Consider the following 57671-nt stretch of genomic DNA (forward strand, 5'->3'; position numbering starts at 1 on the left):
GCTGCACGGCTCGGCCGACGACGTGGTGCCGGTGGCCGCCAGCAGAGAATTCGCCGCGTCGCTGTCCGCCATCGGGTGGCCGGTCGAGGTGGTGGAGCTGGCCGCCGACCACGGCTCGATCGCCGGCGCGCAGTACGACCCGATCGCGGATCGCTACGAGCCGGCAAATGACGCACTGGGCCCAGCCCGGGAGGTCGCGTCCCGGATCGCGGCGGTGGTCAGCCGCCCGGGTTTGTAGACAACCGGCGTCGACCGACATGCGTAGTCGGCTACGCTATGCACCCCCTTGCCGTCCGCCGCAGACTTCGGGCAGACCGTCAAGAAGGGGAATGCAATGGTGCAACGCGGTGGTCATGCGGTGGTGCTGGGCGCCAGCATGGCGGGCCTGTTGGCGGCCCGCGTGCTGGCTGACTTCTACGACCGGGTCACAGTCATCGAGCGGGACATCCTGCCGGTCGATCCGGTGAACCGGCGCGGTGTCCCGCAAGGCCGGCTCATTCACGCCTGCCTCCCGCGGCTCACCGAGGTCCTCGAGGAGTTCTTCCCCGGGTTCGGCGACGATCTGCTCGCGCAGGGTGCCACCACCTGGGACGACGGCGATTTCTCCAAGCTGGACTGGTCGTTCGGCGGACACCGGATGGTGCGGTCGGGCAAGTCGGCGCACGCGCCGCGCATGTTATCCCCGTGCCGGCCGGTACTGGAATGGAATGTGCGGCAACGGGTCCGGGCCATCCCCAACATCGCGATCCGGGAAGCCCACGACGTGGTCGGTCTCACCGCAACACCTGATAGGCGCCGCATCACGGGGGTGCGGGTGGTCGACCGCGCCTACGACCGGGCGAAGACGCTGAGCGCCGACCTCGTCGTCGACGCCACCGGTCGCGGGTCGCGGACGCCGGTCTTCTTGGAGTTGCTCGGCTACGGACGTCCCACCGAGGACGAGGTGATGGTGCAACTCGCCTACGCGTGCCAACTGGTCCGCATCTCACCCGGGCTGATCAGGCAGCACATGATTGCGCGCTTCCCGCAGGCGGGACAACCCAAGATGTTCGCGATGATCGGATACGAGAACGACTCGTGGATGATCGGAGCCGGCACCATGGCAGGCCTCGAGCCACCCCGCGATTACGACGAAATCCTTTCCTACGTCGACGAACTGGCGCCTCCCGCGGTGGCGGAAGCGATCCGCGCAGCCGAGCCCATCGGCGCCGTCGTACACCACCGGGTGCCGTCCAACCGGTGGCGGCGCTACGACAAGATGCGTCGGCTGCCCGAGAGTCTGCTGGTGGTCGGCGACGCGGTCTGCAGCTTCAATCCCATCTACGGGCAGGGGATGACGATCGCCGCGATCGAGGCCACCGTGCTGCGGGACTGCCTGCAGCGGGGGAGTCGCGGGCTCACCCGCCGATTCACCCGGACCGCGGCAAAGTACGTGCGGGTGGCCTGGCAGACCGCCGTCGGCTCCGACCTGGCACTCCCGGAAGTGCCGGGACCTAGACCGCTGCTGATGCGGATCAGCAATGCGTGCCTGGAGCCGGTGCTGACCGCAACGGAGTCAGATCCCGTCGTCGCCGCGCAGTTTATGAGAATCACCGCGATGATCGATCCTGCCACCCGCCTGCTGCGGCCGACCATTCTGATCCGGGTGTTGCGGGCACAGCGCCGCCACGCCGACACCCCAATCGTCGAAGACTGCGCCGGGGTCGAACTCGCCCAGTCGGCGTAGTGTGCACCGCAACCGGCCCCTGAGGTCGCCGACTTCTAGGCACGCACCATGTGTCCGGGTTTGCCTTCAGGACGATGAAAACCCTTACCCCAGCTAGTGAGAACGCTCTAACGTCCACTCAGTGAGCATCGCCACTGCGATGGTTGGCGCCCCGACCGGTTTGGGTGACAGCCAGAGAACCGGCCCGACCGGGCGTTGGGCGCGCCGGAAATGGGACCTGCTGCGCTGGGTTTCGCCGTTGTTGCTGCTGGCATTGTGGCAACTCGGCAGCGCGATCGCGCTCATTCCCGAAGACGTGTTGCCGGCGCCGTCCTTGATCGTCGAGGCCGGGCTGGAGCTGGTGGGTAACGGTCAACTCGCCGATGCGCTGCACGTGTCGGGAGTGCGGGTGATCGAGGGGCTGGTGCTGGGCGGAGTAATCGGGCTGGCGCTGGGCGCGGCAGTCGGGCTGTCGCGCTGGTTCGAAGCGGCCGTGGATCCGCCCATGCAGATGATTCGTGCGCTGCCGCATCTGGGTCTGATCCCGTTGTTCATCCTGTGGTTCGGCATCGGGGAGCTGCCCAAGGTGTTGCTGATCGCGCTGGGTGTGATTTTTCCGCTATACCTGAACAGCTTCTCGGCGATCCGCCAGGTCGATCCCAAACTCCTCGAATCGGCGCAGGTGCTGGGCTTTTCCTTCTGGCAGCGATTGTGCCGAATCATCGTTCCCAGCGCCGCGCCGCAAGTGCTGGTCGGGGTCCGGCAGTCGCTGGCCATCGCCTGGCTGACACTGATCGTGGCCGAGCAGATCAACGCGGACAAGGGAATCGGCTTCCTGATCAACAATGCCCGCGATTTCCTACGCATCGACATCATCATCTTCGGGCTGACCCTCTACGCCCTGCTGGGCATCGTGACCGACGCGCTGGTGCGGCTCATCGAACGTCACGCGCAACGCTATCGACTGTGAAAGGCCGATCGTGACAATCACTTTGGAACCCCGCTCAGACAAACGTGCGGTCACGCAGATCGCCGGCGAACTGCGGCACGTCGACAAATGGTACGGCCCTCGCCAGGTGCTTAGAGACGTTTCACTGCGGGTGCAGACCGGTGAGATCGTCGCCCTGCTCGGGCGCAGCGGGTCGGGAAAGTCGACGGTTTTGCGCGTGCTGGCCGGGTTGTCCGACGACCACACCGGGGAACGCGTTGTCGCAGGAGCTCCCGCGTTGGCTTTCCAGGAGCCGCGACTGTTCCCGTGGCGCGACGTACGAACCAATGTCGGGTACGGACTGACCCGGGACCGGTTACCGCGGGCGCAGGTCCGCCAACGCGCCGAGCGGGCGCTGGCCGACGTCGGTCTGGCCGACCGCGCCGATGCCTGGCCGCTGACGCTCTCCGGTGGCCAGGCGCAACGTGTTTCGCTGGCCCGGGCGCTGGTCGCGCAGCCCGATTTGTTGTTGCTAGACGAGCCGTTCGGCGCGCTGGACGCGTTGACCCGGTTGACGATGCGCAAACTGCTGCTCGACCTGTGGCGGCAGCACGGCTTCGGCGTGTTGTTGGTGACACACGACGTCGACGAGGCCATCGCCCTGGCCGACCGGGTGCTGGTCTGCGACGACGGCCGGATCGCGCACACGCTCACGATCGACGAGCCTCGACCCTTGAATGCCGACCGCGGCTGCGAAAGTTACCGCACCGAACTGCTCGATCGGCTCGGGGTGCGGCGTTGACTTCGCTGCGGAACCTGCTCGCACTCTTCACACTCGTCGTGCTCGCGCGGCAACCGGCTGTGTTGCGCGACACACGAACTCGGGGCCGCAAGCCGCACCCGCCGCGGTGCCGCTGTCCACGCTGGCCGATCTCACCCTGCAGGTGGGCGACCAGAAGGGCGGTACGGAGGCTTTGTTGCGCGCCGCCGGCCAGCTCGACGGCGTGCCCTACCGGGTGGCGTTCTCCACCTTCACCTCCGGGCCGCCGCAGGTCGAGGCGGCCACCGCGGGCAGCATCGACTTCGCGATCATGGGCAACACCCCCGCCGATATTCGGCGCCGCCAGCAACGCCAAGATCAAGGTGGTCTCGGCCTATGCCGGGGGCGGGCCGGGCAATCGCATTCTGGTGCACGCGGATTCGCCGATCACCACGGTCGCCGAGCTGCGCGGCAAAGCCGTCGCCGTCGGCAAGGGAAGTTCCGCACACGCCAACCTGCTGGCTCAACTGGACAAGGTCGGACTCAAACCCGCCGACCTTAAACTGGTCTTCCTGCAACCCGCCGACGCGCTGTCGGCTTTCACCCAGCACCAGGCCGACGCCTGGGCGATCTGGGATCCCTTCACCGCGCAGGCCGAACACCAGATCCCGGTGCGCAGCATCGCCGAAGCCACCGGTGTCACCAACGGTGACTGGGTTGGCGTTGCTTCGGATCAGGCGCTGGCCGACGCCAGACGCAATACCGCGCTGGGGGATCTGTTGGTCCGTTTCGAGCGGGCCGCCCGGTGGGCCAAGGCGCACCCCCAGGAGTGGGGCCAGTACTACGCCACCGCAGTGGGATTGGAACCTGAGGTCGCAGCGGTGGCGGCGAACCGAAGCCTGCGACTGCCCACCGAACTCAGCGACGAGATCGTCAAATCGGAACAGCGGCTGGCGGATTTGTTCGCGGCGTCGCAGCAGATTCAATCGTCACCGAAGTTCTCGAACTGGGTAGATCGCCGATACAACGAGGCGTTGCGGCCCAATCTGGTCGACTGAAACGAGGGGAGTCTATGCCAGCGAAATTCTTTTGGTTCCTGCCGACCACGGGGGACAGTCGTTCCATCGTGGGGGGATCGCACACGTCGTCTCACCACAGCATCACAGCGGGTCATCGTAAGCCGAGCCGACGCTATCTGGCCGAGATCGCCCGCGCTGCAGACAGACTCGGCTTCGAGGGGGTGTTGACGCCCACCGGGACCTGGTGTGAAGACGCCTGGTTGACGGCCGCGGCGCTGCTCGCCGAGACCGAACGGCTGAAATTTCTGGTGGCGTTCCGGCCCGGCTTGGTGCCCCCGACGCTGGCCGCGCAGCAGACCGCGACGCTGCAGCGCTTCTCCGAGGGCCGGGTGCTGCTCAACGTGGTCAGCGGCGGCGACGACAGTGAGCAACGCCGGTTCGGTGACTGGCTCAGCCACGACGAACGGTACGCCCGCACCGGCGAATTCCTGCAACTGGTCAATGCGATCTGGCGGCAGGAATCGGTCGACTTCAGCGGCAACTACTACAAAGTCGAGGACGCTCGGGTGTCCGAGCCGCCGGACCCGTTGCCGCAGATCTACTTCGGCGGATCGTCCCCTCCGGCGTTGGATGTCGCAGCCGAATTCGTCGACGTGTATCTGACCTGGGGCGAGCCCCCGCAGGTGGCTGCGGACAAGATCGCCAAGGTACGGGGACTCGCCGAATCGCGGGGCCGCAACATTCGTTTCGGGATTCGGCTGCACACCATCAGCCGGGCCACCTCGGCCGCCGCCTGGGCAGTGGCCGACGAGTTGGTCAACGAGCTCACTCCGGAGCAGATCGCGAATGCCACCGCGCTGCATGCGCATTCGCAGTCCGAGGGACAACGCCGAATGACTGCACTGCACGGCGGCCGGCTCGACCAGCTCGAAATCTATCCGAATCTGTGGGCGGTGGGCCTGGTGGGTGCGCGGCGGGGCGGGCACCGCGCTGGTCGGCAGCCACGACGAGGTGGCGAAGCTGATCTTGGAGTACCACGCACTGGGCTTCGACGAGTTCATTCTGTCCGGATATCCGCATCTGGAAGAGGCCTACTGGTTCGCCGAAGGGGTGTTACCCATCCTGCGGCGCCACGGCATCGCCGCCTGACCCCGTGGAAGGCAAGATCACGCCATTCTGTGAGTCGGCGTGCAACTGGCTGTGAGTCGACACCAAATGCGTTGACCCACTATGCCCCCGGTGTCACCATGACCGATGCAAGCACCTCGCTACGTGAGGCGTCTGTGCAAGTGTGGCACCCGCCGAGGGGTCGGGTGTGGTCACACTTTGCTCGAAGCGGTGGCGCGCCCTGGCCTGGAGGAGGTTATAGCGCTCAACCCCGACGACGGTCCCACCTTCCGGGCTCTTGAATCATTCGGTGCTGCTTCGGAATGCGCGGAAAGTCATGCCGACCGTCTTGCAGCAAGGAGCATCCAGATGTCGTCAGCGACCCACGGTCCGCCGGACCCGGCGCCCGCATCCACCGGTTCGCTGGGCGTGGTGCCGGCTGGAGCCGATGTGGTATCAGCCTTGGTCGCAACGCAATTCTGTCTGCAGGCGGCCAGGTTTCAACAGGTCAGCGCGCGCGCCCGGGCGATCCAGGACCGGCTGGTCAGCCTGCTCGGTGCGGCCGCCGGGCCGGCCTGATTCAGGCGCGACGCGGCACGCGGCCCAACTCGCGCAGCCACCCCTTACGGGCAGCATCATGCCATTTCAGTGCTGCGGGTATGCCGCGCCAGGCTTGCTTGATCGCAGTCCGAATCGCCAGATAAGCGGCCTCGTCGGCGCCGCTCCACCCAATTCCGAAGCGTTCCCGCACAATTGGCGGCAATCCACCGAAGATCACCAGGCGCATCGGCGGCGCCAGCGCGGTGCGTACCGCCATGGTGGGCAGCAGCGCGTCCATGATCGGCTTCAGCATCGGGGTGCTCGGATAATCGGGCGAGGCGCTCATGTCGGGGATCGCGGAGCGGTGGATGAACTTCACGAGGAAGTCCGAAGCCGGGTTGGGCTGCAGGATTTCGGTGCAATAGCGCTGGTACTCCCGGTTGAATTCGCTCAGGCTGGGCGGCAGCACCGAATCCGACATGCCGTAGCGCCGGTACCATTCACAGCCCTCGAGGTAGAGTTGCTCACGCTCGTGGTCGGTGAGCCGGTGCACATCCCAGTATTCGGCCAGTCGGTGCACCATCACCTGAAAGGTGGCGTGCGCCCACCAGTACGTCTGCGGGTTCAGCGCGTGGTAGCGCGAACCGTCGGGCAGCTGACCCTTGATGTGATGGTGGAAGTCGCGCACCTTGCGGCCGGTCTGATCAGCCTCGGGGCCGTCGTAGATGGTGCCGAGAATCCCCGGCAGTGAGCGGAATACCCGGTCGACGGGATCGTCGAAGAAGTTCGAATGGTCGATTAGTCCCTGGCCGATCGCGGGATGCATGGTCTGCATCAGACCGGCCGTCCCGCCTTCGAAGGCGATTCGCATGTCGCCCGCCCAGCGCCACAACAGCGACTGCGGCCCCAGGGCGAGGCGAGTGCTCACGAGATGCCGGTCCGCCGCGAATACACCTCGTGCTGATCGCGGTTCAGGTCGCTGGTGAATACCCGCCCGGTGCCCAGTAAGCGGCCCAGCGCTTCCGCCACCTGCCGGGGCAACAACTGCTGCACCGACAGCGTGATGCCCATGGACCGCGGAACGGCTACTCGCGGTTGGGGTTTGCCGATCGCCGCCACGACTGCCTGTGCCACGTCCCGAGGCTCGACATTCTTGAATCCCTTGGCATGCCCGACTCCGGCCACCATGTCGGTGTTGGTCAGCGTGGGCATGATCGAGGTGAAATGCACTCCGCTGCCCCGGTTTTCCAGCCGGACGGTGTCGGTGTAGCCGAGTACGGCATGCTTGGTCGCGCAATAGGTGGCGATGCCCTCGGTGGGCAGCACACCGGCCAGCGAGGCGATGTTGACGACGTGACCGCGGCGGCGCGGCAGCATACGTTGCAACCCCAGCTTGGTGCCCAGGATCACGCCGAAGACGTTGACGTCGAGCAGGCGCTTGGTGGCCTCGTCGGGCTCGTCGACCGCACTGCCCACCGAGATCAGCCCGGCGTTGTTCACCAGCACGTCGACCGGCCCGATTTCGCTCTCGACCGCATCGAGGAACGCGGTGAACGACGCGCGATCGGTGACGTCCAGCCTTCGGGTCAACGCCAGCCCTAACCGCCCGCCCGATTCTCGGGCGGCCGCTTCGTCGATGTCCCCGATGGCCACCTTGGCGCCCGAACGCTGTAGTTCTTCTGCGATGGCCAGGCCGATGCCGCGGGCCCCGCCGGTGATTGCGATTACTTTGCCTGCCACTGACATGCCTCGTAGCCTATGCCGCCGCATAGGGTACGAATGGAAAATGCCCGAGCCGACCATCCTGCTGCTCTCGACGTCCGACACGGACCTGATCAGCGCCCGTTCCACCGGCAAGAACTACCGGTGGGCCAACCCGTCGCGGCTCGTCGACTCCGAACTGCCCGACCTGCTGGCCGACGCCGCGATCGTGGTGGTGCGCATCCTGGGCGGCTACCGGGCCTGGGAGGACGGCATCGCCACGGTGCTGGCCAGCGGACTACCGACCGTGCTGGTCAGCGGCGAGCAAGCCCCCGACGCCGATTTGACCGGCCGCTCCACGGTGGCCGCGGGTATCGCGGTGCAAACCCACGTCTACCTGGCGCACGGCGGCGTAGACAATATGGCTCAGCTGCACGCGTTCCTGTCCGACACCGTGCTGATGACCGGCTTCGGGTTCAGCCCGCCGGTGGCGACGCCCACCTGGGGGGTGCTCGAGCGACCCGACGCCGGCCACCGCGACGGCCCCACCATCGCGGTGCTCTACTACCGGGCCCAGCAGTTGGCCGGCAACACCGGCTACGTCGAGGCGCTGTGCCGGGCCGTCGAGGACGCCGGCGGGCGTGCCCTGCCGGTGTACTGCGCATCACTGCGGACCGCCGACGCCGAACTGCTGACTGTGCTGGCTGGCGCCGACGCCATGGTGGTCACCGTACTGGCCGCCGGGGGAGTCAAGCCGGCTCTGGCGTCGGCCGGCGGCGACGATGACGGCTGGAACGTCGAACACCTTGCGGCACTGGATATCCCGATCCTGCAGGGGCTGTGCCTGACCAGCCCGCGGGCGCAGTGGTTCGCCAACGACGACGGGCTGTCGCCGCTCGACGTCGCCACTCAGGTCGCCGTCCCCGAGTTCGACGGCCGCATTATCACGGTTCCCTTCTCGTTCAAGGAATTCGACGACGACGGTCTCATCTCCTACGTCGCCGATCCGGAGCGCTGCGCCCGGGTGGCGGGCCTGGCGATCCGGCACGCGCAGCTGCGCGACGTCGCCGCCGCCGACAAGCGGGTGGCCCTGGTGTTCTCCGCCTACCCCACCAAACACGCTCGGATCGGTAACGCGGTCGGTCTGGACACCCCGGCCAGCGCGGTGGCGTTACTGCGCGCGATGGGCGAAAACGGTTACCGCATCGGGGATCTACCCGGTGTGCAAGCCGACGACGGCGATGCGCTGATCCACGCGCTGATCGAACGCGGGGGACAGGACCCCGACTGGCTGACCCAGGTTCAGCTGGAGCACAACCCGATCTGGGTCTCGGCTCAGGACTACCGCAGTTGGTTCGCCACCCTGCCCGCCGAACTGACCGACGCGATCACCCAGCACTGGGGGCCACCGCCGGGCGAGCTGTTCGTCGACCGCAGCCGCGATCCCGACGGCGAAATCGTCATCGCCGCAATTCAATCCGGAAACGTGGTGCTGATGGTCCAGCCGCCGCGCGGCTTCGGCGAGAACCCCGTCGCGATCTACCACGACCCTGACCTGCCGCCGAGTCATCACTACCTGGCCGCCTACCGCTGGCTTTCCCAAGAGCGCCCGGCCGGCTTCGGCGCGCACGCGATCGTGCACCTGGGCAAGCACGGCAACCTGGAATGGCTGCCCGGCAAGACGCTCGGCATGTCGGCGGCGTGTGGCTCCGACGCCGCGCTGGGCAACCTGCCGCTGATCTACCCGTTCCTGGTCAACGACCCCGGCGAGGGCACCCAGGCCAAGCGGCGCGCGCACGCGGTGCTCGTCGACCACCTCATCCCGCCGATGGCCCGCGCCGAAACCTACGGCGACATCGCCCGGTTGGAGCAGCTACTCGACGAGCACGCCAACGTCGCCGCCCTGGACCCGGGCAAGCTGCCCGCCATCCGCCAGCAGATCTGGACGCTGATCCGCGCCGCCAAGATGGACCACGACCTCGGTCTGACCGAGCGGCCCGAGGAGGACAGTTTCGACGACATGCTGCTGCACGTCGACGGCTGGCTGTGCGAGATCAAGGACGTCCAGATTCGCGACGGCCTGCACATCCTGGGCCAACAGCCGACCGGAGAAAGTGAACTCGACCTGGTGCTGGCCATCCTGCGGGCTCGCCAGCTGTTCGCCGGCGAACATGCCCTGCCCGGGCTGCGTCAGGCGCTGGGCCTGTCCGAGGACGGCACCGACGAACGCGTCTCAGTGGATGCCGCCGAAGCGGCAGCCCGCGAACTGGTTGCCGCACTGCAGCGGTCCGGCTGGGATCCGGGCACGGTCGATTCCATCACCGACAACGCCGAGGTGGGCGCGGTGCTGCGTTTCGCGGCCACCGAGGTGGTGCCGCGACTGGCCGGCACCGCCGCGGAAATCGGGCAGGTGCTACGGGCCCTGGACGGACATTTCATCCCGTCCGGACCATCCGGTTCGCCGCTGCGTGGGCTGGTCAATGTGCTGCCTACCGGGCGCAACTTCTACTCCGTGGACCCCAAGGCGATACCGTCCCGGCTGGCCTGGGAAGCCGGTGTGGCACTGGCGGATTCCCTGTTGGACCGGTACCGCTCCGATCACGGCGACTGGCCGCAGTCGGTGGGCCTGTCGGTGTGGGGCACCTCGGCGATGCGCACCGCCGGCGACGACATCGCCGAAGTCCTTGCGCTGCTTGGCGTGCGACCGGTCTGGGACGACGCGTCGCGGCGGGTGGTGGACCTGACGCCGATCCCGCTGGACGAGCTGGGCCGGCCGCGCATCGATGTGACGGTCCGGATCTCGGGGTTCTTCCGCGACGCCTTCCCGCACGTGGTGACCATGCTCGACGATGCCGTGCGCCTGGTCGCCAAACTCGACGAAGCCGACGCGGACAACTTTGTGCGGGCCCACGCCCAGGCCGACCTCGCTCAGCATGGTGACCAAAGACGTTCCACCACAAGAATATTCGGGTCCAAACCGGGTACCTACGGTGCCGGGCTGCTGCAGTTGATCGACAGCCGCAACTGGCGCGACGACGCCGACCTTGCTCAGGTGTACACGGCGTGGGGCGGCTTCGCCTACGGACGCAACCTGGATGGCCGCGAAGCGGTCGACGACATGAACCGGCAGTACCGCCGGATCGCGGTGGCCACCAAGAACACCGACACCCGTGAACACGACATCGCCGACTCCGACGACTATTTCCAATATCACGGTGGCATGGTCGCCACCGTGCGCGCGCTGACCGGCCAGGCGCCGGCCGCCTACATCGGCGACAACACCCGGCCCGACGCGATCCGCACCCGTACGCTCTCCGAGGAGACCACCCGGGTGTTCCGTGCCCGCGTGGTCAATCCGCGCTGGATGGCCGCGATGCGCCGGCACGGCTACAAGGGGGCTTTCGAGATGGCTGCCACCGTCGACTACCTGTTCGGCTACGACGCCACCGCCGGAGTGATGGCGGACTGGATGTACGAACGGCTCACCGAGCGCTACGTACTGGACCCGGAGAACCGCAAGTTCATGACGGAGTCCAACCCGTGGGCGCTGCACGGCATGGCCGAGCGGCTGCTGGAGGCCGCCGGCCGCGGGATGTGGGCGCAGCCGCAACCGGAAACCATGGACGCACTGCGCCAGACGCTGCTGGAAACCGAGGGCGACCTCGAGGGCTAAGTTATCCCGCGATTTGTTCTTGCTCGCACAGGGCAAAGTCAGATGAAGTCCGAACCGCCGTCCACGTTGACCGTCGCGCCGGTGACGTAACCGTTGCGCTTGGACGCCAGATATGCGGTGATCGAGGCAACCTCCTCAGGAAGCCCGGCGCGGCCCAGGTCGCACGGCTGGTGAAAGTATTTGTCGATCCAGGTCATCACGTCACGCGGGTCGGTGGCGTCCAAGCCGTCGGCGGCCAGGACGTCTTTGAGGTTCTCGGTGAAGCTGGCCGTCACAATCGTTCCCGGGCAGACGCAGTTGACGATGATGCCCTCGCCGGCAAGGCTTTTGGACAGATTCTTGGTGATGCTGGCCAGGGCGGCCTTGGCGGCGGTGTAGGCCACGATGCGGGGGTTCTGGCGCTGGATGGAATGGGCCGCCAGCGTCACGATGCGGCCCCAGTCGGCAGCACGCAGCAGCGGCAGCGCGGCCCGGATCGACCGCACCGCCGACATGGTGCCCAGTGAGAACGCAGCCTCCCAATCGGAGTCGTTCATCTGCTCGAAGTAACCGTCGCCCGGGCCGATCGTGTGGACCAGGCTGTTGAGCCGGCCCCACCGCTGTTCCACTTCGGCGAAACCGGCGGCGATCGAGTCGGCGTCGGTCATGTCCACGCTGATACCCACGGCGTCGGGTGCGCCGGCGGCACGCAGCGAGGCCACCGCGGCATCCAGCGCCTGTTGCCCCCTGGCCATTACGGCCACGCTGGCGCCTTCGGCGGCAAGCGTTTCGGCGATGGCCAGCCCCATGCCTTTGCTGCCGCCGGTGACCGCCGCGGTGGCACCGGCAAATCCCAGATCCATCGACCATCTCCCTTGTTCAGACGTCTACACCCAACGCGCGCAAGCAGAATCGCACAATGCCTGCGCGAAGCCGCACGCGGTCGCAGTCGCCGGTGGTCCAGTGCCGTTCGATGCCCGCCCACACCACGCCGTGGATGAACTGGGCGTCGGTCGACGGCTCGATGCCCCGGAACACCCCGCGCTGCAGTCCGCGTTCCAGGGCTTCGCGCAGCGGAAGTAGCAGCTCGGCGTACGCGGGCTGAATCAGGCTGGGGGAGCCCGAGGTCTGCGATTGGGCCTCCAGCGACAAGCGCCGCAGGTCCGAGCGGACCTCATCGTCGAACGCCAAGTCGAGTCTAGCGTCGATCCAGGCCACCACCGCATCGACTTCGTTTGCGGCAGAGCGCATTCGGCGTCGCAGCCGACGCGTCTCGGCACGTGCCGACTCCAGAAAAACGGCCGCCACCAGTTCGTCCTTGGCGGCGAAATGCCGATAGAAGGCGCGGGTACCCAACCCCGCGCGTTCCAATACGGCGGCGATGCTCAGCCGCCCGACTCCCTGCTCTTGCAGCACCGCCGTGGCCGCGGCCAGGATCTGGCGCCGCACCTCGGGGTCCGGCGCGAGTTTCTCGCGCCGTCGGGTACGCGGGCCAACCGCCTGCTCAGGCGGTGGCATCGTAGGCGGCGAGATAGTCGGCGAACCGCTCCCGGACACCCTCGGGGGGTCAGGCCGTAGTCGGACAAATCGTAGTCGTGTGCTCCGCGGCTGCCCGGTTGGTGGCCCTGAGCCCACAATTCGACCGAGCGTCGGGTGTCGTCGGTGAACGTCAAACCCAAAGTCTGGTAACCGGTTTGCAGGGTGCGCACCGGATCGTTCTGCAGGTCGGCGAACGAGACGTCGGCGAACCGGTCGTCGCCGACCCGGCACCGGAAGTCCATCGCCCGGCGCACCGCCTCCGCCCAGCTGTCGACCTGCTCGGCTCCCAATTCGTGCGCATCGTCGCGGTCGCTGCTCCAGCTGCGCACGTAGTGGATCAGGCTGCACACCGACCCCATCACCTTGGCCGGATCCCGGTGGCTCCACAGGAATTTCGCGTCCGGGTACGCCTCGACGAGCGCGTCGAGGGCGAACATGTGTAACGGGAGTCTTGAGATGCCAGAGGTTCGGTGGGCAGTGCCACTGCAACAGTTTGAGTACCCGCCGGTGGAACGTGTAGGTCTCCCGCATGTCGCAGTCCATCAACCACGCCAGATACGCCGGTGCGCGCACCGCGCCGTCGAAGTGAAACGTCCGGAAGCTCATGCCCATCAGGTCCTGGCATTCGGTCGGCGCGGTCGCCTCGGAGTTGTACAGCGTCTTCATCAGAGGGAACATGTCGTCGAGCATCTTCAGACCGGCCTCGGCCTGTTCGATGCGCGGATCACTGTGCTGCGTCGCGGATTCCGGCGGTGGGGTAGGGGCCTGCGACTCCCACATGCGCAGCGATCTGAACTGCGGATCGGCCGCCACCAGCTGGCTGAGCGCGGTGGTTCCGGTGCGCGGCAGCCCGATCACGAACACCGGTCCGCCGACCACCTCGTCGTCGATCTCCGGGTGCTGGGCATAGGTGTCCTCGACCTTGAGCCGCTGGATCAACGCATTGCTGATGGTGGCGTGCTGAATCACCCGGCCGATCTCGTTGAGGTCGGCTTCGGTGTTCAGCGCATCGACGATGCGTTCGAGTCCCTCCCGGTAGTAGGGCGAACCGAAGTCGTCGAGACCGGTGGCGGCGCGCGCACCCTCTTCCAGCTCGTCGGCGCTGAAGGTCATCGTCCGAACCTTTCCCGTACTGCCTCTCGGCGGGCAGCCAGGACGGCGGCCCGCTGTTGCGGGCTCACCCGCGCGGTGTCGGGGGGCAGCGCGGCCGCAATATCGTCGAACGGCACCACCCGCACAGACGGCGTCGGGGCGGTCTTGGTCCGCACGCAGCGCAGGATGATGGGGCCGTTGCTGTGCCCGGCGGTGTCGAGCCAGTTCGCCACCCCCGGATCGTCGGCGCACAACACCACCCGCACCAGGCCGTCGGAGTCGACGGCCGCCTGATGGGCGTTCAGGCTGGACTGGTGGCGGCCGTAGTGAATGGTCTCCCACCACGGGTTGCCGATCGAGAAGCTCCAGTAGATGCCCTCGGGGGGTTCGACTTCCACGATCAGCGCTTGGTCGGGACCCAGCTCCCAGCGGCCGATCACCGGCCGGTTCTCCGCGGCCGCGCCCATGTCGCTGCGATCGATCGCGGGCAGGAAGCCGTTGGCCGGCGCCGCGGCGCCGAATTGCAGGAAGAATTGCAGGTTGTCCTGGACGAAATCGCCCAGCGCGACGATCTGCCGCGACAGCGCTTCGCCGGGATCGATCGAATCACGTTGTGTTGCAACGGCTTCACCGAGTCGCTCGATGCGCAGCGAGGACGCCACCTCGGTGTCCCAGTCGTAGAAGAAATGCCGCACCGTAAAGGTCGGGTGGTCGCCCTCGATGCGCATCCAGTTGCCGGGCCGTTCGTCAGCGGACAGCACGACCTCGAAGTCGCCCGCGGCGTCCACCTCGAGCTCGTCGACCAACGCGTTGGCGGTCGCCGCGATGCCGTTCATGGTCTGCAGGCCCACGTAGCGCGCGGTGCCGCGATTGCCGAACACGCGATAGGTTTCCCCGCCCCGTAACACGGCTCGTGTGTAGATGCAGTCAGGGCATTCCATGCCCCAGGTCACGGTGTCGTCGGTGCTGGTGGGTTGCACTCGCAGCACCGGTTCCGGATCGAACCGCAACACCTCGTCGATCCCGGCGGTCAGCAGCACCAGCAGATGCCGCACGCCTGCTGTCAGGTCGGTCCGATTGCGGTTGGCGGGGTCGGATTCAACCGCGGTCTGGGCGCCGCCAAGGCGCTGCAGCAGGTACGACCATGCGGTGTCGAGGTCCGGGGCGTCACCGTCCCGCCGGTCGGCCGCCTCGGCGATCGAGAACGGTAGCCACGCCATCGCCTGGGGCGTTTCAGCCAACGGACCGCTCCTTAAATGAAAATAATGTTTTCACTTAACGCGTCCTGACTATCGCAGCACGCCGCGGCAAATGTCAACGGCCGCGCGGAAGCATTAGGTTGGGCACGGTGACCCCGACCTTCGCCGACCTGGCCAAAGCGCAATACATCCTGCTGACCACCTTCACCAAGGACGGCCGGCCCAAGCCGGTGCCGGTCTGGGCTGCCGCCGACGGCGACCGCCTGCTGGTCATCACCGAGGGAAAGTCGTGGAAGGTCAAGCGAATCCGCAACACGCCGCGGGTCACGCTGGCCATCTGCGACATGCGGGGGCGCCCGAAGAGCGAAGCGGTCGAAGGGACCGCCGCCATCCTCGACAAGACACACACCGCCGCCGTCTACGACGCCATCGGCAAGCGCTACGGCATCGTCGGCAAGGTCTTCAACCTGTTCAGCAAGCTGCGCGGCGGCATGGAGAACAACGTCGGTCTCGAACTCCGGCTGGCCTGACCAGCTTCAACCCAGATGTTCGCCGAAGAACGCGAAAATCCGCCGCCACGCGTCCTCGGTCGCGGCTTCGTCGTAGCCGAAACCGGTGATACGCATCAGGGGTTGGCCCGGGAGTTTGTTGGCGAAGCTGTGCCCGACACCGGGGTAGGACTTGATGTCGGCGGGGATGTTCTTGGCCTCGGTCACCTGCTGCAGCTTCTTGGCGGCGCCCACGCCCAACGGATCGCGGTTGCCGAAGCTGGCCACGATCGGACAGGCGCCGTCCAGCGTCTCCTCGAGGTGGCGCGGCAACGGGACCCCGTAGAACGGCGCGGAAGCGCCAAAACCCTTGGGCGACAAGATCAACGCGAACTGACCGCCCATGCAGAAGCCGGCGATCCCGACCCGGCCGGAGCATTCGGGCATCCCCAGCAGATGCTCGCGGGCGGCCAGAATGTCGTCGAGGGCACGGCCGCGTTTGGTCAGCAACTCGCGCATCACCCGGGTGATGCAGCGCGCCCGCCCGCCGCGGGCGTACATGTTCGGTGTCAAAGCGATGTAGCCCGCCCCGGCGATCCGCCGCGACACCGACTCGTTGTCCGGCGTATAGCCGAACGCGTCGTGAACCACCACCACGCCCGGCCACGGGCCGCTGCCGGAGGGGACATTGAGCAAGGCGTCGATCGGCCCGGCGGGAGTCTCGATATCAATCGTCGTCATAGCGTCATCTAACTGCAGCCGCGTCGCGACCGATCGAGGAACTCCGTCACGGCGCGCAGACGTTGTGCCTGACATGTTAGGACGGCTGCTTCTCGTTTATGCCGTCGTCGAGCTCATGGTCACTATCGGGCTGGCGGCGGCCATTGGCGTCGGCTGGACGGTGTTGATCCTGCTGACCACGTTCCTGGTAGGTGTTGTGGTGGGTGCGCCGATGGGCGGCCTGCAGATCAGTCGCCAGTTCCGGCAACTGCGGTCCGGGGCCCAGGAGCCCCGCAGCGCGTTGACCGACGGGGCGCTGACCACCCTGGCCACCGGCCTGGTCATGGTCCCGGGCCTGGCCACCACCCTGCTGGGGGTGCTGTTGCTGATGCCGCCGGTCAGGGCGGTGGCCAGTCCCGGGCTGGCCACCGTGGCCTGGCGCGTGTTCGAGCGCCGGGTCCCGCTGATCACCGACATCACCGACGGCCGCGACCGCCGCGACTACATCGACGGCGAGGTGATCGACGTCCACGACGGATGGGCCGCCGACCCGCCACCGCTGCCCTCGACCCCGATCGTCTACGACCAGCCGCACCGCGCCCCGTAGTTTTGCCGTGTGACACGGATTGAGACCACGCTGCTGGTCAACGGCCGGATACACAGCCCGACCCACCCGGACGCCACCGCCATGGCGGTCCGGGGCGACGTCATCGCCTGGCTGGGCAGCGACGACGTCGGCCGCACCCAGTTTCCCGATGCCGACGTAAATGACCTGGACGGCGCCTTCGTGGCACCCGGCTTCGTAGACAGTCACATCCACCTGAGCGCGACGGGCCTGTCGCTGAGCGGGCTGGACCTGCGCGCGGCCGAATCCCGCGAGCACTGCCTGCGGCTGGTCGCCGACTACGCCGCCGCTCACCCCGGCCGGCCGGTATGGGGCCACGGTTGGGACGAGTCGGCGTGGCCGCAAGCCGTGCCGCCCAGCACCTCCGACCTGGACGGCGTACTCGGCGATCGGCCCGCCTACCTCTCCCGCGTCGACGTGCACTCAGCGCTTGCGTCCACCGGCCTACGACGGCGGGTACCCGATCTGGCTGACCTGTCCGGCGCGGCCGGTTTCTCCACCGAGGCCCCGCTGACCTCCGACGCCCATCACCTGGCCCGCGCGGTCGCCCGCGAGCTACTCACCCGCGAACAACTCGCCGAGGCGCGCACCGCGGCGCTGCAGGCACTGGCCGCGGCGGGCATCGTCGCGGTGCACGAATGCGCGGGACCGCAGATCGGCGGACTGGACGACTGGTTGCAGCTGGCCGGTCTGCGGCACGGCGTCGAAGTGATCGGCTACTGGGGTGAGGCGGTCTCCACGGCAGCACAGGCCCGCGCCCGGATCGCCGAGACCGGTGCCCGTGGACTGGCCGGCGACCTGTTCGTCGACGGAGCGCTCGGCTCGCGCACCGCCTGGCTGCACGAGCCTTACGCCGACGCACCGGGCTGCACCGGGACGTGCCACCTCGATCCCGACGCCGTCGAAGCGCATCTGCGGGCATGCAGCGAAGCCGAGATCACCGCCGGTTTCCACGTGATCGGCGATGCCGCGGTCTCGGCAGTCGTCGATGCCCTCGACCGGGTCGTCGCAGACCTCGGGGTGGCCGCGGTCGCACGCTGCGGGCACCGCCTCGAGCATCTGGAGATGGTCACCGCCGACCAAGCCGCCAAGCTGGGATCCTGGGGAATCATCGCCAGCGTGCAGCCCAACTTCGACGCCCGGTGGGGCGGCCGCGACGGCATGTACGCGCAGCGACTGGGTGCCGAGCGAGCCAGCCGGCTGAACCCGCTTGCGCTGTTAGCATCCCAAGGCCGCCCTCGCCCTCGGTTCCGACGCGCCGGTCACCGGCTTCGAGCCATGGGCCAGCGTGCGCGCCGCGGTCCGGCACCGCACGCCGGGCAGCGGAATTTCGCCGCGGGCAGCGTTCGCCGCGGCCACCCGGGGCGGCTGGCGGGCGTGCGGCGTTCGCGACGGGGTCACCGGCACACTGGTTCCCGGCGCGCCTGCCTCCTATGCGGTGTGGGACGAGGTCGGGCCACTGGCCGGCGGGGCGCAGCGCGCCGACGTGCAGCGGTGGTCCACCGACCCCCGCTCCCGGGTGCCGGCGCTGCCCCGGCTCGACGACGCCGATGCGCTACCGCGATGCCGCCAGACCGTGCACCGGGGCGTGGTCATCCATGGCTAGCCGGCATCGGCGCACCAGGCGACCGACCGAATCCGCGCCGGCGGAGCCCGCCGCCGACGAGTCGCCGGCCCCGCCCCCCGTCGGCGAAACCGACCCGGCCGCCGCCGTCGGGCAAAGTTCGCCAGATTTGCCGTCGGACGATCCGGACAGTTTGCCCGAAGCCCACTCGCCCAAGCCGGACCTCGAAACACCGGATCCAGACCTCACGCAGGCGGCGCAGCGCGGTCCCGGCGTGGCCGGGCGGCTGGCTCCGGTCGGGCGGCGCGTCGCCGCGGCGTTGCGACCGCGCCTGGTCCGCCTGGCCCTGGTGCTGGTCGCCGGCGGTCTGATGTATGCGAGCTTCCCCCCGGTGAACTGGTGGTGGGCCGCCGTCGTCGCCATCGCGCTGTTGACCTGGGTGCTGACGCGTCCGGCCACCACCCCCGGCGGCGGCTTCGGCTACGGCTTGCTCTACGGGCTGGCGTTCTACGTGCCGCTGCTGCCCTGGATCAGCACGCTGGTCGGCGCCGTGCCCTGGCTGGTGGCGGCGCTGGCGTGCGCTCTTTTCCCAGGCCTGTTCGGCCTGTGCGCCGTCGTGGTTCGCCGGCTGCCGGGCTGGCCGATCTGGTTCGCCGTGGTGTGGGGCGCGCAGGAGTGGTTGAAAGCGGTCTTTCCGTTCGGCGGCTTCCCCTGGGGCTCGGTTGCGTTCGGCCAAGCCGGTGGCCCGCTGCTGCCGCTGGTCCAGCTGGGCGGCGTTGCGCTGCTGTCGACGTCGGTCGTGCTGCTGGGCACCAGCGTCGCGGCGATCGCAGTGGAGATCGTGCGGTGGGTCCGGGCCGGGACGGCGAAGGCAGACACCACCACGCCGCCCGCGGTGTTTCTGCCCGGCATGAGCATCTGCCTGGTGTTGCTGGTCACCATCCTGGTCTGGCCGCAGGTGCGGCATGCGGGCGCGGGTTCCGGCGGCGAGCCCACGGTCACCGTCGCCGTCGTGCAGGGAAACGTGCCGCGGCTCGGGCTCGAGTTCAATGCCCAGCGTCGCGCGGTGCTGGACAACCACGTCGCCGAGACACTCCGGCTGGCCGAAGACGTGCGGTCCGGGGCCGCCCCGCAGCCGCAGTTCGTGATCTGGCCGGAGGACTCCTCGGATATCGACCCGCTGGCCAACCCCGACGCCGCGCAGGCCATCTCTGCGGCGGCAGCGGCTATCGGGGCGCCGATCCTGATCGGCACGGTGGTCGACGTGCCGGGCCGGCTGCAGCAGAGCCCGGAGTACACCAACACGATGATCGTCTGGAACCCGGGCACCGGCCCGGCCGACCGCCACGACAAGGCGATCGTGCAGCCCTTCGGCGAGTACCTGCCGATGCCCTGGCTGTTCCGGCATCTGTCCGGTTACGCCGACCGGGCCGGGCATTTCGTCCCCGTCCCCAACACCGGGGTGGTGCAGATGGCCGGGGTCCCGGTCGGGGTGGCCACCTGCTGGGAAGTGGTTTTCGACCGGGCGCCGCGCACCGCCGTCCGCAACGGCGCGCAGTTGCTGACCGTGCCGAGCAACAACGCCACCTTCACCAAGACGATGAGTGAGCAACAACTGGCGTTCGCGAAAATCCGCGCCGTCGAGCACGACCGCTACGTCCTGGTCGCCGGGACCACCGGGATCAGCGCGGTGATCGCTCCGGACGGCGGCGAACTGTCGCGCACGGACTTCTTCGTGCCCGCCTACCTGGACATGTCGGTGCGGCTGAAGACCACGCTGACCCCGGCGACCCGCTGGGCGCCGATGGTGCAATGGGCGCTGGTGGGGGCGGCCGGAATGCTGATTTTGGCCGCTATACGGCAGAATGGGTGGTTCCCGCGTCCGGTCCGTCCGCTTCGGCGGCGGCGGCGTAGCCGGCCCGGGCCCACGGACGAACCTGACGATGGTGGTACGCCGACAGCTGAATCGGTCGACTCGGAAGCTGAGAACCAAACGGCTACCGCAAACGTTGAGACTGCGAACAACGCCCCGCGCGCCAACGACGACAGCGGCGGCCGAGCTTAATCGGGGCCCCGTTTCGGGGCCCCTTCGGGCAAGATGAAGGAGCTACATGACCACCACCGGCCAACCCTGCGCCCCACTCCGGGCAGAGCGCCAGCGAGCGCGTCCTGGTGATCATTCCCACCTACAACGAGCGGGAGAACCTGCCGCTGATTCATGGCCGGGTCACGGCTGCCTGCCCGGACGTTCACATCCTCGTCGTCGACGACAACAGCCCGGACGGCACCGGCAAACTTGCCGACGAGTTGGCCGCCGCTGATTCCGGTCGCACCCATGTGCTGCACCGCACCGCGAAGAACGGTCTGGGCGCGGCCTACCTGGAAGGGTTCGGCTGGGGTCTGAGCCGGGGCTACTCGGTGCTGGTCGAGATGGACGCCGACGGCAGCCATGCCCCAGAGCAGCTGTACCGCCTGCTGGAGGCTGTCGACGCCGGAGCCGACCTCGCGATCGGCTCGCGCTATGTGCACGGCGGCACCGTCCGCAACTGGCCATGGCGGCGCCTGGCGCTGTCCAAGACGGCCAACACCTATTCGCGGCTGGCACTGGGTGTGGGTGTGCACGACATCACCGCCGGCTACCGCGCCTACCGGCGGGAAGTGCTCGAGACGATCGACCTGGACACCGTCGACTCCAAGGGTTACTGCTTCCAGATCGAGATGACCTGGCGCACCGTCAACGCCGGCTTCGACGTGGTCGAGGTGCCCATCACCTTCACCGAGCGCGAGATCGGCGTGTCGAAGATGAGCGGGTCCAACATCCGCGAGGCGCTGTTCAAGGTCACCCGCTGGGGCTGGCAGGGGCGCCGCGAAGGCCTCAAGAGCGGTAGCCGTACCCGCGCCCGTACCTGACGAGCGGGTGCCTGACGGTCCGCCGCTAACCGCGGCGGCGGGACCGGATCAGCTCGAGCCGCTCCTTGAGCAGCTCCTCGAGCTCCTCGACCGAGCGGCGCTCCAGCAGCATGTCCCAGTGGGTGCGCGGCGGCTTGACCTTCTTCGGCTCCGGCAGATCACCCTCGATGAGAGTGCCTTCCATGCCGTTACGGCACAGCCAGGTGCCGGGGATCTCGGCGTCGTCGGCGAACGGAACTTCGAACTCCTCGCCGTTCTCGGTGCGATACCGCGCGATCTGGCGCGGCGCGAGGTCGTGGTTGCGGTCGGTCTCATAGCTCACGGCTCCGAGGCGACTGCCTCGCAGAACACGATCAGCCATTGGGTATTGCTCCTTTGGGTCCGGTGAGCTTCAGGCGCTCCCGTGCGGTAATTCTCCTTAAGCAAACGTTAAGACCGTTTGCTTGGTTCCCTGGTGATTCTCGGCTGCCGCCGCGGGTTGGTAGCGCGACGCGACCTTTGATGATACCGGGATCGCGGCGGCGAGCGGACTAAAGTCGGCAGGCGTGAGTCGTCGCGTTCGTCCCCAGCCGTGCCGCTGGTGTGGTCGAGATGTTGCCGACGTCGGGATGGGGCGCCGTCGTCAGTACTGTCGGCAGTCGTGCCGCCAGCGAGCCTACGAACAGCGGGCGATGATTGCGCGGGGCGATTCTGGCGCGGTGCCGGCCGACGCGGTGGTGCTGTCCGCCGAGGAGGCCGCCGACCTGTCCGACCGGGTCTATCAGGTCCGATGCGCCGCCGAAGACGTCGCGACCGCGCTGGATGAGGGCGCGGCGGCTGCCGAGTTGCGGGAATTGTGTGAGGAGCTGATTCGCGCTGCCCGGTCCGCCGACGGGTGGCGGCGCGTCGGCGTCTGAGGCGTTTGGTCGCCGACGTCGCGAGCTGCCGCCAGTCAGCGCCGCCGACGTGAATCGCCGCACATTGTGTCCAGCTCTGCGATCGGTCCTCGGATGCGGGACGGCCGGAGCGGTACAGTTCGCGCCATGGACGATGGGCCGGTGTACAAGGGAGTGCAGGGCCGTTCGCCACGGGATTGCAACGGTTGTCCAGCCGTTCCTCGGGTAGCCGGGAGTAACTGACGTTTTGAAATCCCGCCGGAGTTGGCGATACTCACCAGCGACATTCTTGGTCGCCGCCGGTCAAGGAAGTGCAGCCCGAGGCCGCCACTTTCGAGCAGCACCCGTGACGACTCGACGCGAGCCGCGGCCGGCGGGTCAGACGACCAAAGTTAGGCGAGGGGTCAGGTAATGGTTGATCAACTCCAGCACGCAACCGAAGCGTTGCGCAAAGCGCTGGTGCAGGTCGAGCGCCTGAAGCGCACCAACCGCGCGCTGCTGGAACGATCGAGTGAGCCCATCGCCATCGTCGGAATGTCCTGCCGGTTTCCCGGTGGCGTCGATACTCCGGACGCGTTGTGGGAGATGGTCGCCGATGGCCGCGACGTCATCTCCGAATTCCCCACCGACCGGGGTTGGGAGGTGGGTGCGCTCTTCGACCCCGACCCCGACGCGGCGCACAAGACCTACGCCAACACCGGTGGCTTCGTGGACGGCGTCGCCGATTTCGACGCCGCGTTCTTCGGCATCGCGCCCAGCGAAGCCCTCGCGATGGACCCCCAGCACCGAATGCTGCTGGAACTCTCGTGGGAGGCCCTAGAGCGGGCCGGCATCGATCCGGGCGGGTTGCGGGGCAGCGCCACCGGAGTGTTCGCCGGCATCATCGCCCAGGGCTACGGAATGTTTGCTGAGGAGATCGAAGGCTACCGGCTGACCGGCATGACCTCCAGTGTCGCCTCCGGCCGGGTGTCCTACGTGCTGGGCCTGGAAGGCCCGGCGGTCTCGGTGGACACGGCGTGCTCGTCGTCGCTGGTGGCGTTGCACATGGCAGTGCAGTCGCTGCGATCGGGGGAGTGCGACCTGGCCCTGGCCGGCGGCGCGACGGTCAACGCCACGCCCACGGTCTTCGTCGAGTTCAGCCGGCACCGAGGCCTGGCGCCGGACGGCCGCTGCAAGGCCTATGCGGGAGCCGCCGACGGCGTCGGGTGGTCCGAAGGCGGCGCCATGCTCGTGGTGGAACGGCTCTCGGATGCGCAGCGGCTGGGCCACCCGGTGCTGGCCGTCGTGCGCGGTTCGGCGGTGAACCAGGACGGCGCCTCCAACGGGTTGACCGCGCCCAATGGCCCCTCGCAACAGCGGGTGGTGCGCGCGGCGCTGGCCAATGCGGGCTTGTCGACCACGGACGTGGACGTGGTCGAGGGGCACGGCACCGGCACCACGCTGGGCGACCCGATCGAGGCGCAGGCGCTGTTGGCGACCTACGGGCAGGGCAGGTCCGAGGCCGGCAAACAACCCCTGTGGCTGGGGTCGATCAAGTCGAACATGGGCCACACGCAGGCCGCCGCCGGCGTCGCCGGAGTGATCAAGATGGTGCAGGCGTTGCGCCACGAGGTGCTGCCGGCCACCCTGCACGTGGACCAGCCCAGCCCGCATGTGGACTGGTCGGCGGGTGCGGTCGCGTTGCTCACCGAGTCTCGACCGTGGCACGGCGAGTCGGCCGCACCGCGCCGCGCCGCGGTCTCGTCGTTCGGCATCAGCGGCACCAACGCGCACGTCATCGTCGAATCGGTGCAGGCACCGGCACCGCGCGAAGCCGGTCCGAAGCCGACCGTGGTGCCCTGGGCGCTTTCGGCGAAGTCGGCGACCGCGTTGCGTACCCAGGCGGCGCGACTGGCCGACTACGTCGGCGCCCGTGACGATCTGGACATCGCCGACGTCGGCTGGTCGCTGGCCGGCCGGTCGGTGTTCGACCACCGCGCCGTGGTGCTGGGCGGTGACCGGGACGCGTTGCTGGCCGGCTTGCGGGGGCTGGCTGCCGAAGACCCGGCAGCCCCCGTCATCAGCGGCGTCGCCCAGCCTGCCGGTAAGAATGTCTTCATCTTCCCCGGCCAGGGCTCCCAATGGGTAGGCATGGGTGTTGAATTACTGGACACCGCACCGGTTTTCGAGGAGCAGATGCAGGCTTGCGCCGAGGCCTTCAGCGAATTCGTCGACTGGTCGCTGACCGACGTGCTGCGCGGGGCGCCCGGTGCGCCCGGGCTGGATCGGGTGGACGTCGTGCAGCCGGTGTTGTTCGCGGTTATGGTGTCGCTGGCCGAACTGTGGCGGTCGGTCGGTGTGCGGCCCGACGCGGTCATCGGTCATTCTCAGGGCGAGATCGCGGCCGCGTACGTCGCCGGTGCGCTGTCGCTGCGCGACGCCGCCAAGGTGGTCACGCTGCGCAGCAAGCTGTTGACCGGGCTCGCCGGTCCCGGTGGCATGGTGTCCATCGGCTGGGGGCTCGAACAGGTGCGGGAACTGTTGGCGCCCTTCGCCGGTCGCGTGGACATCGCAGCGGTGAACGGGCCGTCGGCGGTGGTGGTGTCCGGTGAGGTCGCCGCGCTCGAGCAGCTGATCGCGCTGTGCACCGAACGTGAGCTTCGGGTACGCCGCATCGATGTCGACTACGCCTCGCACTCTGCAGAAGTCGAGGCGATCCGGGGTGAGCTCACCGCGGCCCTGACCGGCATCGAGCCCGCGTCGTCGCGTACCGCGTTCTTCTCGACGGTGACCGGAAATCGTTTGGACACAGGGGAATTGGATGCCGAGTACTGGTACCGCAATATCCGCCAGACCGTCCAGCTCGACCAGGCGGTGCGCAGTGCCTGCGCGGCCGGTTACCGGGTGTTCGTCGAATCGAGTCCGCACGCGGCGCTGATCGCCGCGGTCGAAGCCACCGTCATCGACGCACTCGACGGTGCTGCCGAACCGGTCGTGGTGCCCACCCTGGGTCGCGACGACGGGGGATTGGGCCGGTTCCTGACTTCGGCCGCTGCCGCCTATGTCGGCGGCGTGGCCGTGAACTGGCGCGGCGTGCTGCCCGGGGCGGGTTTCGTCGAACTGCCGACCTACGCCTTCGACAAGCGACGGTTCTGGCTGTCCAGCGAGGGCGCGGGCGCCGACGCCACCGGGCTGGGACTGTCCACCAGTGAGCATGCGCTGCTGCGGGCAGTAGTGGAGTTGCCCGCCTCGGGCGGCGTCGTCCTGACCGGCCGGCTCTCGCCCGCCGCGCAGGGCTGGTTGGCCGATCACGCCGTGTCCGGTTTGACGGTGTTTCCGGGTACCGGATTCGTGGAGTTGGCGATCCGCGCCGGCGACGAAGTCGGCTGCCCGGTGGTCGAAGAACTCACGCTGCGCTCGCCGTTGGTGATTCCGGCCGGCAATTCCGTTGCCGTGCAAGTGGTTGTCGGTGCCTTGGCTGAGGAGACCGGACAACGCAGCGTTTCGATCTACTCCCACGGTGACGTCGACGGCACCTGGGTGTGTCATGCCGAAGGCACGTTGAGTGCGGGCTCCGTCGAGCCCGGCGCCGACCTGACGGAGTGGCCGCCGGCCGGTGCGGTCGCGGTCGACGTGGCCGATGGCTACCAGCGTTTGGCGGAGCACGGCTACGGCTACGGGCCCGCGTTCCGCGGACTGAGCGCGTTGTGGGCGCGCGGCCCGGAGTTGTTCGCCGAAGTGCAGCTGCCCGAGGCGGCCGGTGGCACAGCGGGTTTCGGGGTGCATCCGGCGCTGCTCGATGCCGCCCTGCACGCGGCGGTGCTGGCCAAGCCGCCGGCCGGGCCGGAACCCGAAGTGGTGCTGCCGTTCTCCTGGCAGGGTGTGTCGTTGCACGCCGCGGGCGCCTCGACCGTTCGGGCGCGGATCGCGCCGGCCGGGCCGTCCTCGGTGTCGGTCGAATTGGCCGACGGGTTGGGGCTGCCGGTGCTGACGGTCACCGCCATGGCCGCCCGCCCGGTCACCGAGCAGCGATTGCGGGCGGCGGTCTCCGGCTCCGGCCCGGACCGGCTGTTCGAGCTGGCCTGGATTCCGGCCACGTCCACCGCCAGCGGCGCCGAGCCCGCCCACCGGATCCTCGAATCCGTGGCCACCGACGAAGACCCGGTGTCGGCGGCCTACGAGCGGACCCATCATGTGCTGGCCGCAGTCCAATCCTGGCTGACCGAGCAGGACACCGGCCTACTGGTGGTGGTCACCCATGGTGCGGTGGCGCTGCCGCAGGAGGACGTCACCGATCTGGCGGGCGCCGCCGTGTGGGGCCTGGTGCGCTCGGCGCAGACCGAGAACCCCGGACGGCTGGTGCTGGTGGATTCCGATGCGCCCGTTGACGATACGGCTGTGGCCGCGGCATTGGCGGTCGGCGAGCCGCAGGTGCTGCTGCGCGGCGGGCAGACCTACATTCCGCGGGTGCGCGCCAGCCGCGCAGTGGACGGCATCCTGGAACCGCCGGCCGGTGGGCCGTGGCGGCTGGGCCTCAGCAGCGCAGGCACTTTCGAGAACCTGCGGCTCGAACCGGTGCCCAACGCCGAAGCGCCGCTGCAGCCCGGCTACGTGCGGGTCGCGCTGCGTGCCATCGCGGCCAACTTCCGCGACATCATGATCTCGCTGGGCATGTTCACCCACGAAGCGCTGATCGGTGGTGAAGGCGCCGGTGTGGTGGTCGAGGTCGGGCCCGGCGTCACCGAATTCGCGGTCGGCGACTCGGTGTACGGATTCTTCCCCGACGGCAGCGGCACCTTGGTCCCCGGAGATGTCCGGTTGTTGCAGCCGATGCCGTCGGACTGGACCTACGCCGAGGCCGCCGCCATATCCGCGGTGTTCACCACCGCGTGGTTTGCGTTCGTGGAGTTGGCCGACGCCAAGCCCGGGCAGCGGGTGCTGATCCACGCGGCCGCGGGCGGTGTGGGCATGGCCGCCACTCAGCTGGCCCGGCACCTGGGCTTGGAGGTGTTCGCGACCGCCAGCAAGGGTAAGTGGGACACCTTGCGGGCCATGGGTTTTGACGACGACCACATCTCCGACTCGCGCAGCCTGGTGTTCGAGGACAAGTTCCGGGCCATCACCGGCCGCACCGGCACGGCCGGGATGGACATCGTGCTGGACTCGCTGGCCGGCGAATTCGTGGATGCCTCACTGCGATTGGTCAAACCCGGCGGGATCTTCCTCGAGATGGGCAAGACCGACATCCGCGACCCCGGTGTGATCGCCCAGGAATACCCCGGTGTGCACTACCGAGCGTTCGACCTGTTCGAGCCCGGCCGCCCTCGCATGCACCAGTACATGATCGACCTCGCCGAACTCTTCGACGCCGGCGTGCTGCGCCCACTGCCGGTGACGGCGTTCGACGTGCGACGGGCGCCGGCGGCGTTGCGCTACCTCAGCCAGGCGCGTCATATCGGCAAGGTCGTGCTGATGCTGCCCGACGCCTGGGCGCAGGGCACCGTGCTGATCTCCGGCGGCACCGGGATGGCGGGTTCGGCGCTGGCCCGGCACGTGGTGGCCGAACACGGCGTCCGCCATCTGCTGCTGCTCAGCCGGCGCGGCCCGGACGCGCCCGGGGCAGCAGAACTGAAAGCCGAGTTGCAGGCCGCAGGCGCCCAGGTGCAAGTGGTGGCCTGCGACGCCGCGGACCGTCCGGCGCTGGCCAAGGTGATCGCCGACATCCCGGTGCAGCGGCCACTGTCCGCGGTGATCCACGCGGCCGGTGTCCTCGACGACGCCGTGGTGACGTCACTGACCCCGCAGCGGGTGGACGCGGTGTTGCGGGCCAAGGTCGATGCGGCCTGGAACCTGCACGAGTTGACCCGCGACCTGGATGTGTCCGCGTTCGTGATGTTCTCGTCGATGGCCGGGCTGGTGGGCTCCTCGGGGCAGGCGAATTACTCGGCGGCCAACTGCTTCCTCGACGCCCTGGCCGCCCACCGGCGAGTGCACGGGCTGTCCGCGATGTCGTTGGGTTGGGGGCTGTGGGATCAGGCCAGCGCCATGACCGGTGGACTGGACGCCGCGGACCGGGCCCGGCTGGGTCGTGAAGGCGTGCTGGCGCTGTCCTCGCAGGAAGCGCTCGAACTCTTCGACACCGCGCTGATCGTCAACGAGCCGTTCCTGGCGCCGGCGCGGATCGACCTGTCCGCGTTGCGTGCCCACGCGGTGGCGGTGCCGCCGATGTTTCGCGAGCTGGTCAACGCGCCGATGCGGCGTCAGGTGGACGATACGCTGGCCGCCGCCAAGTCGAAATCGGCGCTCGCGCACCGACTGCACGGCCTGCCCGAAACTGAGCAGCACGCGATCCTGCTGAACCTGGTGCGATCGCACATCGCCACCGTGTTGGGCAACATCACGCCCGAAGCCGTCGATCCCGACAAGGCGTTCCAGGAGTTGGGGTTCGACTCGCTGACGGCCGTCGAAATGCGCAACCGACTCAAAACCGCCACCGGGCTGTCGCTTTCGCCCACGCTGATCTTCGACTACCCCACGCCCAACGGCCTGGCCTCCTACATGCGCACCGAACTCGCCGGTGTGCCGCAGGAGATCAGGTCGGTGCCCGCGGTGCGGGTCACCGGCGACGACCAGATCGCGATCGTGGGCATGTCGTGCCGCTACCCGGGTGGTGTCGATTCCCCGGAATCCTTGTGGGACATGCTGATTCAGGGCCGCGACGTGCTCTCGGACTTCCCGGCCGACCGCGGCTGGGACCTGGCCGGCCTGTACAACGAGGACCCCGACGTCGCCGGCACCTGCTACACGCGCACCGGCGGTTTCGTGGAGGGCGTGGCCGACTTCGATCCGGCGTTCTTCGGGATCACTCCGAGCGAGGCGCTGGCGATGGATCCCCAGCAGCGCATGTTCCTGGAATTGTCCTGGGAAGCGCTGGAGCGCGCCGGCATTGCACCAACGGCGTTGCGCGGCAGCGCGACCGGCGTGTTCGCCGGGGTGATGACCCAGGGTTATGGCTTCTCCGCGGGGGATGCGGTGGAAGGCTTCCGGCTGACCGGGCAGTCGTGCAGCGTGACCTCGGGCCGGGTGGCTTACGTGCTGGGCTTGGGAGGGCCCGGCGGTGTCGGTGGACACGGCGTGTTCGTCGTCGTTGGTGGCGTTGCACATGGCGGCGCAATCGCTGCGGTCCGGGGAGTGCGACCTGGCCCTGACCGGCGGTGTCACCGTCAACGCCACACCGGACATCTTCGTGGAGTTCAGCCGCATGCGCGGCCTGGCCGCCGACGGCCGGTGCAAGGCGTTCGCCGGCGCGGCCGACGGCACCGGGTTCGCCGAAGGCGGCGGAATGCTGGTGCTGGAGCGGCTTTCCGACGCGCGGCGGCTGGGACACCCGGTGTTGGCCGTGGTGCGGGGGTCGGCGATCAACCAGGACGGCGCCTCGAACGGGTTGACCGCGCCCAACGGCCCGTCCCAGCAGCGGGTGGTGCGGGCGGCGCTGGCCAATGCCGGGTTGTCGGCGGCCGAGGTGGACGCCGTCGAGGGCCACGGCACCGGCACCACGCTCGGCGACCCGATCGAGGCGCAGGCCTTGCTGGCCACCTACGGTCAAGGTCGCACCCAACCGCTGTGGCTGGGGTCGATCAAGTCGAACATGGGTCACACCCAGGCCGCGGCCGGTGTGGCGGGCGTGATCAAGATGGTGCAGGCGATGCGCCACGAAATGCTGCCGCCCACACTGCATGTGGACGCACCCAGCCCGCACGTGGATTGGTCCACCGGGTCGGTGGCGCTGCTCACCGAACCTCAGTCGTGGCCCGAGCAGGGACAGCCCCGCCGCGCCGGGGTGTCGTCGTTCGGCATCAGCGGCACCAACGCCCACGTGATCATCGAATCGGCGCCGGCTCCGCCGCGGGTCGAGAAGACCGACACGAATACCACACCGCTGCCGTGGGTTGTCTCGGCCAAGTCGGCCTCCGCGTTGCGCGACCAGGCGACCCGGCTGGCCGAATACATCGGCACTCGTGACGAATTGGACTCCGCCGACATCGCCTGGTCATTGGCGGGCCGGTCGGCTTTCGAGCATCGTGCCGTCGTGGTCGGCTCCGACCGGGACACCCTGCTGGCCGGACTCGAGGGGCTGGCGGCCGAGGATCCGGGGGCCGCCGTGTTCCGCGGCGTCGCCCAGCCCGGCGGCAAGACCGTTTTCGTCTTCCCCGGTCAAGGTGCCCAATTGCTGGGCATGGGAATGGGATTGCACGCCACCTATCCGGTGTTCGCCGAGGCGTTCGATGCCGCGGTCACCGAGTTGGACCGTCATCTGCTGCGTCCGTTGCGCGAGGTGATGTGGGGGCCGGAGCAAAACCTGTTGGACACCACCGAATTCGCCCAGCCGGCGCTGTTCGCCGTCGAGGTAGCGCTGTTCCGGTTGCTGGAATCCTGGGGTGTGCAGCCCGATTTCGTGATGGGTCATTCGGTCGGTGAGCTGTCGGCGGCACATGTCGCGGGCGTGCTGTCGCTGGAGAACGCCGCTGTCCTGGTGGCGGCCCGTGGCCGATTCATGCAGCGCCTCGACCCCGGCGGCGCGATGTTCGCCGTGCAGGCCACCGAAGCCGAGATCGGGCCGCTGCTGGGGCCCGAGGTCAGCATCGCCGCCGTCAACGGCCCCGCCTCGGTGGTCATTTCAGGTGCCGAGCGTTCCGTGCAGGCGATGGCCGACCGGCTGCGCGCCGAGGGGAGGCGGGTGCACCGGCTCGCGGTGTCGCACGCCTTCCATTCCCCGTTGATGGATCCCATGGTGGACGAGTTCGGTGCGGTTGCCACCGCACTTCCGGTCGGCCAGCCCATCATTCCGGTCATCTCGAACCTGACCGGGCAGCTCGCCGGGGACGATTTCGGGTCGGCCGCGTACTGGAAGCGACACGTCCGGGAAGCGGTGCGTTTCGCCGACAGTATCCGCTTCGCCCACTCCGCCGGGGCGAGCAGATTCGTCGAGGTCGGCCCCAGCGGCCTGATCGCCGCGATCGAGGAGTCGCTGCCCGACGCCCCGGATCTTTCGGCTATCTGCACGCTGCGCAAGGACCGGCCCGAGCCTGCCACGCTGACCGAAGCGGCGGCCCAGGCGTTCGTCGCGGGTGTGCAACTGGACTGGCAGGCGGTACTGGGGCACGGCACCGTCGTCGATTTGCCGACCTATGCCTTCCAGCGGCGCCGGTTCTGGCTGGCCAACGGCTCCGGCACCGTCGATGCCACCGGCCTGGGCCTGACGGCCGGCGAGCATGCGCTGCTGGGCGCCGTGGTCGAGCTGCCCGCTTCGGGTGGGGTGGTGCTGACGGGCCGGCTCTCTGCGGTGGCGCAGGGCTGGTTGCGCGACCACGCCGTCGGTGGCGTGGTGATCTTCCCCGGAGCGGGCTTCGTCGAGTTGGCGATCCGCGCCGGCGACGAGGTGGGTTGCTCGGTGGTCGACGAACTCACCCTGGCCGCGCCGCTGATCGTGCCCGAAACCGGTTCGGTGGCAGTGCAAGTCGTCGTCGACGCCGCCGACGAGTCCGGTGCCCGCGCCGTCTCGGTGTTCTCCCGCGCCGATGGCACGTCGGGCTGGCTCCTGCATGCCGAAGGGTCGGTGAGCTGTGCGGCCGCCCCACCCGGCGCCGATCTGTCGTCCTGGCCACCGGTGGGCGCCCAGCCCGTGGAGATCGCCGGAACCTACGAGCGGCTGGCCGAGCACGGCTACGGCTACGGCCCGGCCTTCCAGGGCCTGACCGCCATGTGGCGGCGCGGCGACGAGTTGTTCGCCGAAGTCACGCTGCCGGCGACGCCCGGGCTGTCGCCGAGCGGATTCGGCGTCCACCCGGTGGTGTTGGATGCGGCGTTGCATGCCCTCATCGTCGGCGGTTCGGCCGGTCGTGCCCTCGACACCGGTGACGGCGTGCTGGTCCCGTTCGCCTGGCAGGGCGTGTCCCTGCATGCCGCGGGCGCCTCCGCGGTCCGGGCGCGCATCACCCCGACCGGACCCTCGTCGGTGTCGGTGGAACTGACTGACGCGCTGGGGTTGCCGGTGCTGTCGGTGGCCTCGATGGTGGCCCGGCCGGTGACCGAGAAGCAGCTGCGGGCGGCGATAACCGGTTCCGGTGGCGACCGGCTCTTCGAGGTGGACTGGGCCCCGGCGCCGACACCCGGCCAGTCCGTCACCCCGCCTTTCCAGCTCTTCGAGTCCGAGCCAGTCCCCGGCGACACCCTGGCGAGCGTGTATACCGCCACCCACCGGGCATTGCCGGCCTTACAGTCGTGGCTGGCCGAGCACGACTCGGGTGTGCTGCTGGTCGTCACCCGGGGAGCCGTCGCGCTGCCCGGTGAGGACGTCACCGATCTGGCCGGTGCCGCGGTATGGGGATTGGTGCGCTCGGCGCAGACCGAGCACCCTGGCCGAATCGTGCTGGTGGACAGCGATGTTCGGATTTCCGAGGAAGAAGCCGCCGCCGTGCTGGCGGTCGGTGAGCCCCAGGTGGTGCTGCGCAACGGCACTATCCACATCGCGCGGGTGCACGGCAGTCGCGCGGTACGGGCGCTGCTGACCCCGCCCGCCGAGGGCGCCTGGCGGCTGGGCATGAGCACCCCGGGCACCTTCGAAAACCTGCGCGCCGAACCGATTCCCGGCCTGCCCGACCCGTTGGGCACTCGACAGGTACGGATCGCCACCAGTGCGATGGCCGCCAACTTCCGCGACGTGATGATCGCGCTGGGGCTCTACCCCGACGAGAACGCCGCAATGGGTGTCGAGGCGTCCGGAACGGTGATCGAAACAGCGGATGACGCAAACCGTTTCACGAACGGGGACCGGGTCACCGGCCTGTTCCCGGAGGGCACCGGCACCGTCGCCACCACCGACGAGCGGCTGCTGATCAAGGTTCCGGCGGGTTGGTCGGACGTCGACGCCGCCACCGCGCCGGTCGTGTTCGCGACCGCCTACTACGCGCTGAAGGTGCTGGCCGATATCCAGCCGGGCCAGCGACTGTTGGTGCATGCCGCGGCCGGTGGTGTGGGCATGGCCGCGGTGCAGTTAGCCCGGCACTGGGGAGTCGAGGTCTTCGCCACCGCCAGCAAGGGTAAGTGGGACACCTTGCGGGCCTTGGGTTTCGATGATGATCACATCGCCGATTCGCGCAGCGTCGAGTTCGAGGACAAATTCCGGCTGGCCACCGCCGGGGCCGGTGTGACCGGGATGGACGTCGTGCTGGACTCGCTGTCCGGCGAGTTCGTCGACGCCTCGTTGCGGCTGGTCGCCCCGGGTGGGATCTTCCTGGAGATGGGCAAGACCGACATCCGCGACGCGGAGACCGTGACCCGGCACCACCCCGGGGTGCGCTACCGCGCGTTCGACCTTTTCGAGGCCGGCCCCGACCACATCCAGCGCATGCTCACCGAACTGGCCGACCTTTTCGAAGCCGGGGTGCTGCATCCGTTGCCGGTCACCACGTTCGACGTGCGCCGGGCTCCCGCGGCGTTGCGCTACCTGAGCCAGGCCCGCCACGTCGGCAAGGTCGTCATGACCATGGACTCCCACCTGGACAGCGGCACGATCCTGATCACCGGTGGCACCGGGATGGCGGGTTCGGCGCTGGCAAGGCATCTGGTGGCCCAACACCACGCGCCCCGGCTGCTGTTGCTCAGTCGCCGCGGACCCGACGCGCCTGGCGCGGCCGAGTTGACCGCGGAGTTGACCGCGGCCGGTGCCGACGTGCGCGTGGTCGCCTGCGACGCGGCCGACCGGGAAGCCCTGGCCCGGGTGATCGCCGACATCCCGGCGGCGCATCCGCTCTCGGCGGTGGTGCATGCGGCGGGAACCCTCGACGACGCGGTGGTGACTTCGCTGACCCCGGAGCGGGTGGACGCGGCGCTGCGGGCCAAGGTCGATGCGGCCTGGAACCTGCACGAGTTGACTCGCGACGTGAAACTGGCTGCGTTCGTGTTGTTCTCGTCGATCGCGGGTCTGGCCGGCGCTTCCGGGCAGGCGAACTACGCGGCCGGAAACTCGTTCCTGGACGCGCTGGCAGCCCACCGGCACGCCCACGGTCTGCCCGCGGTCTCGCTCGGCTGGGGGCTGTGGGACCAGGCCAGCAGCATGACCGGGGGGCTGGGCAAAGCCGATCTGGCCCGGTTCGCCCGCGACGGCATCGTGGCCATGTCCTCCGGCGAGGCGCTCGACCTGTTGGACACCGCCCTGCTCGTCGACGAGCCGTTCCTGCTGCCCGCCCACATCGACCTGGTCGCGTTGCGCGCCAAGTTCGATGCGGGCACGTTGCCGCCGATGTTCGTCGATCTGATCAACGCGCCGGCCCGCCGTCAGGTGGACGACTCGCTGGCCGCCGCGAAGTCGAAATCCGCCTTGCTGCAACGCTTGGACGGCCTGCCCGAGGATGAGCAGCACGCCGTCCTGCTGGACCTGGTGCGCTCGCACATCGCCACCGTGCTGGGCAGCGGTACGCCGGAATCCATTCCGCCGGACCGGGCGTTCCAGGAGTTGGGCTTCGACTCGCTGACGGCCGTCGAGATGCGTAACCGGCTCAAGGCTGCCACCGGACTGCCACTGTCGCCGACGCTGATCTTCGACTACCCGAACTCGGCGGCGCTGGCCGGCTACTTCCACCAGGAGCTGTTGGGCGCCGAACAGCAAGTGGCGCAACCTGTTGCACCCGGCGAAGAGGAACTGCGGCGTGTCGTGGCATCCATTCCGGTCAAGCGCCTGCGCCAGGCGGGCGTGCTGGATCTGTTGCTGGCCTTGGCCAACGACGGCGAGCGCGACGGAGCCCCGGAGACACCGGCCGAGTCGGTGAAAGACATCGCGGACATGGACCTCGACGACTTGGTCAACGCGGCATTCATGGACGACGACGAATAGTGGTCGGCCAGTGAGAATCGCCGTCACCGGGGCCAGCGGAGTGCTTGGCCGCGGCCTGGTGGCCAGGCTGCTCAGCCAGGGCCACGAAGTCACCGGATTGGCCCGGCATCGCCCCGCAAGCTGGCCCAGCGCAGCGGAATTCATGTCCGCCGACATTCGGGATGCCGACGCGGTGACCCGCGCCTTCTGCGGTGCCGACGCCGTCGCACATCTGGTGCCGGATCCCGCGGGAACCGCCAATGTCCTTCGGGCAATGTCGGATTCGGGATCTCCGCGCATCGTGTTCGCATCCTGTGCGCTGGTTTATGGTGCGACGGACGGGCCGGTCACCGAGGACGCCCCACTGAGTCCGACGACCCACGACGGTCGGGTGCACGCCGAGGTCGAGAAGATGCTCGCCGAGGCCGCCGCGCACTGGGTCGCGATCCGGCTGCCGCTGGTGGTCGGCCGCGGGGTCGACAATCGGTTGCGCGCGCAGGTGGCACTGCCGGTGCTTGCCGTCGATGACGCCGGTCGCCGCATCCAGGTCGTCCACACCGACGACGTGCTGCGACTCCTGAATCGCGCTATCGTTGAGACTGAAATACCAAGTGGCCCAATCAATCTGGCGGTAACAGGAACATTGAGCTACCGGCAGCTGGCCGCCGCGTTGGGCCGGCGCGCGGTAGCGGTCGGACCCAGGTCCGCGGCCTTGCTGGGCCGATCGGTGCTGCAGAGCGCCGCACCCATGGACACCGCGCGGCTGCGCGACGGCTGGGGGTTCACCCCCGCCTGGACCGCTCCGGAGTGCCTCGAAGACTTCGCGCTCGCGGTGCGGGGACGGGTGACGCTGGGTGGCCATGTGGTGGACCTGCCGTGGCGGCTGGCGCCAGTCCAGGACCTGCCCGCCATCGACAGCCCGGCCGAAGACGGCGTCGTCCCCCGATTGGCCGGGCCACCGGGCGTCAACGGCGAATTCGACACCCCGATCGACCCGCGTTTCCCGACCTTTTTGGCCACCAACCTCTCCGAGGCGCTGCCCGGCCCGTTCACCCCGTCCTCGGCGTCGGTGACGGTGCGGGGTCTGCGGGCCGCCGGTGTGGCCATCGCGGAGCGACTGCGGCCCGGCGGGGCGGTGCAGCGCGAGATCGCGCTGCGCACCGTCGCGGTATTCGCCCACCGGCTCTACGGCGCGATCACCTCGGCGCACTTCATGGCCGAAACCGTGCCGTTCGCCAAGCCATCGGCGATCGTCCGCAACAGCGGATATTTCGGCCCGAGCATGGCCTCGCTGCCGGTCTTCGGCGAGCAGCGTCCGCTGTCGGAATCCGGCCGGGTCCGACGGCAGTTGCGCACCATCCGGAACATCGGCGTGTTCGGCGTCAACCTGGTGGGATTGAGCGCGGCGTCGTCGCTGGACACCCGCGACTATGTGGCCGACGTCGACCGTCTGGAACGGCTGGCCGGTGCCGACTTCACCGAGTTGGACGATAACCGGTTGCTCAGCCTTATCACCCTGGCGCGTGACCACGTGGTGCACGGCTGGGTGCTGGCCGGTGCCGGGTCGTTCATGCTGTGCGCGGCGTTCAACGTGCTGCTGCGCGGCCTGTGCGGACGCGACACCTCGACGCCGGCCGGGCCGGACCTGGTCAGCGCGCGCTCGGTCGAAGCGGTTCAGCGACTGGTGGCCGCCGCGCGCCGCGACCCGACCGTGTTGCGGGTGCTCGCCGAACCCGGTGACCGCCTGGACAAGCTGGCCGTCGAAGCCCCGGAGTTCCGTGCTGCGGTGCTGGCCGAGCTCGCGTTGATGGGTCACCGCGGACCGGCCGAGGTCGAGATGCTGTCGACCAGCTACGCCGACGACCCCGAATTGCTGGTCCGCATGGTCACCAAAGCGCTGGACGCGCCGCCGCAGCCCGAGCCGACACACCTGCCGATTCCGCTGAGGGCCAAACCCGTTGCGCTGCTTGCGGTTCGGCAGCTGCGCGACCGGGAGGTCCGTCGCGACCGGATGGTGCGTGCGATCTGGGTGCTGCGCGGGCTGTTACGCGAGTACGGCCGCCGACAGACCGCGGCGGGCGTGTTCGGATCGGCTGACGATGCGTTCTACTTGTTGGTCGACGAACTGGATGCATTGCCGCCCAACGTATCTGAGCTGGTGGCCAGGCGCCGAGCCGAGCAGCGCCGCTTGGTGGGCATCGTTCCCCCCACCGTGTTCAACGGCACCTGGGAGCCGACGACGACCTCGACGCCGGCGCTGGCCGGTGGGGACATGTTGCGCGGCGTCGGGGTTTGCGGCGGCCGGGTCCGCGGCCGGGTGCGGATCGTGCGTCCGGAAACCATCGACGACCTGCAAGCGGGTGAGGTGCTGGTCGCCGAGGTCACCGACGTCGGCTACACCGCCGCATTCTGCTATGCGGCGGCGGTGGTCACCGAACTCGGCGGGCCGATGTCGCACGCCGCCGTGGTGGCCCGCGAGTTCGGGTTCCCCTGTGTCGTCGACGTGCAGGACGCCACCCGCGCGCTGCGGACGGGCGCGCTGGTCGAGGTGGACGGCGCGACAGGCGAAATCCGGGTGCTGGCGCCCTGATCGGGCTACTCTGTGCTGCACGTTCGCCCGGAGGTGACCCATGTTCGCGACGCCCGAGGCAATCGCCGCCGCCGCAGCGCAATTGAGCGATATCGGCTCAGCAGTCAACGCCGCCAACGCATTCGCCGACACCGCCATCACGCAGATCCGCACCGCGGCCGCCGATGAAGTGTCGGCGGCGATCGCCGCGGTGTTCGGCCGCCACGCGCTGGAATATCAAGCGCTCAGCGCGCACGCGGAGGAGTTTCACGCCGACTTCACGCGGGCACTGGCCGCGGCCGCCGGCAGCTACACCCTGACCGAGGCCGCGAGCGCGGCCGCGCTGCCGGCGCCGTTGAACGATCTGCTCAATCTCGTCAACGCGCCGTTCCAGCTCATCTTGGGCCGGCCGCTGATCGGTAACGGCGCCGACGGCGCGGCCGGGACCGGAGCCGACGGCGGCGCGGGCGGCCTGTTGTTCGGCAACGGCGGTGCGGGTGGCTCCGGCGGCGGCGCCCACCCGGCCGGCGGCCGGGGTGGTGCGGCCGGGTTGTTCGGCAACGGCGGGCCCGGCGGCGCGGGATCTGCTGGGGCGGTGGGCGGTTCCGGCGGCAACGGCGGTTGGTTGTTCGGCAACGGCGGCATCGGCGGCGTCGGCGGCGCTGCCCCGGCCGGCATCGGCGGACTCGGCGGTGCCGGTGGGCAGGCGATTCTGCTCGGCGCCGGCGGTTCCGGTGGCGCCGGTGGCCTGGTGCCGCCGGCGGCGGCGGTGGCGGGGCCGGAGGCTGGGGTGGGCTGCTGGCGGGAAACGGCGGCGCCGGCGGCTCGGGCGGGCAGGCGACGGCAGCGGCCTCACCGCTGACCGGGGGGGGGGTCGGCGGGTCCGGCGGCAACGCCTGGCTCATCGGTGACGGCGGCGCCGGCGGACACGGCGGCGCGGCAGCGGCCACCTCGGCCACCGGTGGCCTCGGTGGTTCAGGGGCGCCGGCGGTGGCGGCGGCCTGCTGGTCGGCAACGGCGGTAGCGGCGGCGGTGGCGGAACCAGCGCAGCGGGCGGCATCGGTGGCGCCGGGGGATCGGTGGCAGCGCCAGGTTCATCGGCGCCGGTGGTGCCGGTGGTGGCGGCGGGCTCGGCGGTGGCCACTTCAGCGAGGGCGGCGGCGCCGGCGGCAGCGGCGGAGCCGGGGTTTCCTGTTCGGTAACGGCGGTGCCGGCGGGTCGGGCGGCGACGCGCTGTCCCAGGCGACCGGTGCCGGCGGCAACGGCGGGGCCGGGGTGCTGCCGGTGCGGCCTGGCTGTTCGGTGACGGCGGGGTCGGTGGTGCCGGGGCGCCGGGGCAGCGGCTGCGGGTGCCGGTGACGCGGGGGTGCCGGGGCGCCGGGCGGTCGCGGCGGGTCCGGGGGCTACCTGTTCGGCAATGGCGGCGGCGGTGGCCGCGGTGGTGTCGGCGGGTCAGCCGCCTTGGGCGCGGGCGGGGCGGGCGGGCCCGGCGGGGCCGGTGGGTCGGCCACCCTGATCGGCGACGGCGGCGACGGCGGGTCCGGCGCGGGCGGGGAGCGGGCACCTCGGTGGGTGCCGGCGGCGCCGCCGGGGCGGGGGACCGGCGGGTTGCTGTTCGGCAGCGACGGCAGCTCCGGCGCGGCGGGCTAAGCCGAAAAGCTCAGAGCAGCAAGCTGTTGGCTTCCAAACCGGATCGCAACGAGCTCTTCGGCGCTGTCACGGGCAGTTGAAGGCCACGCCCACGCCGTCGGGCGGTGGCACCGATCGCAGGCATCCGAACGGCTCGACCCCGTGGGGCTGAACCGGACCGCCGACTGGTGCGCGTAGTTCACGCAGAACAACCCGGCTTGGTCTGCGCGGCACCGGAAGTCGCCGAACGCCAGCGAATCGCCGAGGGCCAACTCGGCTCCGGTGCCGGCCAGGAACGGACCCGGGTCGGCGCGCGCAGAGCCGACCTGCAAATCGGTGCCGTCGAAGTCGACCCAGCCGCCCTTCCACTCGCCGTAGGCGGTGTCCGGTCGCGGCGGCGGACTGCCCAGTTCGACCAGACAGGACAGCAAACCGGCGGTGTGTTTGGCGTCTGTCGTGCATCGAGTTTTGCTGGCGGGGCGCTGAACGCGATGTCGGCGTCGAGCTTGTAACGGCGGGGTCGGCGGGGTGGGCTGCTTCGATCCAGGCGATGACGGCGGCGATCGGCGCGCCGGAGGCCGGTGCGGATGCCGCCGTTGAGGGTTTGCTGCTCGACGGGCTGGTCGGGGCGGCCGAGGACGGTTGACCGCTGCTGGTCTGGGGCTGCCCGGTGCCGCCGACGGTGTGCGAGCAGCCGACGACCAGCATCGGGATGGCGACCAGCGCGGCTATCCGCATGAGGTCAGGCTAGCCGCCGTGCAGCGGATTCGGGCGCTGCGCGCGCCGCGTGTGCGTCCAGTCCGCTACCGTCGATTCATGCATGAGCGCATCGTCCGCGCCCGTACAACCGCCGGCATCGTCGAAGGCTTCACCCGCGACGGCGTGCACCGCTGGCGATCCATCCCGTACGCCAGGCCGCCGGTCGGCCCGCTGCGTTACCGGGCCCCGCAACCGGCGCAGCCCTGGTCCGGGGTCCGGCACTGCCACGGATTCACCAACTGCGCACCCCAGCAGCGCCGCTACACCCTGCTCGGCATCGGCAGGTATCAGCCGATGAGTGAGGACTGTCTGACCCTCAACGTGGTGGCCCCGGAGAAAAGGGGCGACGAACCGCTGCCGGTGATGGTGTTCATCCATGGCGGTGGGTACATCCTGGGCAGCTCCGCCACCCCGATTTACGACGGCGCCGCCCTGGCCCGCCGCGGTTGTGTCTACGTGTCGGTGAACTACCGGCTGGGCGCACTGGGTTGTCTGGACCTGTCGTCGTTGTCCACCCCGGACGTCACCATCGACAGCAACCTGTATCTGCGTGACCTGGTCCTGGCGTTGCGCTGGGTTAGGGACAACATCGCCAACTTCGGCGGCGACCCGGACAACGTGACCATCTTCGGGGAGAGCGCCGGCGCACACATCACGGCCACCCTGCTGGCGGTGCCCGAGGCGGCCGGTCTGTTCCACCGGGCCATCGCCGAGAGTCCGGCGGCCGGTATGACGCGGTCCCGCGAGGTCGCCGCCGAGTTCGCCACCCGTTTCGCCCATCTGCTCGGGGCCCGCCGCCAGGATGCGGCCACCGCGGTGATGCGAGCGTCGGCGGCCCAACTCGTTGACACCCAACACCGACTGCTCGAGCAGGGCATGCAGCAACGGCTGGGCGCCTTCCCCATCGGGCCGGTGTTCGGTGACGACGTGGTGCCCACCGACCCGGTCGAGGCGATGCGCTCCGGCCAGGCGCACCGGGTGCCGCTGATCGTAGGCACCAACGCCGACGAAGGACGACTTTTCACCCGTTTCCTGGGCATGCTGCCGACCAACGAGAAGATGGTCGAGGAGCTGCTCGCCGACCTGGAACCGACCGCGCGCGAACGCATTACCGCCGCCTACCCGGACTATCCGAAGCGATCGGCATGCATCCAGCTGGGCGGGGACTTCGCGTTCTGCACCGCGGCCTGGCAGATCGCCGACGCACACGGCCAACATGCGCCCACCTACTTGTACCGTTACGACTTCGCACCGCGCACCCTGCAATGGTCCGGTTTCGGAGCGACGCACGCGATGGAGTTGTTGGCGGTCTTCGACGTCTACCGCACCCGGCTCGGAGCGCTGCTCACCGCGGCGGCCGACCGGCATCATGCGCTGCGGGTCAGCAACGAGATACAACGCCGGTGGCGTTCGTTCAGTCGCACCGGCTTGCCCGGCGACGACTGGCCCATGCACTCGCACCCCGAACGCGCCGTGCTGGTGTTCGACCGCAAGACCCGCGTCGAGTTCGATCCGCATCAACATCGCAGGCTGGCCTGGGACGGCTTCTCCCTGGCGCAGTGACCTGGCACGCTGTCCCTCATGGCACCTGAAACCGGCGAACACACCGACCACGCCATCGAGCGACCCGCCGACCTGACCGCCGACTGGCTGAGTGCGAGACTCGGCGCCGGCACCGTCGCCGAATTCACCAGCGAGCGCATCGGCACCGGACAGATGAGCGAGTGCTACCGGATCCGGCTGACCTATTCCGCGGGCTCGGGCCCGGCATCGGTGGTCCTCAAGGTCGCCGCGACCGATCCGGTGAGCCGTCAAACCGGGCTGGCGTTGGGCCTCTACGAGCGCGAAGTCCGGTTCTATCAGGACATCGCACCTCGACTCGACGGTGCGGTGGCGCCCTGTTACCACGCCGCCATCGACACCACCACCGGCGTGTTCGACGTGTTGCTCGCAGACGCCGCTCCGGCCGCCGTCGGTGACGAAATCGCCGGTGCGACAACCGAACACGCTGCTCTGGCGGTCGGCGAGCTGGGCCGGCTGCACGGACCGCTGCTGGGCGACCAGACGCTGGCGGACTCGCCGTGGCTCAACCGGGATACGCCGGTCAGCCAGGCGATGATCTCGGCGTTGTACGCCGACTTCGTCAACCGCTATGGCGACCAGATCGCCCCGGAACACCGGGTCGTGTGTGAACGTCTGGTGGAAGCGTTCGACGGGTACCTGGCCCAGGAGGCGGCCCGCGGCGGACCGCAGGGGCTGATGCACGGCGACTTCCGGCTGGACAATCTGCTCTTCGGCGACCCCGGTGCGGACCGCGCGCTCACGGTGGTCGACTGGCAGACCGTCTCCTGGGGTCCGGCGTTCACCGACCTGGCTTACTTCCTGGGTTGCGCGGTGCCGACTCAACAGCGCCGCGCCCACTACGACACGCTGCTGCGGACGTACCACAAGGCGTTGGGGCCGGGTGCTCCGGTCAGCCTCGACGACGTCCGCGAGGGGGTGCGCCGGCAGAGCTTCTTCGGCGTCATGATGGCGATCGTCTCGTCGATGTTGGTGGAGCGCACCGAACGTGGTGATCGGCTGTTCATGACCATGCTGCAACGGCACTGCGCCCACGTGCTGGACATCGACGCGTTGGCGACGCTGCCGGCCGCGGCGACACCCGAACCGCTGCGGCCCACCACCGACGACGAGCTTGCGCACACCGCCACCGACGAGCCGCTGTGGAGCGAGAGCTGGTACGCCGATTTCGTCGACGCCGCGGCGGGAGTGGGCGGCTGGTTCCGTCTCGGCCGGATCCCCAACGAGCAGACGGCGCTGATCCACGTTTTGGTGTGCGGTCCCGGCCGACCGACCGTTGCCGTCGACTGCAAAGTGCCGCTGCCGCAAGACCCTTGGACCGCGGAGGCCGATGACATCCGACTCGCCCACGCGGCCGGCGAGCCGCTGCAGACCTATCGGGTGGACCTGCGCGGGCAAGGCCAGGCGTACTCGGACCCGTCGGCTCTGCTGCGGGGCGAACCGGGGGAGCCGGTTGAGGTCGCGCTGAACCTCGTCTGGTGCACCGACGGAACCCCGTACAAATATCGGCTGACCACCCGATACGAAATCCCGTGCACCGTTTCGGGCACCGTCACCGTCGACCGGTCCAGCTACCAACTTCAGTCGGTGCCCGGGCAGCGCGATCACTCGTGGGGGGTACGCGACTGGTGGAGCATGGATTGGATGTGGTGCGCACTGCATCTCGACGACGGAACGCACCTGCACGGTCTGAGCCTGCAGATCCCCGACACGCCGTCGATCAGCATCGGCTACACCCAGGACGCCGCCGGCGACATCGGTGAACTGACCCAGGTGAGCATCCGAAAAGTGTTCAGCGCCAACGGTTTACCAGAAGACACCACGCTGGAGCTGGAGCCGGGATCGGTCACCGCCCAGGTCGCCGTCCGCGCACACGGGCCGGTGCGGTTGGTTGCGGTCGACGGACGGGTGAGCCAGTTTCCGCGCGCTTGGGTCGACATCGCCACCACCGACGGTCGCACCGGGGTCGGATGGATGGAATGGAATCGCAGCCAGGTCGACCAGGGTTGAGTCGAGCGCCCATCGTGGTGATGGGCGTCTCCGGATCGGGCAAGTCGACCGTCGGCGCCGTGCTCGCGCAGCGGCTGGGGATGCCGTTTCTGGACGCCGACACCCTGCATCCACCGGCGAACGTCGCCAAGATGTCCGCGGGGGAACCGCTGACCGACGACGACCGGTTCGGCTGGCTGGACCGGGTCGGGCAGTGGCTGGCCACTCAGCGCGGGGTGGTGAGCTGCTCGGCGCTCAAGCGGCGCTACCGGGACCAACTCCGCGGCCACCGCCCGTCGGTGCGGTTTCTGCACCTGAGTGCGCCGCCCGGCGTCATCGCAGCGCGGCTGGCCGCCCGACCGGATCACTTCATGCCGGCGACCCTGCTGCAGTCGCAGCTCGACACCCTCGAACCGCTGGACGCCGACGAGCGCGGGGTCGAAGTGGACGTCGGCAGCCTCGGCGTCGACGCGGTCGTCGACGCCTATCTGGCTAGCGCTTCCAACGCTTGCGGCGGCTGGTGAGTTCGTCGTCGAACCGGTCGCGGGCCGTCTCGGCGAGCTCGTTGCCACGGGCCACCGCCGTGTCCGCGAGTCGCGCGCCACGGTGTCGCGCGGTCTCGGCGAATTCCGCGCCGCGCTCGAGTGCGGTGTCGGCCAGCTTCTCCCCGCGGTGCCGCGCGGTTTCGGCGAATTCGGCGCCGCGCTCGAGAGCGGTGTCAGCCAGCTTTTCGCCGCGCTTGCGGGCCTTCTTGGCGTACGGGGCGCTCTTCTCGACGGCGGTGCTGGCCAGTTCTTCGCCGCGCTTGCGGGCCTTCTTGGCATACGGGGCGCTCTTCTCCGCCGCGGTGCTGGCCAGTTCCCGGCCACGCTCCAGCGCGGCTTCGGCATAGGGGGCGCTCTTCTCGGCTGCGGTGCTGGCCAGCTCGCGGCCGCGCTCGGCGCCGACCTGCAGGCCGTGCACGATCTTCTCGCCCAACTCCGAGTCGTTGCCCGACACCCGTTCGGAGAGCCGCTCGGCCGCCCGCCGGCCTCGCCAGCCCAGCGACGGCTTGCCCGCCGTGTCGGCCGACGCGATGATCAGGCCACCGAGCAGACTGATGTCGCCCAAGAACGCCCGCCGCTTCTCGGCTTTGCGCTCCGGGTCGGGTTCGGCCCAAAACATATGCGAGCCAAGGTTGCCCGGGATCACCGTCAACGCCAGCGCCGCCGAGGCCACCCGGGGCAGCCGGCCGGCGGCCAGCAGCACCCCGCCGCCGATCTGGACAGCGGCGTTGATCTGAGCGAACTTCTCGGCGTCGGCCGGGATGCTCCCGCTCACCGAATCCGGCAGCGCCTGCAACCCGTCGACGGTCGGTTGCGCGGCTTGAGCTGCGGGTTTGGGGTTGAGTAAGGCCTCCACTCCCTGGCCGATGAAGACAGCTGACAACATGGGTCGAGCGATTCTGCGGATCAACATGGGCGCTGTGTTCCCCGGCCGGCCCGCATACAAACGCCCCGGCGATAGGGTGTACGGCGTGCGGGCGCTGATCATCGTCGACATGCAGAACGACTTCTGCGAAGGCGGTCCGGTGCCGGTCGCCGGCGCCCACGCGCTGGCGACATCGATCAGCGATTACCTGGCCCGTCAACCGGGTTACGCCCATATCGTGGCCACCCAGGACTTCCACATCGACCCGGGCGACCACTTCTCCGACCGCCCTGATTTCGCCACCTCGTGGCCACCGCACTGCCGCGCCGGCAGCCTGGGGGCAGGCTTCGACCCCGGTCTGGACACCAGTGCCATCGAGGCGGTCTTCCACAAGGGCGCCTACTCCGCGGGGTACAGCGGTTTCGAGGGCGTCGACGACCACGGCACCGCGCTGCTGCAGTGGCTGCGTCAGCGCGACGTCGACGCGGTCGACGTGGTCGGTGTCGCGACCGAGCACTGCGTCCGGCACACCGCAATGGACGCGGCGCGTGCCGGCCTGGCCACCCGCGTGCTGCTGCACCTGACAGCCGGGGTGGCGGCGGATTCGACCGACCGTGTGTTATCCGAAATGCGCTCCGCCAGTATCGAATTGATCGGAAGTCGGCCATGACGGCAACGAACCGGGATGAGCTGCTGGCCGCGGTGGAGCGCTCGCCGCGGGCGGTCGCCGCGCACGACCGCGACGCCTGGGTCCAGGTGTTCACCGCCGACGGCAGGGTGGAGGACCCGGTCGGGTCGAGCCCCCACCTCGGGCACGACCAGATCTACCGCTTCTATGACACCTTCATCGGTCCGCGCGAGATCAAATTCCACCGCGACCTCGACATCGTCAACGGCCGGTCGGTGTTGCGCGACCTCGAGCTCGAGGTGGCGATGGGCACCGCGGTGACGATGTACATTCCGGCCATCCTGCGGTACGACCTGCGGGAAGCCCACGGTCAGTGGCAGGTCGAGCGGCTACGGGCGTACTGGGAGTTGCCGGCGATGATGCTGCAGTTCCTCAAGACCGGACCGCGGGCACTGACACCGGGTGTGGCGCTTGCCAAGGGGTTGCTGGGCAACCAGGGTCCCCGCGGCACGTTCGGCTTCATGACCGGGTTCCGCCGCGCCGGCGCACGGCACAAGAACCTCGTCGAGAATTTCCTGCGTGCGGTCGGCGGTGGTGACACCGATGCCGTCCTGCGGGCATTGTCGCCAAGTGCCCCAATAACTTTGGGTGAGCATGATCCGCTCGACGTGACCGAGCTGATCGAGCAGATCCGCGGCACCCGGTGGACCAAGATTATCGGCGCGGGATCCACCGTCGCGGCGTCCGTCACCTCCGACCACGGCCGCGGCATACTGTTCGCCGAGGTGCCCTGGCGCGGCCACCGGATCAACGCAATCCGTTACTTCCCAGCCTGATTCAGCTCGTCACCAACAGCGCCGGCGATGCCCCCGAGAGCAACGGGCAGGCACCGGCGACCGCGATGTTGGACGGGGCACCCGCATGCAGCCCGAATGAGTGCGCGGGTATCGCAGCGATACCACAGCCGCATCGGCTATGAAGGACATCACACGCCGCCGATCGGGGTGGACCGCGGCGGGCTGGGACCGGGAGCAACATGTTCGACGAGCCGCTCGGGCGACGCGGCCTGATGAAGGCCGCGGGCGCGGTCGCGGTTACCGCGCTGGCGCCGTGGTCTGTCGGGTGTGCCGCCGACGAGGACGCGCTGACCTTCTTCTTCGCCGCGAACCCCGACGAGATCCGTCCCCGGATGCGGGTGGTCAACGAATTCCAGCGCCGCCACCCCGACATCAAGGTGCGAGCCCTGTTGTCGGGACCTGGCGTCATGCAACAGTTGTCGACTTTCTGCGCCGGCGGCAGATGCCCCGACGTGTTGATGACCTGGGAGCTGACCTACGCCGAACTGGCCGACCGCGGCGCGCTGCTGGACCTGAACACGCTGCTGGCCCGCGACCCGGTGTTCGCCGGGCAACTGAAGTCGGACAGCATCGCCCCGCTGTATGAAACGTTCAGCTACCCGGCCGGACCCACCGGCGGTCAGTACGCCCTTCCGGAGCAATGGTCGGGAAACTACCTGTACTACAACAAGGCGATGTTCACCGCCGCCGGTGTGCGCCCACCACCCCGCAGCTGGCAGCAGGCTTGGAGCTTCGACGAATTCCTGGACGCGGCGCAGGCGCTGACCCGACGGGATTCCACCGGCCGGGTGACGCAGTGGGGTTTCGTCAACGCGTGGGTCTCGTTCTACGCCGCCGGCCTGTTCGCCATTAACAACGGCGTGCCATGGTCACACCCACTGAAGAACCCGACTCACCTGAACTTCGACGACGAGGCCTTCCTGGAAGCCGTCCAGTTCTATGCCGGCCTGATCAACAAACACCGGGTTTCGCCCAGTGCCTCCGACCAGCAGTCGATGTCGAACGCCGATCTGTTCTCGGCGGGCCGGGCCGCGATCGCGCTGGCCGGGCACTGGCGTTACCCGACCTTCGACCGTGCCCCCGGCCTGGACTTCGACGTGGCGCCGCTGCCGGTGGGACCGCGCGCGGCGGCGGCCCGGTCAAACATCGGCGTCACCGGCCTTGCCATCGCGGCGACCAGCCGACGCCGGGAACAAGCTTGGGAATTCGTCAAATTCGCCTGCGGACCGCTCGGGCAGGCGCTGATCGGCGAATCCGGGCTTTTCGTTCCGGTGTTGCGCTCGGCGATCCACTCCGACGGGTTCGCCGCTGCGCACCGGCGGATCGCCAACCTCGCCGTGCTCACCGAAGGCCCGTCGGTCTCGGCGGGATTGCCGATCACCCCGGCCTGGGAGAAGATCGCGGCGCTGATGGACCGAAACTTCGGACCGGTGCTGCGTGGTTCGCGGCCCGCGACTTCCCTGACCGGGCTGTCCCAGGCCGTCGACGAGGTGTTGCGAAACCCATGAGTGCCACCGACGCGCCGCAGAACGCCGTGCGCTCCACGAAACGGACGGCGCCGCGCCGACGGGCGTGGGCCGGTCGCCTCTTCGTCGCGCCCAATCTCGCCGGGGTCATCGTGTTCATGCTGTTCCCACTGGGCTTTTCGCTGTACATGAGCGTGCAGCGGTGGGACATGTTCACTCCGGCCAAGTTCGTCGGCGGGGCCAACTTTCGGCAGCTGTTCACTTCGGATCCGCTGTTCGTGATCGCCGTGCGCAACACCGTCATCTATACCCTGGGCACCGTGCTGCCCACCGTCGCGATCAGCCTTGTCGTCGCCGGCTTGCTGAATCGGAAGATCAAGGGAATCGGCATCTTTCGCACCATCGTCTTCCTCCCGCTAGCCATCTCCTCGGTGGTGATGGCCGTGGTGTGGCAGTTCGTCTTCAACACCGACAACGGGCTGCTCAACATCATGCTCGGCTGGATCGGCATCGGCCCGATTCCGTGGCTGGTCGAACCGCGCTGGTCGATGGTCTCGCTGTGTCTGGTCAGCGTGTGGCGCAGCGTTCCGTTCGCCACGGTGATCCTGCTGGCAGCGATGCAGGGTATTCCGGAAACGGTGTACGAGGCCGCCAAAATCGATGGTGCGGGCGAGATTCGGCAGTTCGCGTCCATCACGGTGCCGCTGATCCGCGGCGCGCTGTCATTTGTCGTGGTCATCTCGATCATCCACGCTTTCCAGTCGTTCGACCTCGTCTACGTGCTCAACGGGCCCAACGGCGGGCCCGAGGCCGGGACCTATGTGCTCGGCATCATGCTGTTTCAGCACGCGTTCTCGTTCCTGGAATTCGGTTACGCCTCCGCGCTGGCCTGGGTGGTTTTCGCCATCTTGCTGGTGTTGACGGTGGTTCAGCTGCGAATCGCGCGTCGACGGACCTGGGAGGCTGCGAATGGTCTGGGCTGAGCGGCCGCTGCTGCGCAACGTCCTTCGTGCCGCCACCCTGTATGCCGCGCTGATCTTCGTCGCCTGGTGCGCGTTGTCGCCGATCCTGTGGGCGCTGTCTGGATCGCTGAAGAACGAGGCGGAGATCAGCGAGCCGAAACTGCTTCCGTCCAGCCCGCAGTGGTCCAACTACACCGAGGTGTTCGGGCTGATGCCGTTCTGGCGGATGTTCTTCAACACCGTGCTGTACGCCGGCTGCGTCACCGCCGGGCAGGTGTTCTTCTGCTCGCTGGCCGGATATGCCTTCGCACGGCTGGACTTTCGCGGCCGCGACACCCTGTTCCTGCTGTACCTGGGCACCTTGATGGTGCCGTTGACGGTGACGGTGATTCCGCAGTTCATCCTGATGCGGGCCGCCGGTTGGGTCGACACGCCGTGGGCGATGATCGTGCCGGGCTTGTTCGGCAGTGCGTTCGGCACGTATCTCATGCGGCAGTTCTTTCGCACGCTGCCCACCGACCTGGAGGAGGCGGCGATACTGGACGGCTGTTCCTCGTGGCAGATCTATTGGCGCATACTGCTTCCGCATGCCCGGCCCGCGGTGCTGGTGCTGGCGGTGTTGACCTGGGTCAGCGTGTGGAACGACTTCCTCTGGCCGCTGCTGATGATCCAGCGCAACAGCCTGGCCACCCTGACCCTCGGCCTGGTTCGGCTGCGGGGCGAATACGTGGCACGCTGGCCGGTGCTGATGGCGACCTCGATGCTGATCCTGTTGCCCTTGGTGATCATCTACGCGCTCGCTCAACGCTCCTTCGTCCGCGGCATCGCGATGACCGGGCTGGGCGGATAAAGGCAATGGCCTCGGTGAGTTTCGAGCAGGCGACACGCTGTTATGCCGGCGCGGACCGGCCGGCGCTGGATCGGTTGGACCTCGACGTCGGCGACGGCGAATTCGTCGTGTTGGTGGGTCCGTCGGGGTGCGGCAAGACGACGTCGCTGCGCATGGTCGCCGGCCTGGAAACCCTGGACTCCGGCCGCATCCGGATCGGTGATCGCGACGTCACCACCGTCGACCCCAAGCATCGCGACGTCGCCATGGTGTTTCAGAACTATGCGCTGTACCCGCACATGACAGTGGCGCAGAACATGGGCTTCGCGCTGAAGGTGGCCAAGGTCGCCAAGCCCGAGATCCGGGAGCGGATACTGGCTGCGGCGAGAATGCTCGACCTGGAACCATACCTGGACCGCAAACCCAAGGATCTCTCCGGAGGGCAGCGGCAGCGGGTGGCGATGGGCCGCGCGATCGTGCGCCGCCCGCAGGTGTTCCTGATGGACGAGCCCTTGTCCAACCTGGACGCCAAGCTGCGGGTGCAGACCCGCAACCAGATCGCCGCCCTGCAGCGCCAACTCGGCACCACTACGGTGTACGTCACCCACGATCAGGTCGAGGCGATGACGATGGGGGATCGGGTGGCGGTGTTGTGCGACGGTGTGCTGCAGCAATACGCAGCGCCGCGTGAGTTGTACCGCAACCCCGCCAATGTGTTCGTCGCCGGGTTCATCGGGTCGCCGGCAATGAACCTGTTCACCCTGCCGATCGTCGATTCCGCAGTCTCACTGGGGGATTGGGTCATATCGTTACCTCGTGAGATAGCCGACGGCGGGTCCGAGATCGTCGTCGGGATCCGCCCGGAGCACTTCCAGCTGGGCAGCGTCGGCGTCGAGATGGAGGTCGACGTGGTGGAGGAGTTGGGTGCCGACGCTTACCTGTACGGACGAATCACCGGGTCGGACAAGGTGATTGGCAAGCCGGTCATCGCGCGCGCCGACGGCCACGACCCGCCGGGCAAGGGCAGCCGGGTGCGCCTGCACCCGCAACCCGGGCGCCTGCACTTCTTCGGCCCCGACGGACTGCGACAACAATAGGACACTCGCGGAGAGTGAATCGGGCGACGCCCGCACGGCGTGTCCCGTCGTGAAAATCACGATCGGCAAGAACGATGGCCCGGTGATGGATCGCTATGGAACCGATGTGCTGGCCGGCGCGGGACGCCGCAAACCCCGCTCGGTCGAGCACCCCGTCGAACTCGGCATGGTCGTCGAGGACGCCCAGACCGGCTACGTCGGCGCCGTGGTCCGCGTCGAACACGGCTGCGTCGACCTCGAAGACCGCCGCGGCAAGACCCGCAACTTCCCATTGGGACCCGGATTCCTGTTGGAGGGCCGGCCGGTGATCCTGACCGCGCCGCGCCGCGCAGCACCGGCTGCGGCGGCGCGAACCGCGTCCGGCTCGGTGGCGGTGTCGGGTCAGCGTGCCCGAGTCGCCCGTGCCAGCCGGATCTACGTGGAGGGCCGGCACGACGCCGAACTGGTCGCCCAGGTCTGGGGCGAAGACCTCAAGATCGAGGGAGTGGTGGTCGAATACCTGGGCGGCGTCGACGACCTGGTCGGCATCGTCGAGCAGTTCCGGCCCGGTCCGGGCTGTCGGCTCGGTGTCCTCGTCGACCATCTCGTCGCCGGATCGAAAGAGTCGAAGATCGCCGACGCGGTCCGAAACGGGCCCGGCGGTGCCGACACGCTGGTGGTCGGACACCCCTACGTGGACATCTGGCAGGCCGTCAAACCCGATCGGCTCGGGCTGAAGGCGTGGCCGACGGTGCCCCGACACATCGAATGGAAGCACGGCGTCTGCCGGGCGCTGGGCTGGCCGCACCAAACGCAGGCCGACATCGCCCGGGCGTGGCAGCGCATCCGATCCACCGTCCGCGACTGGAACGACCTCGAGCCTGCACTGATCGGCCGGGTCGAGGAGCTCATCGATTTCGTGACGCAATGACGCCCTGGTCGCCCCCGTCTTAACCTGGTCGATTCCGTCGGGCCTGTGGCATAGGTCACCGTCACGTTTCCGGGTGCCTGCGGCACTAACTCCGTGACCACCCGCCCGGAGAAATCGGAGGAAGCCCATGACCAACGCGCTTGTCATCGACGCTGCAGGACTCGACCGCCTTTCGTGCAACGCCAAGGCCGACCCGAGCACCGGCAAGAAGACCCTGAAAGCCAGGACGGTCTGCGAGTCCGGCTTCCGCAACATGACCTACGTGCGGGATCTGGCGCCGATGCTGGTCGGCGAGCCGCCCGCGCTGCTCGGTGACGACTCGGCCCCCAACCCTTCCGAGACGTGCCTGGCAGCACTCGGCTCGTGCATCTCGGTGGGCCTGCTGGCCAACGCCACGCACCGCGGCGTGACGCTGACCAAGATCGAGGTGGAGATGGAGGGGGACATCGACATCTCGGCCGTGTGGGGCGTCGGCGACACCCCCGACGGCAAGGTGCTCGGTTTCACCGCGGTTCGCTGCACCGTGCGGCTGGCCGGAGACGCCGACGACGCCACGTTGCAGGAAATCCACGACAATGCCATCGCCTGGTCGCCCGTCGTCAATACATTCAGGCGGCCCGTAACTGTCGACTCCGCCCTTTCCGTCGGCTAGGCAGTCAGGGTGACCACGACGATTGCTATTGCGACCGACCTGCTCGACCCGGAAATCCTGGCCGACATCCGTGCCCATGCGGGACCCCTGGACCGAGGGGAACACACCACTCGGCGCAGCTTCGCGCGACTGGGCGGCGCCGGGCTGCTGGGGCTGGGTGCGCCCGGCAACGCCGACGGCAGGCTGCCGCAGATGGCCGAGGTAATCCGGCAGATCTCCGCGGAGTGCATGAGCACCGGATTCTCGGTCTGGGCCAACCGCATGACAGTGGAGTATTTGCTCACTGCGGCAACACCATTCAGCGCTGCCGCGGTGCGCCCGCTGTTGGCCGGGGCGGCGCTGGGAGTCACCGGCATGGCGGCCGCCTTCAAGGAGTTGGCCGGCTGCGGCAGCCTGGAGCTCACCGCGACCGCGGCGCCCGGCGGCTACCGGATCAGTGGGCCGATCCGCTGGGCATCGAACCTGCACGACGATTCACTGCTGGTCACCGCGGCGCGCACGGACCGCGGCGACAAGGTGATCGTGGCGCTGCCGTTGAGCACCCCCGGGGTCGTGGTCGGCGAACATTTCACGCTGTTGGCGATGGACAGCACCGCCTCCTCGTATCTGAATCTGACCGACGCGTACGTCCCCGACGAACAGGTGCTGACGCACGACTTCGCCGGGTTCCTGGGCGGGGTGCGGCCCACCTTCCTGGTGCTGCAATCGGCAATGTGTCTGGGGCTGGCCAAAACAGCTGTGGCCCACGCCAGGCTCGCCCTGTCCGGAGTGAACGAAATCTTCGCCGACGAGGTCGACGTCGTCGCGGAGAAACTCGCCGCTGCGGAATCGACCCTGGCCGAATTCGCCGGTGCCGTCGGCGGACCGCGGCCGCCAAGCAAGAAGGAATTGCTCGCGTTGCGGCTCTCCGCGGCCGAAATCGCCAGTGCCAGTGCGGCTCTGGAAGTCCGAACGGCCGGCGGCAAGGGTTATGCCAGCAAGACCCCGGCCAGCCGGCGTTACCGCGAGGCCGCGTTCATCCCGGTGCAGTCGCCCTCCGAAGCCCAATTGCGTTGGGAACTGCGCGGATGCTCCTGAGCCGCCCAGCGGGTCGACGATGACTCCCGCGGCCGCTCCCTCCGAAAAGCTGGAACCCGATCGCGTGGTTGGCGGGATCCCGTTGGCTGTCCTGGTGCGCGACTACCACCGGCCGATGGTGAATTTTGCTTGCACGATGGTGGATTCGCCCGCGGTGGCGGAGGAGGCCGTACAGGAGGCGTGGGTGCAGGTGCTGAAATCCGCGGCGACCTTCGAGGGCCGTTCGTCCGTAGCTACCTGGTTGTTCGGCATCGTCAAGCACACCGCGTCCCGGCACCGCCGCCGCGAGACCCGGATCCGCGAGCACGAGGTGCTGAGCACCGAAGACACCGACCCACTTTCCGGGCGGATGCATCCCGCGGGCCACCCCGACGCCGGGCACTGGAGCGTGCCGCCGTCGCAGCGATTTCTTCCCGAAGACCAGACGGTGCAACGCGAACTCGTCGGGTTTGTCCGGGCGGCCCTCGACACGCTGCCGGTGCGGCAACGGCAGCTGATCATCCTGCGTGACCTCGTCGGCACGTCGTCGGAGGAGGCGGCCGAGATCCTGGAACTGTCCGCTGACGCGCAGCGCGCCCTGCTGTATCGGGCCCGCGGCAACCTGCGCAACGAATTGGAAAAGCGGTATCAACGATGACCGTGCCTGACCACACCGTCCCGGCGATCGACTGCGTGGAGTTCGTCCGGCTCGTCGACGACCTGGTCGACTCGGACCCGCAGCGCTGGGGTGCGATCGTGGCCCGTCATCTCGAGGAATGCCCGCCGTGCCTGGTCTATCTGCAGCAGATGCTCGACCTCAAGGTCCTGCTCAGCCACGTCTTCGACGGCCAGAAACTCAGCGACGCGCAGATCTCGGGGGTGCTCGACACGATCACCACCCTGCGAGACCGCGCGGCGGAATGACGACCCGGCCTCGAATGCCCGCGAATATCGAAAACCATTGTGCTGCAAGGAAAGTCACCACAGCTGTCTAACTGAGGCCAAAAGGGCCCTGCCGGAGTGCACCCGGCGTCTCGTAGTATCGGGGTCGTGGCGAAATACGGGATCCTGGTGGCGGTCGACGGTTCGGCCGAATCCGACGCAGCCGTCGTCTGGGCGGCCCGAGAGGCCGCCTCGCGCCACGTGCGCCTTACCTTGCTGCACGCGGTCACTCCGGTGGTCGTGGGCTGGCCGGTGGGTCAGCTGTACACCGAAATGCCGGAGTGGCAGCAGGACAACGCCGACCACGTCGTCACGCATGCCCGCCACACCGTGGCCGAGAGCGGCGCCACACCGGCTGACGTACACGTCGAGATGCCTTATGCCAACGCGGTTCCCGCCCTGATCGAGGCGTCCAAGCATGCCGAGATGGTGGTGGTAGGAAACCAGGGGATCGGTGCGCTGGGGCGCATGTTGCTGGGCTCGGTCAGCTCCGCGCTGATTCAGCATGCGCACTGTCCCGTCGCGGTGATTCGGGGTGGTGAGGGCGCGGTGATTCCCGACCCCGCCGCACCCGTGCTGGTGGGCATCGACGGGTCACCGGCGTCGGAGGCCGCGACGGCCCTGGCGTTCGAGGAGGCCTCCCGACGCGGTGTCGGCCTGGTCGCATTGCACGCCTGGAGCGATGTCGGGGTTTTCCCGGCGCTGGGCATGGACTGGCACGACCGCGAAAACGAGGGCCAGGAGGTTCTCGCCGAGCGGCTGGCGGGCTGGCAGGAGCAGTACCCGGACGTTCAGGTGCAGCGGTCGCTGGTCTGCGACACCCCGGCGAAATGGCTGCTGGAAGCCGCCGAGCAGGCACAGCTCATTGTGGTGGGGACTCGCGGCCGGGGCGGATTCCCGGGCTTGCTGCTTGGTTCGGTGAGCTCTGCGGTGGTCCACGCGGCAACTATCCCGGTGATCGTGGTCGGCTCGTAAGTTCGGGTCTTTGGTCCCCGCCATCGGGGGCCTTGGACCGGCGCGGGTACTGACCAGGGCTGAATACCGTGACACTATGGCCTAGGTGATCGGCAAGCAATGCCCGAGCGTCGCGCTGCCGGCCGATACCAGGTAACGGAAGGGGACGACGAAATGACCTCAGCGGCAACCGGAAGCGATAAGAAGTACGGTGTCGTCGTGGCCGCCGACGGCTCGCCCGCGGCCAAGGCCGCCGTCGTGTGGGCCGCCCGGGACGCGGCATTGCGTAACTCTCCGCTGACTGTGGTGCACGTGGTGAACACCGACGTGGCCACCTGGCCGCCGATGCCCTACCCGGACACTTGGACGGCCTGGCAGGAAGATGGCGGACGCAAGATCCTCGCCGAAGCCATCCAGGTCGCCGAGGAGGCTGTTCCGCACGATCGCAGCCTGACCATCAAGAGCGAGTTGGTGTTCGCCACCCCGATCTCCACCATGCTCGAAATGTCAAAGGACGCAGATATTTTGGTGGTGGGCTCGTCCGGCCGCGGAGCGGTGGCCCGGGTGTTGCTGGGCTCGGTCAGTTCCAGCGTGGTGCGGCATGCGCACTGTCCGGTCGCCGTCATCCACGACGAAGACCCTTTGATGCCCAACCCGCAGGGGGCGCCGGTGCTGGTCGGCATCGACGGTTCACCGGCTTCGGAGGCCGCCACCGCGGTTGCTTTCGACCAGGCGTCGCGGCGCGGCGTCGAGCTGATTGCGCTGCACGCGTGGAGTGACCGAGAGGTCGTCGAACTGCCCGGACTGGACTGGTCGAAGGTCAAGGCCGAGGCCGAACTCAGTCTCGCCGAGCGGCTGGCCGGCTGGCAGGAGCGCTACCCCGACGTCACAGTGTGTCGCGTCGTCGTGTGCGACCGTCCAGCGCGCCAGCTCATCACCCGGTCGGAATCGGCTCAGCTGGTGGTCGTGGGTAGCCATGGGCGGGGTGCGGTGAGCGGGGCTTTGCTGGGTTCGGTGAGCAATGCCGTGGTGCACTCGGCGCGCATGCCCGTGATCGTCGCACGCGGATAACGCGCGGTTACCGGGGTCGAGATGCGATTCCGGGTTGAGTTGCGATTCCGGATTGAGATGCGATGAAGTGGGAAACCACTGTCGCATGGCTGAATTCAGAGTTATCGACCCACACGGCGAAGTCGTCGCGACCAAAGACATCGAGAGCGCAGACGACGCCCACGCCTGGTTTGTCGACTCGGTGGCCGACAATTCCGAGCTGGGTTGGCGGCTGGAAGTCAACCACGACGGCGAATGGTCGTTCTTCGACGACACCGAGGGCGCCTCGGAGTGAGGTCAGTCTCGGCTGACCCGGGTGTGCGCGGTCAGTAACAGCTGGTCGAAGGTCGATCGCAGCGTGATGCACTCGCGCGCTCCGCGGAAATCGGCGACAATTTGTTCCGCCAATGGCCGCAGTTTGACGTTCGAGTCCTGCGACAGCCACTTCAGCAGGTCGAACGCGGTATCCTCGCCGATGTCGTAGACGAGCATCAACATGCCCTTGGCCTGTTCGATGCCGGCACGGTTCTCGGCGATTTCCGCCAGCTTCGCCGTGACGAGGTCTTGCTGGGCAGTGTCGGTGGGCGGAGCCACATCGACGAAGAAACCGTGCGTACCGATCACGTTGCCGTCGTCGTCGAAGAGTTGATCGCCGACTACCACGACGTGGTGTACGTTGCCGGCGGTATCGAGGATGCGATGACGGGTACTGAACGCCCTGCGGGTGCGCAGCATCTCATCCAGCATGGCCGCGACCCGGTCGCGGTCTTCTGGATGTTTGTGCGAGAGCAGCAGTTCGGTCGTCGGATTGATTTCGCCGGGAGCATAGCCGTGCATCTGGTGGAGTTGTCGCGACCATTCCCAGCGCCGGTCGGCGAAGTAGAACCGGAACGAACCGACCCGCTGCGGGGAGTCTCCGGCCAGTGCCTGTTGCACGGCGGCCGATTGGTCGTCGAGATCTCGCTTCATTGCTGACCCCGCCTCCTCGAATCCGTTGCAGCGACGCCGGAATCGGTCGTAGAACGCCGGACTACCGGTATGGGCGGCGGTCGCGGTT

The 57671-nt window shown here is 68.6% G+C and carries 37 protein-coding genes and 8 pseudogenes (1 of these 45 cut by a window edge); 34 read left to right on the forward strand and 11 right to left on the reverse strand.

The window, feature by feature from the left end; all coding sequences use genetic code 11:
• The 7 genes and pseudogenes from L6444_RS13095 to L6444_RS13125 form a co-directional block, all read left to right on the forward strand.
• Positions 1-238 carry the end of an alpha/beta hydrolase gene (locus tag L6444_RS13095; protein WP_236983148.1) on the forward strand. Its footprint begins 431 nt before the window's first position, so only the last 238 of its 669 coding nucleotides appear in the window; its start codon lies beyond the left edge, outside the window; its stop codon occupies positions 236-238.
• A 48-nt stretch (positions 239-286) separates the two neighbouring features.
• The gene (locus tag L6444_RS13100) at positions 287-1726 is read left to right on the forward strand and encodes an FAD-dependent oxidoreductase (protein ID WP_236983150.1); all 1440 of its coding nucleotides are present in this window, start codon (positions 287-289) and stop codon (positions 1724-1726) included.
• Positions 1727-1847: 121 nt separating this feature from the next.
• The gene (locus L6444_RS13105) at positions 1848-2675 is read left to right on the forward strand and encodes an ABC transporter permease (protein WP_236983152.1); all 828 of its coding nucleotides are present in this window, start codon (positions 1848-1850) and stop codon (positions 2673-2675) included.
• A 10-nt stretch (positions 2676-2685) separates the two neighbouring features.
• On the forward strand, positions 2686-3435 hold the full coding sequence (locus tag L6444_RS13110; RefSeq protein WP_236983154.1) for an ABC transporter ATP-binding protein: 750 nt from the start codon (positions 2686-2688) through the stop codon (positions 3433-3435).
• Positions 3413-4451: pseudogene (locus L6444_RS13115) on the forward strand (ABC transporter substrate-binding protein). Before L6444_RS13110 ends, L6444_RS13115 begins: the two are co-directional and overlap by 23 nt.
• Positions 4452-4465: 14 nt before the next feature.
• Positions 4466-5561: pseudogene (locus L6444_RS13120) on the forward strand (LLM class flavin-dependent oxidoreductase).
• A 327-nt stretch (positions 5562-5888) separates the two neighbouring features.
• Complete coding sequence (locus L6444_RS13125) at positions 5889-6098, forward strand: PE family protein (protein WP_236983156.1); 210 nt, start codon at positions 5889-5891, stop codon at positions 6096-6098.
• 1 nt (position 6099) lies between these two features.
• Here L6444_RS13125 and L6444_RS13130 read toward each other — a convergent pair whose 3' ends face one another.
• Together L6444_RS13130 and L6444_RS13135 are read right to left on the reverse strand one after the other, a co-directional pair.
• Positions 6100-6987 carry an oxygenase MpaB family protein gene (locus L6444_RS13130; RefSeq protein ID WP_255731195.1) on the reverse strand — a complete coding sequence of 296 codons (888 nt, stop codon included), beginning with the start codon at positions 6985-6987 and terminating at the stop codon, positions 6100-6102.
• Complete coding sequence (locus L6444_RS13135) at positions 6984-7805, reverse strand: SDR family oxidoreductase (protein WP_236983159.1); 822 nt, start codon at positions 7803-7805, stop codon at positions 6984-6986. The genes L6444_RS13130 and L6444_RS13135 overlap by 4 nt, the downstream gene beginning before the upstream one ends.
• Before the next feature lie 40 nt (positions 7806-7845).
• Between L6444_RS13135 and cobN the strand changes: the two genes are divergently transcribed.
• On the forward strand, positions 7846-11433 hold the full coding sequence (cobN, locus tag L6444_RS13140; protein ID WP_236983161.1) for a cobaltochelatase subunit CobN: 3588 nt from the start codon (positions 7846-7848) through the stop codon (positions 11431-11433).
• Between the two features lie 38 nt (positions 11434-11471).
• Here the strand turns inward: cobN and L6444_RS13145 are convergent, their stop codons facing one another.
• The 4 genes and pseudogenes from L6444_RS13145 to L6444_RS13160 all read right to left on the reverse strand — a co-directional run bounded on the left by L6444_RS13145 (position 11472) and on the right by L6444_RS13160 (position 15263).
• A complete protein-coding gene (locus L6444_RS13145; protein ID WP_236983169.1) occupies positions 11472-12275 on the reverse strand; it encodes an SDR family NAD(P)-dependent oxidoreductase in 804 nt (267 codons plus the stop codon).
• Positions 12276-12291: 16 nt separating this feature from the next.
• A complete protein-coding gene (locus L6444_RS13150; RefSeq protein ID WP_236983174.1) occupies positions 12292-12930 on the reverse strand; it encodes a TetR/AcrR family transcriptional regulator in 639 nt (212 codons plus the stop codon).
• Positions 12917-14064 (reverse strand): annotated as a pseudogene (locus L6444_RS13155) (sulfotransferase family protein). The gene L6444_RS13150 and the pseudogene L6444_RS13155 overlap by 14 nt, the downstream one beginning before the upstream one ends.
• Entirely contained in the window at positions 14061-15263 is a 1203-nt protein-coding gene (locus L6444_RS13160; protein WP_236984097.1) for a hypothetical protein, read from the reverse strand. The pseudogene L6444_RS13155 and the gene L6444_RS13160 overlap by 4 nt, the downstream one beginning before the upstream one ends.
• Before the next feature lie 128 nt (positions 15264-15391).
• On the opposite strand from L6444_RS13160, the gene L6444_RS13165 reads away from it, so the two are divergent.
• Entirely contained in the window at positions 15392-15772 is a 381-nt protein-coding gene (locus tag L6444_RS13165) for a PPOX class F420-dependent oxidoreductase (RefSeq protein ID WP_236983176.1), read from the forward strand.
• Positions 15773-15778: 6 nt separating this feature from the next.
• Here L6444_RS13165 and L6444_RS13170 read toward each other — a convergent pair whose 3' ends face one another.
• The gene (locus L6444_RS13170) at positions 15779-16471 is read right to left on the reverse strand and encodes a dienelactone hydrolase family protein (RefSeq protein WP_236983178.1); all 693 of its coding nucleotides are present in this window, start codon (positions 16469-16471) and stop codon (positions 15779-15781) included.
• Between the two features lie 73 nt (positions 16472-16544).
• Between L6444_RS13170 and L6444_RS13175 the strand changes: the two genes are divergently transcribed.
• The 3 genes and pseudogenes from L6444_RS13175 to lnt all read left to right on the forward strand — a co-directional run bounded on the left by L6444_RS13175 (position 16545) and on the right by lnt (position 21549).
• Positions 16545-17057, forward strand: coding sequence for an FxsA family protein (locus tag L6444_RS13175; protein WP_236984099.1), 513 nt, complete (start codon positions 16545-16547; stop codon positions 17055-17057).
• 81 nt (positions 17058-17138) lie between these two features.
• Positions 17139-18681, forward strand: a pseudogene (locus L6444_RS13180) (amidohydrolase).
• A 232-nt stretch (positions 18682-18913) separates the two neighbouring features.
• Positions 18914-21549 (forward strand): annotated as a pseudogene (gene lnt, locus L6444_RS13185) (apolipoprotein N-acyltransferase).
• A gap of 25 nt (positions 21550-21574) precedes the next feature.
• Here the strand turns inward: lnt and rbpA are convergent.
• On the reverse strand, positions 21575-21910 hold the full coding sequence (rbpA, locus tag L6444_RS13190; RefSeq protein ID WP_083114870.1) for an RNA polymerase-binding protein RbpA: 336 nt from the start codon (positions 21908-21910) through the stop codon (positions 21575-21577).
• A 184-nt stretch (positions 21911-22094) separates the two neighbouring features.
• Here rbpA and L6444_RS13195 point away from each other — a divergent pair, with 184 nt between their 5' ends.
• From L6444_RS13195 to L6444_RS13225, 5 genes and pseudogenes are all read left to right on the forward strand, one after another.
• Positions 22095-22445, forward strand: a complete 351-nt coding sequence (locus L6444_RS13195; RefSeq protein WP_236983180.1) for a hypothetical protein — start codon at positions 22095-22097, stop codon at positions 22443-22445.
• 390 nt (positions 22446-22835) lie between these two features.
• Positions 22836-35295: pseudogene (locus L6444_RS31115) on the forward strand (type I polyketide synthase).
• A gap of 10 nt (positions 35296-35305) precedes the next feature.
• Complete coding sequence (locus L6444_RS13205) at positions 35306-37864, forward strand: PEP-utilizing enzyme (protein ID WP_236983189.1); 2559 nt, start codon at positions 35306-35308, stop codon at positions 37862-37864.
• A 40-nt stretch (positions 37865-37904) separates the two neighbouring features.
• Positions 37905-38981: pseudogene (locus tag L6444_RS30620) on the forward strand (PE family protein); the annotation flags it as partial.
• A 323-nt stretch (positions 38982-39304) separates the two neighbouring features.
• Positions 39305-39493: a hypothetical protein gene (locus tag L6444_RS13225; protein WP_236983191.1), complete on the forward strand. Its 189-nt coding sequence runs from the start codon at positions 39305-39307 to the stop codon at positions 39491-39493.
• Between the two features lie 66 nt (positions 39494-39559).
• Here L6444_RS13225 and L6444_RS13230 read toward each other — a convergent pair.
• Positions 39560-40210 (reverse strand): annotated as a pseudogene (locus L6444_RS13230) (hypothetical protein).
• A gap of 78 nt (positions 40211-40288) precedes the next feature.
• On the opposite strand from L6444_RS13230, the gene L6444_RS13235 reads away from it, so the two are divergent.
• From L6444_RS13235 to L6444_RS13245, 3 genes are read left to right on the forward strand one after another with little or no spacing between them, the layout of a single operon-like run.
• Positions 40289-41794 (forward strand): carboxylesterase/lipase family protein, encoded by a 1506-nt coding sequence (locus L6444_RS13235; protein WP_236983193.1) that lies wholly within the window; start codon positions 40289-40291, stop codon positions 41792-41794.
• Between the two features lie 18 nt (positions 41795-41812).
• Complete coding sequence (locus L6444_RS13240) at positions 41813-43822, forward strand: ecdysteroid 22-kinase family protein (RefSeq protein WP_236983195.1); 2010 nt, start codon at positions 41813-41815, stop codon at positions 43820-43822.
• Complete coding sequence (locus L6444_RS13245) at positions 43792-44325, forward strand: gluconokinase (protein WP_370652835.1); 534 nt, start codon at positions 43792-43794, stop codon at positions 44323-44325. The genes L6444_RS13240 and L6444_RS13245 overlap by 31 nt, the downstream gene beginning before the upstream one ends.
• Here the strand turns inward: L6444_RS13245 and L6444_RS13250 are convergent.
• Positions 44294-45259, reverse strand: a complete 966-nt coding sequence (locus L6444_RS13250) for a DoxX family protein (protein WP_236983196.1) — start codon at positions 45257-45259, stop codon at positions 44294-44296. The two genes, L6444_RS13245 and L6444_RS13250, sit on opposite strands and share 32 nt — an antisense overlap.
• Here L6444_RS13250 and L6444_RS13255 point away from each other — a divergent pair.
• From L6444_RS13255 to L6444_RS13320, 14 genes are all read left to right on the forward strand, one after another.
• Positions 45258-45881 (forward strand): isochorismatase family protein, encoded by a 624-nt coding sequence (locus tag L6444_RS13255; RefSeq protein ID WP_289624949.1) that lies wholly within the window; start codon positions 45258-45260, stop codon positions 45879-45881. The genes L6444_RS13250 and L6444_RS13255 overlap by 2 nt on opposite strands.
• Complete coding sequence (locus L6444_RS13260) at positions 45878-46675, forward strand: nuclear transport factor 2 family protein (protein WP_236983197.1); 798 nt, start codon at positions 45878-45880, stop codon at positions 46673-46675. The genes L6444_RS13255 and L6444_RS13260 overlap by 4 nt, the downstream gene beginning before the upstream one ends.
• Positions 46676-46875: 200 nt before the next feature.
• Entirely contained in the window at positions 46876-48204 is a 1329-nt protein-coding gene (locus L6444_RS13265; protein WP_236983198.1) for an ABC transporter substrate-binding protein, read from the forward strand.
• On the forward strand, positions 48201-49145 hold the full coding sequence (locus tag L6444_RS13270) for a carbohydrate ABC transporter permease (protein WP_236983199.1): 945 nt from the start codon (positions 48201-48203) through the stop codon (positions 49143-49145). The genes L6444_RS13265 and L6444_RS13270 overlap by 4 nt, the downstream gene beginning before the upstream one ends.
• Positions 49132-49974: a carbohydrate ABC transporter permease gene (locus tag L6444_RS13275; protein WP_236983200.1), complete on the forward strand. Its 843-nt coding sequence runs from the start codon at positions 49132-49134 to the stop codon at positions 49972-49974. Before L6444_RS13270 ends, L6444_RS13275 begins: the two co-directional genes overlap by 14 nt.
• A 5-nt stretch (positions 49975-49979) precedes the next feature.
• A complete protein-coding gene (locus tag L6444_RS13280) occupies positions 49980-51050 on the forward strand; it encodes an ABC transporter ATP-binding protein (protein WP_236983201.1) in 1071 nt (356 codons plus the stop codon).
• 82 nt (positions 51051-51132) lie between these two features.
• Positions 51133-51960, forward strand: a complete 828-nt coding sequence (locus L6444_RS13285) for a DUF3097 domain-containing protein (RefSeq protein ID WP_236984105.1) — start codon at positions 51133-51135, stop codon at positions 51958-51960.
• 127 nt (positions 51961-52087) lie between these two features.
• On the forward strand, positions 52088-52612 hold the full coding sequence (locus tag L6444_RS13290) for an OsmC family protein (RefSeq protein ID WP_236983203.1): 525 nt from the start codon (positions 52088-52090) through the stop codon (positions 52610-52612).
• A 9-nt stretch (positions 52613-52621) separates the two neighbouring features.
• Positions 52622-53689: an acyl-CoA dehydrogenase family protein gene (locus L6444_RS13295; RefSeq protein WP_236983204.1), complete on the forward strand. Its 1068-nt coding sequence runs from the start codon at positions 52622-52624 to the stop codon at positions 53687-53689.
• Between the two features lie 19 nt (positions 53690-53708).
• Positions 53709-54326, forward strand: coding sequence for an RNA polymerase sigma factor (locus L6444_RS13300; protein WP_236983205.1), 618 nt, complete (start codon positions 53709-53711; stop codon positions 54324-54326).
• The gene (locus L6444_RS13305) at positions 54323-54592 is read left to right on the forward strand and encodes a hypothetical protein (protein ID WP_236983206.1); all 270 of its coding nucleotides are present in this window, start codon (positions 54323-54325) and stop codon (positions 54590-54592) included. The genes L6444_RS13300 and L6444_RS13305 overlap by 4 nt, the downstream gene beginning before the upstream one ends.
• 117 nt (positions 54593-54709) lie before the next feature.
• Complete coding sequence (locus tag L6444_RS13310) at positions 54710-55585, forward strand: universal stress protein (RefSeq protein ID WP_370653179.1); 876 nt, start codon at positions 54710-54712, stop codon at positions 55583-55585.
• A 153-nt stretch (positions 55586-55738) separates the two neighbouring features.
• Complete coding sequence (locus tag L6444_RS13315) at positions 55739-56635, forward strand: universal stress protein (protein ID WP_236983213.1); 897 nt, start codon at positions 55739-55741, stop codon at positions 56633-56635.
• Positions 56636-56720: 85 nt separating this feature from the next.
• Positions 56721-56909, forward strand: coding sequence for a hypothetical protein (locus L6444_RS13320; RefSeq protein ID WP_180913813.1), 189 nt, complete (start codon positions 56721-56723; stop codon positions 56907-56909).
• A gap of 2 nt (positions 56910-56911) precedes the next feature.
• Here L6444_RS13320 and L6444_RS13325 read toward each other — a convergent pair whose 3' ends face one another.
• Complete coding sequence (locus L6444_RS13325; RefSeq protein ID WP_236983215.1) at positions 56912-57583, reverse strand: PAS and ANTAR domain-containing protein; 672 nt, start codon at positions 57581-57583, stop codon at positions 56912-56914.
• Between the last annotated feature and the right edge of the window lie 88 nt (positions 57584-57671).

It is taken from the genome of Mycobacterium kiyosense (assembly GCA_021654635.1).
Classification (GTDB): Bacteria; Actinomycetota; Actinomycetes; order Mycobacteriales; family Mycobacteriaceae; genus Mycobacterium; species Mycobacterium kiyosense.

Excerpts from the sequence above, each read along its gene's own strand:
- L6444_RS13125 (WP_236983156.1), top strand. The coding sequence starts at position 5,889 with ATGTCGTCAGCGACCCACGGTCCGCCGGACCCGGCGCCCGCATCCACC.
- L6444_RS13135 (WP_236983159.1), bottom strand. The coding sequence starts at position 7,805 with ATGTCAGTGGCAGGCAAAGTAATCGCAATCACCGGCGGGGCCCGCGGC.
- cobN (WP_236983161.1), top strand. The coding sequence starts at position 7,846 with ATGCCCGAGCCGACCATCCTGCTGCTCTCGACGTCCGACACGGACCTG.
- L6444_RS13145 (WP_236983169.1), bottom strand. The coding sequence starts at position 12,275 with ATGGATCTGGGATTTGCCGGTGCCACCGCGGCGGTCACCGGCGGCAGC.
- L6444_RS13150 (WP_236983174.1), bottom strand. The coding sequence starts at position 12,930 with ATGCCACCGCCTGAGCAGGCGGTTGGCCCGCGTACCCGACGGCGCGAG.
- L6444_RS13160 (WP_236984097.1), bottom strand. The coding sequence starts at position 15,263 with ATGGCGTGGCTACCGTTCTCGATCGCCGAGGCGGCCGACCGGCGGGAC.
- L6444_RS13170 (WP_236983178.1), bottom strand. The coding sequence starts at position 16,471 with ATGACGACGATTGATATCGAGACTCCCGCCGGGCCGATCGACGCCTTG.
- L6444_RS13175 (WP_236984099.1), top strand. The coding sequence starts at position 16,545 with ATGTTAGGACGGCTGCTTCTCGTTTATGCCGTCGTCGAGCTCATGGTC.
- rbpA (WP_083114870.1), bottom strand. The coding sequence starts at position 21,910 with ATGGCTGATCGTGTTCTGCGAGGCAGTCGCCTCGGAGCCGTGAGCTAT.
- L6444_RS13235 (WP_236983193.1), top strand. The coding sequence starts at position 40,289 with ATGCATGAGCGCATCGTCCGCGCCCGTACAACCGCCGGCATCGTCGAA.
- L6444_RS13240 (WP_236983195.1), top strand. The coding sequence starts at position 41,813 with ATGGCACCTGAAACCGGCGAACACACCGACCACGCCATCGAGCGACCC.
- L6444_RS13245 (WP_370652835.1), top strand. The coding sequence starts at position 43,792 with ATGGAATCGCAGCCAGGTCGACCAGGGTTGAGTCGAGCGCCCATCGTG.
- L6444_RS13255 (WP_289624949.1), top strand. The coding sequence starts at position 45,258 with ATGGGCGCTGTGTTCCCCGGCCGGCCCGCATACAAACGCCCCGGCGAT.
- L6444_RS13250 (WP_236983196.1), bottom strand. The coding sequence starts at position 45,259 with ATGTTGATCCGCAGAATCGCTCGACCCATGTTGTCAGCTGTCTTCATC.
- L6444_RS13260 (WP_236983197.1), top strand. The coding sequence starts at position 45,878 with ATGACGGCAACGAACCGGGATGAGCTGCTGGCCGCGGTGGAGCGCTCG.
- L6444_RS13265 (WP_236983198.1), top strand. The coding sequence starts at position 46,876 with ATGTTCGACGAGCCGCTCGGGCGACGCGGCCTGATGAAGGCCGCGGGC.
- L6444_RS13270 (WP_236983199.1), top strand. The coding sequence starts at position 48,201 with ATGAGTGCCACCGACGCGCCGCAGAACGCCGTGCGCTCCACGAAACGG.
- L6444_RS13275 (WP_236983200.1), top strand. The coding sequence starts at position 49,132 with ATGGTCTGGGCTGAGCGGCCGCTGCTGCGCAACGTCCTTCGTGCCGCC.
- L6444_RS13280 (WP_236983201.1), top strand. The coding sequence starts at position 49,980 with ATGGCCTCGGTGAGTTTCGAGCAGGCGACACGCTGTTATGCCGGCGCG.
- L6444_RS13290 (WP_236983203.1), top strand. The coding sequence starts at position 52,088 with ATGACCAACGCGCTTGTCATCGACGCTGCAGGACTCGACCGCCTTTCG.
- L6444_RS13300 (WP_236983205.1), top strand. The coding sequence starts at position 53,709 with ATGACTCCCGCGGCCGCTCCCTCCGAAAAGCTGGAACCCGATCGCGTG.
- L6444_RS13305 (WP_236983206.1), top strand. The coding sequence starts at position 54,323 with ATGACCGTGCCTGACCACACCGTCCCGGCGATCGACTGCGTGGAGTTC.
- L6444_RS13315 (WP_236983213.1), top strand. The coding sequence starts at position 55,739 with ATGACCTCAGCGGCAACCGGAAGCGATAAGAAGTACGGTGTCGTCGTG.
- L6444_RS13320 (WP_180913813.1), top strand. The coding sequence starts at position 56,721 with ATGGCTGAATTCAGAGTTATCGACCCACACGGCGAAGTCGTCGCGACC.
- L6444_RS13325 (WP_236983215.1), bottom strand. The coding sequence starts at position 57,583 with ATGAAGCGAGATCTCGACGACCAATCGGCCGCCGTGCAACAGGCACTG.